This window comes from Mesorhizobium sp. M1182 (genome assembly GCF_040318335.1).
GTDB lineage: Bacteria > Pseudomonadota > Alphaproteobacteria > Rhizobiales > Rhizobiaceae > Mesorhizobium.
This window is the reverse complement of sequence record NZ_JAMYMD010000042.1, coordinates 1-46503: the sequence shown is the minus strand read 5'-3', so window position 1 is coordinate 46503 and position 46503 is coordinate 1. Positions and strand designations below refer to the sequence as shown.

Sequence of the window (46503 nt, the reverse complement as noted above, 5' to 3'; positions counted from 1 at the left end):
GGCAGTAGGGCAGTAGGGCAGTAGGGCAGTAGGGCAGTAGGGCAGTAGGGCAGTAGGGCAGTAGGGCAGTAGGGCAGTAGGGCAGTAGGGCAGAGGTTCGAGCGCCCTTTAAACATATTGCCCTACTGCCCTACTGCCTTATTCCCCTTATCACTATCCCCCAGCGCCAACTGGTCCGTAATCTCGAAGCGTTCGGAAACGCCGACGCGGATCATGTTCAGGCTGCCTTCGCGGGTGAAGCGGAATTCGCCGGGTGCGTCCGCACCGGCCGGCTTGCCGGCCTTGAAGCTGATGATGCGCGTGCCGCCATCGGGCCAGGTCACGGTCACGTCGGTCTTGTCGCCGGTGCGCACCACGCCTGCCTTGCAGCTGGTCATCGGCTGGCCGAGATAGCGCGCACAGGGGATGGCGTCGCCGGCACCGGGTACCGGTGTCCCCGGCGGCTGAAGCCGCGCAACGGTCTGTGCGTCGGCCGGGGGCGCCGCGTTGGCCGCGCCGAAATTCTGGACGGGACCCAATGCCGCGGGCGGCGATCCATCAACCTGTCCAGTCGTGGGGTTTCCACCGGCCAGGGCCAGGCGGTAAGCATCCTCGATCGCCACCCTGCCGATCGCGTCAGGGGAATTCAGCGGCGTTTCGGGAGCGGTCGCGCCGAGGCGCGTTGTCAGGTCGGGCAGCGGCTGAGGCGCAGGGTTCTCCGCACTGGCCGCCACCTGCGGTGTCACTTGCCGGGGATTGATAGGGTCGAGGTAGCGTGCGGGCGCCCATCCGCTCATCTTCGGGTCATCAATGTCTTCAACCTTGCACCATTTGTAGCCGCTGACGTCGCCGCAGCCGAGATTTTTCACGCTCGAACCACTCGGCAGCCGCGCCTCGATCTTGCCCATGGCCGACGCCGTGGCGCGCACGTTCAGGAGGTCATCCGGAGCGAGACCCGTCACAATCGAGACGATGGGCTCCGGCTCCTGGCCGTTGGCCGGCAACTCCGCCAGGATCAGCGGAGCGGCAATCACCGCAAGCAGCGTCGTCGGGAGTGTTACTGTGCGCCTAATCATCTGCCATGGGCGGTAGGTTCAATTGCCGAAGGCGCGGCCAGGCACGAAAGCGCCATCGCACGCCAGCCGGTTTTTATAGGCGACGAGACGGCGCTGTGTAAGCCCGAAAAGGTGCCGCGTGTTGAATCGCGACCAGGCCACTTCCGTGAACTAACAGCCGGCAAAATATTGCACATTTCATGTAAATATGCACTCTCTCAAGTAAGGTTGAGGAGGGCAATATGGTCGACCTTGAAATATTTGCGCAGGTGGAAAACATAGTTCGCCAGCGTATCAAGAAAAAGCGCGCCGAGATTGAGGCTTCACTTGGCCACATCGCCAACGGCAATCCGCTGGCCGCCGAACAGACCCTCTCCAGGCGCCTCGACAGGTTGCAGGTAAAGGCGTCGCTCAGCCGCACCGAAGCGGAGATGATATCGGCAGCGATCGACATGAGGTCTGCCGGGGAAAGAAAGGCCGCCGCCAAGCAGCCAGGGCCGGAGGCAATTCTCGGCCCAACGCTCGATTTCATCGGGGTCGCATTCCTCGAGCGTGGGCGCCGTGCTGCCGATGCGGTTGGCCGCGTTGCCTTTCTCAACGGCAATCCACAAGGATCGGGTTTTCTGGTCGGGCCAAGGCTGTTCCTCACAAACAACCATGTGATTTCGTCGCCGGCGGATTCCCGGCGCTTCCAGGTCCAGTTCGATTATGAGCAGGACGGTGCGAATGCCGTGCGTACGCCGACGACGTTCCTGTTCGATCCTGAATCCTGTTTCGTGACCGATAGCATAGAGGGTCTGGACTATACGCTGATCGGAGTCGGCGAGCGGCGTTCCGGTCCAAAGGAACTGGGGGAGTTCGGTTTTATCTCGCTGTCGGATGCGCGCGACAAGCATATGCTCGGCGAAATCGCCAACATCGTTCAGCATCCCGATGGCCGCTTCAAGGAACTGGTGTTGCGTGAAAACCGGCTGGTGGCCCGCGACGAAACGGTACAAGTGCTGCACTATGTCGCCGACACCGAACAGGGTTCTTCCGGCTCCCCGGTCTTCAACAATGAATGGGAACCTATCGCCCTGCACCATTGGGCCGGCCCGTTCCACGAGGTGACGGGCATAGGTGGCTATGCGCTCGCGCGCGAGATCAACGAAGGCATACGGATCAGCGCCATCGTTGACCATCTGGGTGCTAGAAAGTCCAAGCTGCCGGGCTCCTCGGCATCGGCGGTTTCGCAAGCTCTGGCGATTTGGGCCGGCATGCCGCGCATGATGGACGAGACAGTTCGGCTGAACGCCGATATTCGCGAAGATGTGCCGGACAAGCCGGTGCAGCGGCCGGAACCGGATCGCAATCCGCCGGCGACGAGACACAATGCCGATGGCTCGGTCACCTGGACTTTTCCCGTCGAGATAAATGTCCGGGCGCCGCTGATCGACCGCGACGGAGGCGATGCGAGACGAAACGACGGCAAAGGCCCGGCAAGCGAACCCGGGAAGGTGGCCATCGCCGAGGCCGCGGGTTGGAAAACAGAGGATTTCGACGATCGTGGAGGGTATGAGCCCGGCTTCATACCGGGCTTTGTCCTGGCAATGCCGACGGTTGCCAATTCACCCTACCGGTTGGCCAAAAACCTTCTTGCCAAACCGGGAGAGGACCCACACGAATTGCGCTACCATCATTTTTCGATCTTGATGAACGCCGATCGCAGGCTTGCCTTCGTTACCGCCTGCAATATCGATGGATCCCGCACCAAGGCGGTCAATCGTGAGGACAAGACGGTCATCGAAAACCCGTCGCTTCTCGAATTGGGGGTGGAGTCGATTTCCGGTTCGGAAGCCAGCGATGCTTTCCGGCCGGATCGGCGCATCGATCTTGGCGAGCAGATGACCCAGGAATTCTATTCGAGCCAGAATGTGCCTGGATTTCCCGTCGCAAAATCCAAGGAACGAATCGCTCGAATGTTCCAGAAGGGCCATATTACACTTCGCGGCGACCCCGCATGGGGCGTCGATCAGGAGGCGGTCGCGGCAGAACGCGACACGTTCTTTTATACCAATGCTGCGCCGCAAGTCGGCTTCTTCAATCAAGGAAGCTCGCTTAACCATCCCGGCTCCAAAGGGAAGTTGAGATGGCGCGCGGTAGAAACCTATGTGCTGCGCAACGCCTATACGACGCGAGGCCGTGTCACGGTGTTTGCCGGGCCAGTGTTCGGCGAGGACGATCCTCCCTACCGCTTCGACAGCCATGTTCCGCTGAAGTTCTGGAAGATCGCGCTGTGGTCCGATCAAGCTGGCCTGCGCGCCATCGCGCTGCTGGCGGACCAGAAGCCGGTTTTGGAAGTGATGCCCGAAGCGTTCGGCGAGCGTGCCGAGGCATTCGATGACCCGCTTGAAATTGCCAGGGTATCGGAGTTCCTTTCGACGGTGGCCGAGATTGAAGAGCTGACCGGCCTGAACTTTGGCCAGCAGGTGCGCGACGCCGACATTCGGGCCGGTTCCGAATCCGCCCCAGCACAGACGTTCAACCCAACGCAACTGGCGCCCAAGACGTCACGGCCAAAGGCTTCGGCGACCAAGACTTCGACGTCCAAGACTTTGGCGGCCAAGACTTCGGCGCCCAAGACTTCGGCGGCCAGCGCCCGACTTCCTGCCAAGCGATCGAAGCGATCGGCGTCTGACGACTGAAGCTTGGACCGGTCGCGACTTCTGCCGCTCGAAGGCGGTCATCCGTTCAGCTAGGCATGAGCAAGCTCAGCCTGGGATGAGCAAGCTCAGCCCGGGATGAGCAAGCTCAGCCCGGCATGAAGCCGGTGCGCAGCGCGTGAGCCCATTCGGGCCGTCCCGCGTGCTCGGCCTGATACGCCGCCGCCTCATGGTCATAGTCGACGGCGATGGATTCGAAACGATCGGGATGCAAGTCGACGATGCCGTAGCGGGCGTGCGGCGAACCCTGTTCGGAGACATGCGCCGGCGGGGTTGAATCGTCATAGGCGGGGCAGCCGATGCTGCCCGGGTTGAAGATGACCGGACCGCCGGGAATGCGGACCAGCTCGCTGCGATGGCTGTGGCCGCAAAGCATGATGCGGCAGGCGGGATCGATCGCGCCGAGGCGCCGCTGGATTGCGACCAGCGGCGCGCGCACCAGCCGGCCGTCGACGATCGCGTCAGTCAGGTATTTTTCGTCGTGGTCGGGCCGGGCATGGAAGGCGAGTATGCCGGGCGCGACTTCCAGCGTGAGGGGCAGCGCAAATAGCGCCTCGCGTTGGCCCGCGGTCAGCCGTTCCTGCGCGTAGCGGTCGGACGGCCACATGGTCTCGTCGGCGGTGTCGCGGGCAACGCGGCGGTCGTGATTGCCGCGCACCGTCGGCAGGTCGAGCGTCTCGAGCCGCTCCATGGTCTCGCGCGGCCAGAGCGGGCCGGAAACGCAATCGCCGAGATTGACGATGAGGTCGGCGCCGCCGCGCTGCCGCAGATCATCGAGCACGGCGTCGAGCGCCAGGACATTGCCGTGGATGTCGGCGAGGACGGCAATGCGCATGGCAGGCTCCGTTAATTGGAATGGCTGGAGGGCAGGTGAAACTACTTTGCCCGCCTCGCGAGGCGGGCGAGAGCGGAACCCAGCTTCGGGTCGTTCAGGCGCGGACTTCGATCTCGTGGCCGCCGACCGCCGGCAACGATGCGTCGCCGGCCGCGGCAATAACACTGTCGAGCAGGCCCGGGAAGCGGCGGTCGAGATCGTCACGGCGCAGCGTGATCAGCCGGCTGGTTCCAACCGCCTCGGTGCGGGTGACGCCGGCCTCACGCAGCTTGGCCAGATGGTAGCTCAGATTGGTCTTCGAGCAGAGATCGAGGAACCGGCTGCAATTCAGCGGCACGCCCTCTTTGCTGGCGAGATAGCGCACGATGGCCAGCCGCGTCGGGTCGCCGAGCACGGCAAGCACGTTCGGCAGGCTGATCTGGTCGGCGGTGGGATGGGGCAAGGTCATGCCCAGGAATTAAGCACATTCGGAGCCGATTTCAACGCATCTCCTCTCGTGGCCAATGGACACATAGTTTCGTCCCGTCGCCCCGTCCTGACACCGGGCTGTCAGGATGGTTCGGCTATTTTGCAGTGGCTTTATTGACATCATGCCCTGTTATGTCCAATTGTTCAATAACCTTTGAACTAAGGAAATTGCCATGGATAAGCGCCTCATCTGGCTTGCGCTCGGATCGTTCACGATTTCGACCGAAGGTTTCGTCATCTCCAGCCTTTTGCCCGATATTGCAAAGGATGCCGCCATCTCCATTCCGCTCGCCGGCACGCTGATCACCGCGTTTGCGCTCGCCTATGCGATCGGCACGCCGATCCTGGCAACGCTGACCGGCGAATGGGACCGGCGCCGCGTCATCCTGTGGACGCTGGTGTTCTTCGTGTTGGGCAACGTCGCCGCGGCGCTAAGCTCCTCCTTCGAATTGCTGTTGATCGCGCGCATCGTCATGGCGCTGTCGTCAGGCTTGTTCGCGGCGACCGCACAGGGAACGGCCGTTGCGCTTGTCGACGATCATCATCGCGCCCGCGCCATTGCCGTGGTCGTCGGCGGCACTACGGTTGCGGTCGCGGTCGGAGCACCGCTCGGCGCGCTCGTTGCGACGGTTGCCGGCTGGCGCGGCACCTTCTTTGCCATTGCCGGCCTTGGTGCGCTCGCCGGCGCGATCCTGTGGTACCGGCTGCCGCGCGGCATCGTCGGCACCAGGCTGCCGCTCCGGATGCGGCTGGCAGCGGCACTTCGCCCCGGCGTCATGCCTATCCTGGTGACGACCATCCTGGCCCTGATCGGCGCCTTCACCGTCTTTGCCTTTGTCGCGCCGCTCGCGATCGAAGGCGGCGGACTGAACCCGATCGCGCTTCCCGGAATGCTGCTCGCTTTCGGCGTTGGCGCGGTCATCGGCAATATCGGCGGCGGGCAGGCCGCCGACCGTTTCGGCGCGACGCGCACCGTCTGCTGGTCGCTGGCGCTGAGTGCCGCCATGCTGGTCACGTTTTCGCTGATCCCGATGTTCCTGCCGCGCGAGATCGCCGGGCCGGCGCTCATGGCCATGATGGTGCCGTGGGGCATCGTCGGCTGGGCGTTCCCGCCGGCGCAGGCCAGCCGTATCATCAAGCTGGCGCCCGATGCCGCGCCCATCGTGCTATCGCTGAACGCTTCGGCGCTCTATCTCGGCGTGGCACTGGGTGCCGTGGTCGGCGCCGCTGTGCTGCGCTATGGCGCACCGGCCGACCTCGGCGTGGTCGCGGCGGCGTTCCCGATCATCGGTCTGGGCGTAGTACTGGCGGGCCATCTGGCGGCGCGTCCGGTAGCGATGCCGGCCGAATGAGGCTGTCAGTGGAGCTTGGCTGCCGGCCGCCGATAATTCAACTCGCGGCCGGCGGTACGTCAAAATCGAGCGCGGCGATTTCGTCCAGCGCCGCTCGCAGGCTTGCCGCCTGCTCCTTTCCAAACATCTCCTCGAAGCGCTGCTGAGCGACTTGCCACAGCTTCAGGGCTTCTTCGAGCTTGATCCGGCCCTGCGATGTCAGCCTGACGCGCCTGATGCGGCGGTCGACAGGGTCGGCGAAGGTCTCGATATAGCCGTCCCGGATCAGTGGCTTCAGAGTATGACCGAGGGCCGACAGGTCCATGACGAGGGCAGCGGCAATGGCACCCATCGTCGGTTCGTCGCCGATGTGGATCTGGTATAGCAGGCCCTGCTGCGTGGCCTTCAGGCCCGAGGGCGCGAGCACATCATCATAGAACTGGCCGAGTTTTCGGGTCGCACGGCGCAACACGGCGTTGTTGCAAAGCGCCAGGCCGGGCAGGGTGGTTTGGGACATTGGCGGATTTCCGATGAGGGGACCGGAAGGAACCCCTCGATGCGAACCAGAAATAGTCCTTGCCCCGCCGATTGACAAGATGATGGTATATGCCTATTTTAAAACAGTGGCATATACCATTAATTGATGATCTGCCAGTCGAAGCAAGGGTGTTGCCCTGCGGCTCTGGCGTTGGAACCAGAAGGAACAAGACAATGAGCAATCAGGACAAAGGCACGGCGGTCGTCACCGGCGCCTCCTCCGGCATCGGCGCGGTCTATGCCGACCGGCTCGCCGGCCAAGGTTACGATCTGGTGTTGGTGGCACGGCGCGCCGACCGGCTGAAGGAATTGGCGGAGAGGCTCCGCTACGCGTATGGTATCAAAGTCAGCATCATCAGCGCCGACCTGGCCGAAGACGGCGATCTGCGGCGGGTCGAGCAGGCGATATCAAGCGACGACAGCGTGACGCTGCTGGTCAACAATGCCGGCCTTGGCGGCGCGCAGATGGTGGCAACGGCCGATGCCGATGTCGCCGAGCGCATGATCAAGGTCAATGTCGTGGCGCTGACTCGCCTGACGCGCGCGGTGCTGCCGGGGCTGCTGTCCCGCAACCGCGGCGCCATCGTCAACATCGCATCGGTGCTGGCCTTCGATACCTCGTTCGGCGGCATCTACAGCGGCACCAAAGCCTACGTCGTCAACTTCACCGAAGCCTTGCAGCGGGAAGTCGCCGATAGCAAGGTAGCTGTACAGGTCGTGCTGCCGGGAGCCACCCGGACCGAGTTCTGGGAAGTCGCCGGAAGCGATATTGCCAACGTGCCGCAAGAGATCGTCATGACGGCCGACGATCTGGTCGATGCGGCGCTTGCCGGCCTGGCCAAGGGCGAAACCGTCACCGCGCCCGGGCTCTCCGATCCGGCTGGATTGGAAACCTATCTTGGTGCGAGGCAAGGCTTCTTCGGCAGCCTTCTGGCCGGCAAGCCGGCGGCGCGTTACGCTGCCTGACATAGCTAAAGACTAACTTTACGCTGTCCGCCACATCGGAATGATCGAGGCGGCCAGCAGCAGGCCAAGCACGGCGTTGAGCATGCGCCACTGCCGCTCGGTTCGCAGCAACCGGGCGAGCAGCGTGCCCGCCACGCACCACGCCGCCAGCGATAGGGCCGCTGCAAGACCGAAGACCGTGCCGAGCAGCACGGCGAGCTGCAGCGGCCCGTTGGCGAGCGCGGCAAAGGATGCCGCCGCTCCCAACCCCATGGCCCAGCCCTTTGGGTTCATCCATTGCAGGCCGGCGCCGCCCAAAAAGCTGTTCGGCTTTGCCATGGCCACGTCCAGATTGGGCGGACCGCTGCGGCCGATCTTGAGGGCAAGCCACGTCAGATAGAGGGTACCGGCCATTTTCATTGCCAGTTGAAGCGAAGGGGCGGCGGCCAGCAGACCGGCAAGCCCGGCAGCACCTGCCGCAGCCACCGTGGCCAGGCCGGCCGCACTCCCGGCCATCAGCGGGATAGAGCGGCGAAAGCCGAACTGCGCACCGGACGCCGTCGATAAGGTCGTGGCCATGCCGGGCGTTGAGGTTGAGACCAGCGCGAACAGGACGAGGGGAAGGACGGGTTCAAACATGCTGCTTCCTTTGGAGCCTGCACGGTAGGCTGTTTGGCTCATCAGTAAATGCAATGTTTGCTATGGTTTGTATTAGCAAATATAATGGCCAGATGCTCCGCAATCTCGATACTGCCCTGATCCGAACCTTCGTCACCGTTGCCGATAAGGCCAGCATGACGGCAGCAGCCAATGCGTTGCATCTGACGCAAGGTGCCGTCAGCCAGCAGATCAAGCGTTTGGAAGAGGTTCTCGGCTGCAGCCTGTTCGAGCGCGACCGGCGTGGATTGCGGCTGACCCGCTCCGGCGAGCGATTATTCGGCAAGGGCAAGCGCCTGCTTTCCCTCAATGACGAGATCCTGGCGGAGATGGCGGGCGATGCAGTTGCCGGTCAGGTGCGGCTTGGCGTGCCGTACGACCTTGTCGGCACCTTGCTTGCGCCGGTGCTGAAGGCCTATGCCGAAGCCTATCCGCAGGTCGAGATCTCGCTTGTCTGTGCTTCGTCGCCAGAGTTGGCCGCAGCCTTGGCAGCCGGCACGATCGAGCTCGCGGTGATCGAGGAGCCGATCGGTCGGTCGGCCGGCGAATGCCTTGTTGTCGACCGGCTGGTCTGGGTCGGCGCCAAAGGCGGCGCCGCCCGCGGCAAGCGGCCCTTGCCGGTTTCGATGGTCGCCGAGACCTGTGCGTTCCGCCCGGTGGTGCTGGAGGCGCTTAACGAGCATGGGCTGGAATGGCGCACCGTATTCGAAAACGGCAGCATTGACGCGACGACGGCGACAGTGCGTTCGGACTTGGCCGTCACCACCTGGTTGGCGTCGACCGTGCCTGTCGACCTCGACATTTTGGCCAACGATCCGGAGCTGCCGTCATTGCCGAATTTTTCGATCAATCTGCATTTGCCGAAGCACGACGTCGCGCCGGCTGCACTGGCATTCGCGGGCCACCTCCGCGATGGGTTGGCAGGGCGACGAGAGGCGGCTTAAAAACAGCAAAAAGGACGGCCAGTGTTCAGCCGTCCTTGATCGCCCTGCGGCATCTACTTCCAGTTCTTGCGCCGCTCGATCTCGGCTTCGGACGGCTGCTCCGTGGCAAATGACCCGGTCTTGATCTCGCCGGAGCGTTCATAGCTCGCCATGATGACACCGGTGGTCGATGCCTGCGAACGGGTCAGCTTGAAGGCGGCGGGTATTGTGCCGCTGCCGAACAGTTTTTTGCCCTTGCCCAGCACCAGCGGGAAAATCAGCAGGCTGATCTCGTCGATCAGGTCATTGGCGAGCAAGGTCTGGATCAGCTCGCTCGATCCCTGAATGAGCAGGTCGGGGCCGTCCTCCTGCTTCATCCGGCGCAACGTCGCCACGACATCGCTGCCGAGCGGCTGGCTGTTTTGCCAGGACAGCGAATCCGGCCTGTGCGTCGCCACATATTTGGTGACGGCGTTGAAGCTGTCGGCGATCGGATCATTTTTCTGATAAGGCCAGTGGGCGGCAAAGATGTCGTAAGTCTTGCGGCCGAGAAGCAGCGCGAACGGTTTTGAAAACGTCTCGCCCATCGCGGCGCCCATCACATCGTCCCAGTAATGAAACGTCCAGCCGCCGAATTTGAAGCCGCCGACAGGGTCCTCTTGCGGGCCGCCAGGCGCCTGCATGACGCCGTCGAGGCTGACGAATGTTGCGGCGATGATCTTCCTCATTGGAGCTCCCTTTCCCTGATCCGTGCCGTCATGGCCGGAGTTCGAGCCAAGGACGGGCGAACGGACATTTGTCCGACAGCGGCCGGCAAATTTCTAGGACCGGGGGCAGGTGACTGCCGACCTTATCGTCTCAGCTTGGAGCCGAGAACGCTCAGCCCAAGCCAACGACCGTATCGTAGAGCAGCTTGAAGTTGAGCACCAGGATGAGCGCGGCAACCACCCAGGCCAGCACGGCGACGGCGCGGGAAATGGCAAAATTGCCCATCTTGCGCTTGTCCGAGACGAACTGCACCAGCGGTACGACAGCGAAGGGGAGCTGCATCGACAGGATTACCTGGCTGAAGACCAGCAACTGACCGGTTCCCTTCTCGCCATAGAGCGCGGTGACCACCACCACCGGAATGATGGCGATGCCGCGCGTCAGCAGGCGGCGCGCCCATTGCGGGATGCGCAGCCGCAAGAACCCTTCCATCACGATCTGGCCGGCGAGCGTCGCCGTCACCGTCGAGTTCAGGCCGGAGGCGAGCAGCGCTACGGCAAACAGGATGGAAGCGATGCCGAGGCCAAGCAGCGGCGACAGAAGCTCGAAGGCCTGGCCGATCTCGGCAACGTCATGATGACCGGTGCCGTGGAACGCCACCGCCGACACGATCAGGATGGAAGCATTGACGAACAACGCCAGTATCAGCGCGATGGTCGAGTCGGTCGTCGCCCATTTGATGGCGTCGCGCTTGCCGCGATCGGTGCGCTCATAGGCGCGGGTCTGCACGATCGAGGAATGCAGATAGAGATTGTGCGGCATCACCGTGGCGCCGATGATGCCGATGGCGATGTAGAGCATGGCCGGATTGGTGACGATCTCGGACGACGGCACGAACATCGCATGCAGGATGGAGCCGACCGGCGGGGCGGCGGCAAAGATCTGGATGGCGAAGCAGCCGAAGATGATAATCAAAAGCGCTATGATGAAGGCCTCGAGGAAACGGAAGCCCTTGTTCATCAGCAGCAGCAGCAGGAAGGCATCAAGCGCGGTGATGATGGCGCCGCCTATCAGCGGAATGCCGAACAGCAGTTGCAAGGCGATCGCCGTGCCAATGACCTCGGCCAGGTCGCAGGCGATGATGGCCAGTTCGCAAGCGACCCAAAGCATGAAATTGACTGGTCGCGGATAATAGGCGCGGCACGCCTGCGCAAGGTCGCGGCCGGTGGCGATGCCGAGCCGGGCGGCGAGTGCCTGCAGCAGGATCGCCATCAGGTTCGACAACATGATGATGAAAAGCAGCGTGTAGCCGAATTGGGCCCCGCCGGCGAGGTCGGTCGCCCAATTGCCCGGATCCATATAGCCGACCGAAACCATGTAGCCCGGCCCCATGAAGGCGAACAGCCGGCGAAGCCAGATCCCCGAGTGCGGCACCGCGATCGTTGCGTTGACTTCGCGAAGGCTGGGCTGCTCGTCGTCCTCCGGGCGGGCAAATCGCCACATGGACCGGGGGGCTGAGGTGGCTTCGGCTTCCGACATGAAATGGCTTTCCACTGGAACGATCGATGTTGTCTCCTTATCTATGCCACGGCTGAACATTATGCAATATGCTATATTTCATTGTCTGAGCTTTTTCTTGTGGCCGCTTGGCGTGCGGCCTGAACGGCAGTGAACGCCGGTTGCGCCGGCCACCGAATGGAAATAAACGGCCAGAACCAATAGGGTTCCGTGTTATGACCGCAATGTCGATTCAAACTGCCGGGAGGAGCGCGTATTGGCGCTGAAGAAAAGACCGGTTCCTCGCGAAAAGCCGCTGCCTGACGCAGAAATCCACTCGGAAGGCTTCAGGCAGACGCGTGAAGCGCGCCGCAGCGCGCTGGTCGAGGATTATGTCGAGCTCATCGCCGACCTGATCGAGGATGGCAACGAGGCGCGCCAGGTCGATATCGCGGCACGGCTCGGCGTCGCTCAGCCGACGGTCGCGAAAATGCTGACGCGGCTGTGCGCCGACGGGCTGGTCTCCCGGAAGCCTTATCGCGGCGTGTTCCTGACCGATGCCGGCCGCAAGGTTGCGGAAGAGAGCCGCATTCGCCACCAGACGGTCGAGGCCTTCCTGCGCTCGCTCGGGGTCAGCGCCGAGACGGCGCGCATCGACGCCGAGGGCATCGAGCATCATGTCAGCGCCGAGACGCTCGAAGCCTTTCGCAAGGCAATAATCGCCGCCCGCTGAAAAGCACGGCCAGCGTATCTCTTCGCGCGACTCGCTTCCCACGAGCAGGGTGAACGGCACAGACCTTGCGATGTCTCGGCCAGAGCAGGCAAGCGTCAGCAAGCATTGCTTGTTCGCACGAAAAATACTGTGACTTGGCGTAACCGTTGAGATAATTGTTGTCGTGTCCGATCGAACCGGGACACGGCCCGATCGGCCGGAAAATTGCATCACGGGGGTTGCCATGCTCTGGAAGGGCCGTCGTCAGAGTGACAATGTCGAGGACGAGCGCGGCCAGAGCGGCGGGCTTGGCGGCGGGCCGGGGCAGTTTCGCATCCCGATCGGCGGTCGCGCGGGCGGCGGCGGCATGTCGGGCATTATCATCGTAGGGTTGATTTTCCTGGCAGGGTGGTATTTCGGCTTCGACCCGAGTCAGATCCTCGATAACAGCGGCTTGCAGCCCGGCGGCGGTCAGATCACCGACAATAGCGGTGCGCAAGGCGGCGGCACCGGTGCGCCCGCCTCCGACGAGATGAAGCAGTTCGTGTCGACTGTGCTGGCCGAGACCGAGGACACGTGGACCGGTATTTTTCAGTCCGAGGGCCTGACCTATCAAGATCCAAAACTGGTCCTGTTCAGCGGACGGATCGGCTCTGCTTGCGGCTCTGCCTCGTCAGCGGCCGGACCATTCTACTGTCCCAACGATCGCAAAGTCTATCTCGACACCACCTTCTTCCAGCAGCTCGATCAGCAGTTCGGTGCCTCGGGCGATTTCGCACAGGCCTATGTGATCGCGCATGAGGTCGGCCACCATGTGCAGAACCTCGTCGGCATCCTGCCCAAATTCAACCAGATGCGGCAGAGCATGGGCGAAGCGGACGCCAACCACATGTCGGTGCAGGTCGAGTTGCAGGCCGACTGCTTTGCCGGCATCTGGGCGCATTTCACCGGTCAGAAAGGCATCTTGGAACAGGGCGACATGGCGGAGGCACTGAACGCCGCCAAGCAGATCGGCGACGACACGCTGCAGAAGAAGATGCAGGGCTACGTCGTGCCGGAAAGCTTCAACCACGGCACGTCGCAGCAGCGGCAGACCTGGCTGGCGCGAGGCTTCCAGAACGGCAAGCTTTCGGACTGCGACACGTTCAACAACCCGATCTGAGCCGACGGTTTTCTCGTAATCCGAGAGACTGGATCGCAGTCAGGGGATGTCAGGATGAAAGCACTCTGCCCGTTCCCTCATTGTTCCCAGCGATGTGCTCGCCTATAAGGTGTGTTCCCGTTAGCTTGGGCGGCCCGAGGAGATACCATCATGATAGACCCCAAAACCGCCAGGCGGGGCCTTGCGCTTGTTTTCACCACCCTGCTGCTCGACATCATTGGCTTCGGCATCATTATGCCGGTGCTGCCGGCCTATCTCAGGGAATTGACCGGCGTCGGCATCAGCGAGGCGGCTATCGAGGGCGGCTGGCTGTTCTTCGTCTATGCGGCGATGCAGTTCGTTTTCGCACCAGTGATGGGCGGGTTGAGCGACCGGTTCGGGCGGCGGCCTATCCTGCTTGCCTCGGTGCTGACGTTCGCTATCGACAATCTGATCTGCGCTATCGCCTGGTCCTATCCGATGCTGTTCATCGGCCGCGTGCTGGCCGGCATTTCCGGCGCCAGTTATTCCACGACATCGGCATTCATTGCCGATATCTCGACCGACGAAAATCGTGCGAAGAATTTCGGGCTGCTCGGCATTGCTTTCGGCGTCGGCTTCGTCATCGGGCCGGTTCTGGGCGGGTTGCTCGGCACGTTCGGGCCGCGTGTGCCGTTCTATTTCGCTGCCGGGCTTGCTTTCGCAAACTTTCTGATCGCGCTGTTTCTGTTGCCGGAAACACTTGATAACAAGCACCGTCGCCGCTTCGAGTGGAAACGCGCGAACCCGGTCGGCACGCTCGTCCAGATGCGCAACTACGAAGGTATCGGCTGGATCGGACTTGTCTTCTTTCTGATGACGCTGGGGCACATGATGTATCCTGCGGTCTGGTCGTTCGTCTCCAGTTATCGCTATGGCTGGAGCGAACAACAGATCGGCTTCTCGCTCGGCGCTTTCGGCCTGTGCGGGGCGATCGTCATGGCGACAGTCCTGCCGCGCGTGATCCCTAAGCTCGGCGAGTGGAAGACGGCGGTAATCGGTCTGGCATTTACCGCACTCAGCGCCTTCGGCTACGCCTTCGCGTCACAAGGCTGGATGATCTATGCAGTGATCGTCGTCGGATGTCTCGAGGCGTTGGCCGACCCGCCGCTCAGAAGCCTGGCGGCCGCCAAGGTGCCACCTTCCGCCCAGGGCGAACTCCAAGGCGCAATGACCTCGATCTTCTCGATCACGTCGATCATCACACCGCTGCTTTATACGGCGATCTTTTCCTGGTTCACGGGCCCGAACGCGCCCGTGGTTTTCGGCGGTGCCCCCTATCTGCTCGGCGCGATTTTCCTCACGCTGGCGCTCGTCGTCTTCGTCACCAGGGTGGCCAAGCCGACGCCGAAGGAAGTCAAACGCATGCACACGCAGGAAGCCGTGACGGACGGGGCTTGATCGGCGCCGGGAGCCCGGCCGGCGCCGTCAATCAGATCCGTTTTTACGCAATGCGCTAAACACGCTCGGCCAGTGCCGGCTCGCCGCGCTTTTCGCGGATGAGATTGACGAAGCGGCGAAACAGATAGTGCGAATCCTGCGGGCCGGGCGAGGCTTCGGGATGATGCTGGACCGAGAAGACCGGCCTGCCGGTGAGCGCAATGCCGCAATTCGAACCGTCGAACAGCGAGACATGGGTTTCCTCGACGCCGCTCGGCAATGAGTCGGCGTCGACGGCAAAGCCATGGTTCATCGAGACGATCTCGACCTTGCCGGTGGTGTGGTCCTTGACGGGATGATTGGCGCCGTGGTGGCCCTGATGCATTTTTGCGGTCTTGCCGCCCAGCGCCAGCGCCAGCATCTGGTGGCCGAGGCAGATGCCGAAAAGCGGGATTTCGGTCTTCAACAGATCCTGGATAACCGGAACGGCGTAGTCGCCGGTGGCTTCCGGATCGCCAGGGCCGTTGGATAGAAAAATGCCGTCCGGCCGCATCGCCAGGATCTCCTCGGCGCCGGTTTTTGCCGGCACCACGGTGACCTTGGCGCCGAGGCCGGCCAGCAGGCGCAATATGTTGCGCTTGACGCCGTAGTCGACGGCAACGACGTGCATCGACGGATCAGCCTGTTCGCCAAAGCCCTCGTTCCAGACCCAAGGCGTCTCGCGCCAGACTGATGACTGGCCGGAGGTCACCTCCTTGGCGAGATCAAGCCCGATAAGCCCTGACCATGCGGCGGCGCGGCGCTTGAGGTCATCGATGTCGAAGATACCGTCGGGCGCGTGCGCGATGACGGCATTGGGCATGCCCTTTTCGCGGATCAGCGCGGTCAGCGCCCGCGTGTCGATGCCTGAAAGTGCGACGATGCCGCGCTTCTTCAGCCACTGGTCGAGACCGGTTCCGGCCCGGTAATTCGACGGGTTGGTGACATCGGCCTTGAACACGGCGCCGACGGCGCCGGCGCGGGCCAGCGGGTTGAGGTCTTCGGTGTCTTCGTCATTGGTGCCGATATTGCCGATATGCGGAAAGGTGAAAGTGACGATCTGGCCGGCATAGGATGGGTCGGTGAGTATCTCCTGGTAGCCGGTCAGCGCGGTGTTGAAGCAGACCTCGGCGACGGCGGAGCCGGCGGCGCCCAGACCACGGCCCTCTATGACAGTGCCGTCGGCCAGCACCAGCAGGGCTGTCGGCCTCTCGCTGGCCCAAGGGGGGGTCGACGCGGCTGTCATCGTAGCCATGGCGGCACTCCTAAAGGTTGCGCCCTCAGTCGGCGCAACAAAAGGCGCGAAGCGGCGATCTCACAGCCTCGGCGCGCTAGGTTTTCATTTGTGCCTGTCGTTGCCCAAAACCGCTGCGCATTTTTGGGCGACGTGCACTAGAATTCAATTTCATGCAAGGCCCAGTACATAGGGGAAGGCGCCAAGGCGGTCAATGATGCCGCGCCGTGCGAGCCTAGATTTATTTCGTCGAATAATATCAGCGGTTTGCCGGACGCTATCGAGTTTGCCTTGAGCTATCGGCACGACTATTGTCCGCCGCATTCGAAGGAGAAAGCACCATGCGAGGCAAAATCGCCGAATCCCTGAAGAGCGCGATGAAGTCGCAGGACAAGCGCCGGCTGCCGACATTGCGGCTGATCCAGGCGGCCATCCATGATCGCGACATCGCCAATCGCGGCGCCGGCAAGGAGCCGGCGAGCGATGACGAGATCCTGCAGATCCTGGCCAAGATGGTGAAGCAGCGCGAAGAATCGGCCAAGGCGTTCGATGACGGCAAGCGGCCGGAGCTTGCAGCGCAGGAGCGCGACGAGATGGCCATCATCCGCGACTTCCTGCCGACGCAGCTGGGCCAGGCCGAGACGGAAAGCGCCGTCCGTTCCGCCATCGCCGAGACTGGTGCCAGCGGCGTCAAGGACATGGGCAAGGTGATGGCGGCGCTCAAGGAAAAATACGCCGGCCAGATGGATTTCTCCAAGGCGAGCGGCATCGTCAAGAGCCTGCTGCAGTAAGCCGCCGAAGGCCCTTGCCGTCGCGCCCGCAATCCGGCAGCCAAAAGCTCGCGCCCGTGATCGAACTCGTCAAACCGGCGTTTGAACACCTGCCGTCCTACAAGGCGGCCCTCGAGCGCGGCTGGTCGCCGGACAATGTGCGGCTGCTCGACGCGACGCGCGAGCAGCTTGCGGCTATCGAAAAGGATCCAGCGACTTTCCTTGGCGATCTCGACGATTCCGATGGCAAGGGACCGCCGATCACCTTGCCCGACGGTTCGACGGTGCCGCGGCTGCCCGGATTCCGGCGCTGGATCTGGGACGGGGAAGTCGCAGGCTCAATCGGCCTGCGCTGGCAGCACGGCACCGCGTCGCTGCCGTCGCATGTGCTCGGCCACATCGGCTATGCGGTGGTGCCGTGGAAACGGGGACGCGGCTATGCGACCGAGGCGCTGCGGCTGATGCTGGTGGAGGCGAGGGCGGTTGGCCTGCCCTTCGTCGAAATCACCTGCAAGCCTCACAATGTGCCCTCGCAGAAGGTCGTTCTGGCCAATGGCGGCCGGCTGGTCGGGCGTTTCTTCGAGGACGCCGCCTATGGCGGCGCGGAAAGCCTGCGCTACCGGATCGATCTGTAGCCCTATTCGGCGGCAGCCGGCAGCGGCGGCGCAGCCCGGCTTCGCCATTCCCAGACATGCGAGGCAAGCGCAACCGCGACGGCGACCAGCATGGCGATCGCGCCAACCACCGGCAGGCTGCGATAGCCATAGCCGGCATTGAGCATCGCCGCGCCGAGCGATGCGGCGAGCGCGATGCCGACATTGAAGCCCGACGGGATGAGCGACGAGGCAAGGTTGGAGGCGTCCGCGGTCCAGGTCAGGATGCGGGTCTGGATCGGCGTGCCGATGGCAAAGTTGAGGCCGCCCCAGACGAAGATCGCTATCACCATCGGCAGCGGGTAAGGGCCGACAGCGTAGATCAAGGCGAGCATTGCCGCCTGTAGGAAAAGCATGGCGATAAGCGACGGCATCAGCTTCCAGTCGGCGAGCCGCCCGCCGACAAAGACGCCGATCGTTGCGCCGACCCCGTTGAGCAAGAGCACCCAAGGTATCCATTTCTCGTCGAGGCCGGTGACCTCAAGCAGCGTCGGCGTGATGTAGGTGAACAGGCCGAACTGGCCGATCATCAGCATCAGCATAACAATGAGCGAGGTCCAGACCTGCTGGCGTGCGAGCACACGGACCTCGCTTCCAAGGCTCGCCGACGGGCTCGACGATCCCGTCTTGCGCGGCAGCAGGGCGCCGACTGCCGTGAAGGCCACCACACCGAGCGCGCACATCACCCAGAATGTCGCACGCCATCCCCAGATGTTGCCGATTGCCGTGCCGGCCGGAACGCCGATTACGTTCGATACGGTGAGGCCGGACAGGATCAGCGCCACCGCCATGCCGCGCTGGTCTTCGCGCACGAGGCCGACGGCCACCACCATGGCAACGCCGAAATAGGCGCCATGCGCGACGGCCACCGCTATCCGCAACAGCAGCATCGAGGCGAAGTCGGGCGCCAGCGCACAGGCGGCCTGGCCGATGGTGAAGGCTGCAGTCAGTCCAAGCAGCAGGGCCTTGCGGGAGAAGCTTTTGGTGGCGAGCGCCAGCAGCGGGCCGCCGACTGCAATGCCGCCGGCATAGCCGGAAACGAGATAGCCGGCGGTCGGGATCGCGACGCCAAGGCCCTCCGCCACCTGCGGCAGCACGCCGGCGATGACGAATTCGGTGGTGCCGAAGGCGAAGGCGGCAATGAACAGGGCAATGAGGGGGAGCATGGCGGAAAGGCGATCCTCGGATAAGGTCGCCTCAAACCACGGATGAGGGCAGCGGGCAATCCAGAAATTGTCGACGCCGCTTTAGCTTTTCTTGATCGCCGGTCAGGCGTCCGCGCGGAGGCAAGAGCTAGGCGGCTGCCTTCCTCCCGTAAGGAATTTTCAGCCACGCACGTTCGTGAAGATAGTAGAGCAGCGACTTGGTGACGACCTCGGTCAGGCCGATGGCAGCGGCGAGCTTGATGCTTCCGGTCACGACGAGCGAAATGATCATCGTGTCGATGGTGCCGGTGATGCGCCAGGAAAGCGCTTTGGCGAAGCTGCGAGAATGGGTGTCCATCGACTTTCCTTCCGGTAGATGCGGCGATCTTTAGCCGACAGACAGGAGGTGGCGCAAAGATAATTTCTGCGCATTGGCCCACAGCAATTTTCATAGGCGATGTTCTAAAGCTTCCCGGCCTGTGGATGCAATCTATCCGGCCTTCAGCCGCGAACCGGTGAGCAGGCCACGTTCTTCAAGAACGGGATAGGCCATCGAGGCGAGCAGCGAGTTGATCTGCTTGAGGTCGCGAATGGTGTCGAGATGGATGGAACTGGTCTCGACACTCTTGGCGGTGCCGTCGCGCAGCCGCACGAAATGGCTCTGGCTGGTTTCCTTCTCGCGGTCGCGCAGCCGGTCCTTTTCCAGCACCAACTGGCGAGCGGTCTCCGGATCGCGGGACACCAGCACGTTGAAGGCAAGCCTGGCATTGGCAAGCACCAAGGCATGGAAGGCGCAAAGCTCACGCCAGCCTTCCGGCGTGAACTCCAGCCCACGCTCGAATTTCTTCTTCACGTGGACCAGCATGTTGCGCACGATGATGTCGCCGACCTGCTCCAGCTTGACGCAGGCGCCGATCAGTTCCTGGCAACGCAGCGCCTCGTCCTCGCTCAGCGGGTTCTTGGTGACCCTGGCCAGATAGAGCTTGATCGCAGCGTGCTTCCTGTCGACACGGTCGTCGAGTGCGGCCAGCGCGCCGATCTTGTCGGCATCGGCGCTCTCATAGAGCTCGATGATCCGTTTCAGCATGATCTCGACCGTTTCGCAGACCCGCACCACCTCGCGGGTGGCGTTGGCCAATGCCTGGCTCGGCACGTCGAGCGCACTTTCGTTGAGCGCCGAAAGCTCGACGACGTCGAGCGCGTTGGCGGCCTGGGGCTTGGTGCCCAACGCCACGATCCTTTCCGAGGCGCGATAGACCAGGCTCGCCAGCGGTAGGCCGGCGACCAGGATCAGGATGTTGAAGACAATGTGGGCATTGACGATCTGCTCGGGCACCGTGCTGCCCAAGAAGGCGACCGGCGGCTTGAACGTCAGGAACAGGATCAGCATGATCAGCGAACCCATGCCGCGCATCAGGAGATTGCCGATCGGCACGATACGAACGCCGGGTTCTGCGTTGCGGGTTAGAAGCGGCGCGATGATCGAAGAGCCGAGATTGACACCCAGCACCAGCACGATACCGAGTTCGGGCGGGATGAAGCCGCGGCCGGCCAGCGTCACCATCAGCAGCACCGCGGCGATCGAGGAATGGAACAGCCAGGTGATCACCGCCGCCAGAAGATAGGCGGTGACAGGATCGCCGGAGAAGTAATCGACGATGAGCGGCATCAGCGTGCTCTGGCGCAGCGGCTCCGACGCCTGGCCGATCATCTCCAGCGACAGAAGCAGCAGGCCGATGCCGACCAGGATGCGGCCGAACTGGCGCCAGTCGCGCCGCTCGGTGGCCATGAACATGACGGTGCCGGCGACCAGGCAGATCGGCACCAGCAGCGACAGATCGAAGGTGAGCAGCTTGACCACCAGTGCCGAGCCGATCTCGGCGCCGCGCACCGCAAGCTGGCCCGACATGCCGCTGACAATACCGGAGCCGGCGAACGAGCCGACCAGCAAGGTGACGGCGGTCGAGCTTTGCAGCGCGACAGCCAGGCCGCAGCCGGCCAGAACCGCCATGAACGGATTGCGCATTGTGGCGCGCAGTTTGTGGCGCAGCACATCGCCATAGGCGCGCTCGACGCCGGTCTTCACCAGACGGGTGGCAAACAGCATCAGTGCGACCGCACCGGCCAGGTGCAGCAAGACGACCGAGCCACTCATGCCAGGCCCCGCAACGCGACAGGTGCCAGCGACGCGGGCGCGGTGAAGTCAAAGAGGCAAAAGTGGGCGCGAATCGTGGACATTGCAGAGGTTGATATTACTCCGATTTATTTTAGCCGAATAATAAATTTTGCCCGCTTCGGACGCGTGTTGCCACGCGACGGGGCGTGTCGGAAATGGATGGCTGACAAAATGGTTGCATAGCCTGCGGAGTTGCGGCGGGTCATGCGTCCATTCTCGGACGCCCGCTTTAAAGGTAGCGCTGAATTAGTCGTTATAAAGGTAAGAAATCATTACGAAAACGTAATCTCGGTGTTCAGTTTCGGTTCATCCTTCCGGCTCTATTCCGTAGGCATCGACAACCAAGGAGTACCCGCCATGAAACGCATCGTTCTTTCCGCCATTGCCTTCTCGATGCTGGCTGCAACCACCTGGCAGGGCCAGGCCGCACCTCTGAACACACCAAACGCGCCGCAGTCGAACTACAGCCAGGTCGACTGGCAGAAGCCTGGCAGGCATGTCGACGTGAACAAGCATGTCGACGTGAACAAGCATGTCGACGTGAACAAGCGCGTCCTAGTGAAGAAGAAGATCGTTGTGAAGCGCAGCCATTGGCGCAACGGCCAGAGATATTCCAGCTGGAAGCGTCACCAGCCGATCCGCGACTATCGCCACTATGGCCTGCGCCGTCCGGGTCCCGGGCAGGAATGGATCCGGGTTGGCAATGACTATCTGCTGGTCAGCGTTCTTTCCGGCTTGATCTTCGGCGCCATCGCCACGCAGTGACCGCGGAACGTCTGACCGGCACGGCGCTGGTCAATGAAAGAGAGGCGGCCCGCCAAGGCCGCCTTTTTTCATTGGTCCATCTTGATCCTAATTCAGCGCGGCCGAAAGTTTCACGGTTCCGCTGAAATACTTCGCCGAATCGGAGCCGATGCCGCCATAGCTGGTGGAGAGGCCGAGACGCATGCCGCCCGGCATGCGGGTATCGATGCCGGCTCCGACGCGGCCATGGAAATTGTCGGCGCCGCTTTCGGTCGCTGTGTCGCTTATGTCGAAGACGCCGTCGAGCCGCAGGTTAAAGTCGAGGGTAACGTCGTCATCCGTGACATGGCGATAGGAAACGCCGGGGCCGAAGGCGATCTGGCCGAGGCCGGCGGTGACGGAGGGAATGGGGACGTTCAGGCCGTCGACATAGGCTCCCGATTTTTCCTCGAAATAGGAGAAGCGCGCCCGCGGCGAGAAGGTCCAGGCGTCATATTGCCATTCCCCTTGCAGCGTGGCGCTGACCATCCAACGGCTGGCGTCGAAGCCGTCGGTGTAGGTATCCATGGGGCTGACGCTGTTCGAGGATGTTCCAGCTCCGGCGAGCAAATCGAAATACAGATTGTCAGTCAGCCGAGCGGTCAAATAAGGCCCGGCGATCCAGCCGGTGCCCTCGGCGGTTCCGCCGCCGCTGCCGGTGAAGCCGTCGGTACGATCGATCTGGACGAAGGCGCCAACAAGCAGATTGCGGCTGACCAGATAGTCGGCGCCGAAGGTTGCGAGGGCGAATTTGCCGTCTTGGTCATTGATGTCGAAGCGGCTGTAAGTGCCTTCGAACCAGATGTCGAACAGGCTGTTGGCATCTTCCCCGCCAAGCCGCCGCATGGAGGCAAGGCTTGCGCTGACATTGACCGAGTTGGTGTCGGCCATGCCGGGCAGGTACGCGAGCAGGGTGGCCACTGGGCTGCCGCCGCCGGCGACGCCGTCGAGCCGGTCGATGCGGCGCTGGATGTCGGGCTGGTTCTCCAGAATGAGGCTGGCGCGTGTCTCCATGAATTCCTTGATGAGCGCCGTGGTATTTTCGCGTGAATTGGTGCTGGCGAACGTGCAGACGACGCTTTCGCCGGGCGCCAGGTTGATCACGGCCGTGCGGTTCGCCACATTGCCGACGGAATCGCCATCGTTGCAACTGATCGAGGTCAAGGCGAAGCCGGCGGCGGTCATGTCGGCGGCGGTGACGCTGTAGGAGCCGGTCTGCAGCGAAACGGCCGGTCCGTCGCCGGAGCCGCTGCTGGTGGCGATGGTGAAGTTGAGGCCGGGCGCCGGCGAGGAGAAGCCGAAGGAGCCGTCGCCGCTGTCGGTGGTCTGGCGGATGGTGATGGAGCCTAGGGCGTGGACTTCCTGGGCGAGCGCGCTGGAGGTGCTTGTCGCGTTGTTCGCGTCGCCATTGTAGGTCGCGACGACCTGACGGGTGCCGACCGGGAGGGCGGACGTCATCAGGGCGGCGGTACCGCCGGCGAGCGCGACCGTAGCAGCGGGCGAGCCGTCGACACTGAAGGTGACCGTTCCGGCCGGCGGCGGATTGCCGGGAGCCGAAACCGTTGCCGTGAAAGTGACCTGATCGCCCTGATTGGAAGGGTTGAGGCTGGAAACGACCAAGGTGGTGGTGCCAAGCTTGTCGATGGTCACCGAATAGGCCTTGGAACCGGATTTCCCATTCTGATCGGTTGCAACTGCGGTGAAGTCGAATGTGCCGGTATTGGTCGGGGTACCGGAGAGCAGACCGGTCGCGTCGAAGCTGATGCCCGACGGGAGGGTTCCGGACGTCAGCGCGAAAGTATAAGGCACCGCGCCGCCGCTGGCCGCAAGCTGTTGCGAATAGGCCTGGTTGTATACGGGGTTTGGCAAGGATGCCGGCGTCAGCTCGACGGTCGGCTCGGCAATGATCAGCGTGTAGGATTTCGAACCGATGAAACCGTTTGCGTCGGTTGCCGCCACGACCAGGTTGAACGTGCCGGTATTAGTCGGGATTCCGGAGAGCAGACCGGCCGCGTCGAAGCTGATGCCCGACGGGAGGGTTCCGGACGTCAGCGCGAAAGTGTAGGGCGTCATACCGCCGCTGGCCGTCAGCTGCTGCGAATAGGCCTGGTTGTAGACCGGACTGGGCAATGACGGCGGCGAGACCGTGATCACGGGCGGTGTAAAGGTGACCGTGTTGTCGGTGCTGGTCGAGGCTTCGTTCGCATCGACGGCGGCATTGGTTGCCACGCCGGCCGGTATTGTGGCCACGACGGACCCTGAACCCGTCATGCCGCTGACCGCGACGCTGAAAGTGCTGCCGGAGCCGGTGACGACAGCGATGGTGGCGCCGGCGGTGCCGGAAAGCACAACGTCGCTGCCGCTGAAGCCGGTCACCGGCTCGCTGAAGACCACGTCGAAGAGGATTGGCGACGAACCGGTCGGATCGCTCTGGCCGGCAGCCTGGTTGATGGTCACTGTCAGCGGCGGTGGCGGCAGATTGTAGGTGACGGTATTGTCGGTGCTGGTCGAGGGCTCGTTCGGATCGACGGCGGCGTTGGTCGCCACGCCGGCCGGTATTGTGGCCACGACGGACCCCGAACCCGTCATGCCGCTGACCACAACGCTGTAGGAGCTGCCGGAGCCGGTAACGGACGCGGTGGTGGCGCCGGCGGTGCCGGAAAGATCGACGTCGCTGCCATTGAAGCCGGTCACCGGCTCGCTGAAGACCACGTCGAACCGAATTGGTGAGGAACCGGTCGGATCGCTCTGGCCGGCAGCCTGGTTGATGGTCACTGTCAGCGGCGGTGGCGGCGGCAGATTGTAGGTGACGGTATTGTCGGTGCTGGTCGAGGGCTCGTTCGGATCAACGCTGGCGTTGGTTGCCACGCCGGCCGGTATTGTGGCCACGACGGAACCTGAACCCGTCATGCCGCTGACCAAAACGCTGTAGGAGCTGCCGGAGCCGGTAACGGACGCGGTGGTGGCGCCGGCGGTGCCGGAAAGATCGATGTCGCTGCCATTGAAGCCGGTCACCGGCTCGCTGAAGATCACGTCGAACCGAATTGGTGACGAACCCGCCGGATCGCTCTGGCCCGCTGCCTGGTTGATGGTCACCGTCGGCAGCGCGAACGCCGCGGTCGGCACGAGCACGAGCACTAGAATGGCGGCAAGGGTGCGCCTCAGCGTTGCGAACAAAAGCAGGAAAATCGACGACAACGGAAAGGAAAGTGCGGATAACGGCAAACGCCGCAGTCGCATGGTGACATGCGCATCCAGAGCTACGGTCACCCCGTCCCCCAAAATCCCCCGACCGGCGGGCCTGCTCTCTACGGGCGCTGAATTCCGGACGAGTCGCCTTTGCTTATGATCATCTAGATTGGCGAGTTCATGCAAAGTCAATCTTGAAGCCACGGGTCAGGTAAGCTTGAGACTATTCCCGCTGCGGTGTGGCAGCCACGCAACGTCAGGCGCCTGGACCCCTTGGCCCTGTGAAAACCGGGTATGGTTCCGCATTAGGAGTCGTCGGGCTTCGCCGGCGTGATTATATGGAGGCCAAACGAGCTGTCCCCCATGCGCTTTCCGCCTGCTTTCCTCGACGAGATCCGCGACCGCGTGCCGATTTCTTCGGTGATCGGCCAGCGCGTCGCGTGGGACAGGAAGAAGACTAACGCGCCGCGCGGCGACTATTGGGCGTGCTGTCCCTTCCATGGCGAGAAGAGCCCGTCCTTCCACTGCGAGGACAAGAAGGGCCGCTACCATTGCTTCGGCTGCTCGGTTTCGGGCGACCATTTCAAGTTCCTAACCGAACTTGACGGGATGAGCTTTCCTGAAGCGGTCGAGAAGATCGCCGACATGGCCGGCGTGCCGATGCCGGTTCGCGATGCCCAGGAGGAGCGGCGCGAAAAGGAACGCGCCAGCCTGACTGACGTCATGGAGATGGCGACGGCGTTCTTCCAGGAACGGCTGCAGGGACCGGAAGGGGCAAAGGCCCGCGCCTATCTGCGCGACCGGGGGCTGACACCGGCGACGCAGCAGTCTTTCCGCCTCGGCTATGCCCCCGACAGCCGCAATGCGCTGAAGGAGCATCTTGCCGCCAAGGGTGTCCCCAAGGCCGACATCGAGGCGTGCGGGCTGGTGCGCCATGGCGACGACGTCCCGGTTTCCTACGATTGGTTCCGCGACCGCATCATGTTCCCGATCCCGGATTCCAGGGGCAAGATCATCGCCTTCGGCGGGCGGGCACTGGCGCCGGATGCGCCGGCCAAATACATGAACTCGCCCGATACGGAGCTCTTCCACAAAGGCAACGTGCTCTACAATTTCGCCCGTGCGCGCCAAGCGCTCGGAAAGGGGGCGCTGGCCAAGGGCGGCACGGTCATTGCCGTAGAGGGCTACATGGATGTGATCGCGCTGGCGCAGGCCGGCTTCGAAAACGTGGTGGCGCCGCTCGGCACCGCGTTGACTGAAAACCAGCTCGAACTTCTATGGCGCATGGCTGGCGAGCCGGTGCTGTGCTTCGACGGCGACCAGGCCGGGTTGAAGGCAGCGTGGCGCGCCGCCGACATGGCGCTGCCGGCGGTCCAGGCAGGCCGCTCCGTGCGCTTCGCCCTGCTGCCGGAGGGCAAGGATCCCGACGATCTGGTCAAGGGTGACGGGCCGGATGCGTTCCGCGCCGTGCTTTCCGAGGCACGGCCGCTGGCCGACCTCTTGTGGATGCGCGAGACCGCCGGCGGCATCTTCGACACGCCGGAACGGCGGGCGGAGCTCGAAAAGACGCTCCGCGAACTGACCAGCCGCATCCGCGACGAGAGCCTTCGTTATCACTACCAACAGGAAATGCGCGAGCGCGTACAGAGCTTCTTCGGGACCCAGCGCGGACGCCAGGGACGTCAGGACGGACGGCCAGGTGAGCGCTTCCCGGGCAGGGTCTCAGCACCCGGCGGACAGTTTGCACGTGGCGGCAATGCCGGTGGGCGCACCGCGATCACCGAAAGCCTCGGCCGCTCGGCGCTGGTCAAACGCGGCGGCGAGGGCATGTCGGTGCGCGAGGCGACGATCATTGCGGCCCTCGTCAACCATCCCGTGCTGATCGACGAGAATTTCGCCCATGTCGAGTTCCTCGATCTCGCCAATTCCGATCTGAAGCGGCTGCATGCGGCCATCCTCGACGCTATGGCGCACGATATGGCCAACAACCGCGAGGCTGTAATCGCGACGATCGAGCGGGCCGGCTGCGGTGAGATCTGGCAGCGCGCGGTGGCGCTGATCAAACGTGCGCGGCAATGGCCGGCGCTGGAAACGGCAGCACTCGACGATGCTCGCGATGCGTTCAGCCAAGCTCTCCACTTGCAGCGCAGCGCGCGCACCTTACATAAGGAGCTGAAGCAGGCGGAAGCAGCGCTCGCCAGCGATCCCACGGACGAAAATTACCGGCACCTGGTCGAAATCCAGGCGCAATTTCGTGATGTGCAGGCAACGGAAGCGCTGATCGAAGGGTTTGGCGTATCGTCGGGCAGAGCTGGGCGCGTTTAGATCGAAGCCTCCAGAAGACTGAAATGTAAGGACGTGCTTGCGCGTTGAATCAAGCGTGCGGTGCTCTAAGTCGGGTAATTGATTCGCTTTTTTCATGCGAATCATGCGAGAGGCGCTTGACCTTCCGGCAGAATGGCGGAATCAGGTCGATTCGAAACGTTAACCCGCCCCGGCATCGACGGGAATGCAGCGATGTAAGGTACTGATCACTGGACAGGCAGTCAGCTTGCCACAGATATCAGGGTTAATCTGGACTTAACGAGAGATGCAGTTACTGGCCCGGTAAAGCGCGTTCTGGAAAGAGCGCATCCAATTTGACCGGACCGGCAGCTTACGCGGCTTTGATACTCAGCCGCTTGGAGAAATAAAGACTATGGCGACAAAAGAAAAGGAAGAAGTCGAGACCGAACGCGAGGCCGCGACCGATGGCCCTCTGCTCGACCTTTCCGACGATGCTGTCAAGAAGATGATCAAGGCCGCCAAGAAACGCGGTTATGTCACCATGGACGAGCTGAATTCGGTGCTGCCCTCGGAGGAAGTGACCTCCGAGCAGATCGAGGACACGATGGCCATGCTTTCCGACATGGGCATCAACGTGGTCGAGGACGACGAGCAGGGCGAGGAGCCCGAAGCCGCCGATACCGCCGCTGACGCCGAGGAAGACGCCAACGAGCTGGCCGAGCAGACCGGCACCGCCGTCGCCGCCACCACGACCAAGAAAGAGCCGACCGACCGCACCGACGATCCGGTCCGCATGTATCTGCGCGAGATGGGCTCAGTCGAGCTTCTGTCGCGTGAGGGCGAAATCGCGATCGCCAAGCGCATCGAGGCCGGCCGCGAGACGATGATCGCGGGCCTGTGCGAAAGCCCGCTGACTTTCCAGGCCATCATCATCTGGCGTGACGAGCTCAACGAATCGAAGATCCTGCTGCGCGAGATCATCGACCTCGAGGCGACCTATGCCGGGCCGGAGGCCAAGCAGGCGCCGGTTGTCGAGCGTATCGAGGAAGCCAAGACCGAGGAAAAGTCGCGCCGTTCGCGTGAGGACGAGGACGACATCACCAATGTCGGCGGCGACACGCGTGGCCTGGTGGACGACGACGAGGAAGACGATGACGAGGCGAGCCTGTCGCTGGCGGCCATGGAAGCGGAACTGCGCCCGCAGGTGATGGAGACGCTCGACGTCATTGCCGACACCTACAAGAAACTGCGCAAGCTGCAGGACCAGCAGGTCGAGAACCGGCTGGCTGCCGCGGGCACGCTGTCGCCCAGCCAGGACCGCCGGCTGAAGGAATTGAAAGACCAGCTGATCAAGGCGGTGAAGTCGCTGTCCTTGAACACGGCGCGCATCGAGGCGCTGGTCGAGCAGCTCTACGACATCAACAAGCGCCTGGTGCAGAACGAAGGCAAGCTGCTCAGGCTGGCCGAAAGCTATGGCGTGCGCCGCGAGGAATTCCTCAAGGAATATCAGGGCTCGGAGCTCGATCCGAACTGGACCCGCTCGATCGGCAATCTGACTTCGCGCGGCTGGAAGGAATTCACCAAGAACGAGAAGGACGCCATCCGCGACCTGCGCGCCGAGATCCAGAACCTCGCCACCGAGACGGCGATTTCGATCCAGGAATTCCGCAAGATCGTCAACCAGGTGCAGAAGGGCGAGCGCGAAGCCGCGATCGCCAAGAAGGAAATGGTGGAGGCCAATCTGCGCCTCGTCATCTCCATCGCCAAGAAATACACCAATCGCGGCCTGCAGTTCCTCGACCTGATCCAGGAAGGCAATATCGGCCTGATGAAGGCGGTCGACAAATTCGAATACCGCCGCGGCTACAAGTTCTCGACCTACGCGACGTGGTGGATCCGGCAGGCGATCACCCGTTCGATCGCCGACCAGGCGCGCACCATCCGCATTCCGGTGCACATGATCGAAACGATCAACAAGATCGTGCGCACCTCGCGCCAGATGCTGCATGAGATCGGCCGCGAGCCGACGCCAGAAGAACTGGCGGAAAAGCTCGCCATGCCGCTGGAAAAAGTGCGCAAGGTGCTGAAGATCGCCAAGGAGCCGATCTCGCTCGAAACGCCGGTCGGCGACGAGGAGGATTCGCATCTTGGCGACTTCATCGAGGACAAGATGGCGATCCTGCCGATCGACGCGGCGATCCAGGCCAATCTGCGCGAGACGACGACGCGCGTATTGGCCTCGCTGACGCCGCGCGAAGAGCGCGTGCTCAGAATGCGCTTCGGCATCGGCATGAACACCGACCACACGCTTGAAGAAGTCGGCCAGCAGTTCTCGGTCACCCGCGAGCGCATCCGCCAGATCGAAGCCAAGGCGCTGCGCAAGCTCAAGCACCCGAGCCGGTCGCGCAAGCTGCGCAGCTTCCTGGACAGTTAGGCTAGGCTTCCGTGGGGGAGATAACAGAGAGACGGTCATTGCGCCGCCTCCTCCCACGGGTCATCGTTTTCAGCCTGGCCGGTCTTACCATTCACCTATTGGCTCTACTTGGAGCAATGATCTTCGGTCATTCTTTTGTGCCGTCGCAACGTTATGTGAGCGACCACGATATGATCGCGAAATCGATTGCTATACCTGCTGGCTGCTTAATTCTCGTTCTTTACTGCCGAAAGTTTGCAAGGGACTTCGACGCCCCGCAGGTGTCCATCAAGACCCTCATCCTTTCTGGTTTTGGCGTTATTGTGTTGCCTTTTATTTTCGGCGTTTTTATCCGTGCAACTGTCCTGACTGCATACCCGCTCTGGCTGGCGGCACTGATGGGGAAGCATACGCAACTCGAATTTTCCGTCAGTGATACGGCGGGTTGGTCTTACCGCTGTCCGAATAGAGTCAGTCTGGCGGGCATGCCGATGATGACCGGCACTCTATGCGGTATCTCGGACAACTTTCGTAATACACTTCATCAGGGCACTCGGGTCGTGTTGACCGGGCGCGGCACGGCGGACGGACTTTTTGCGGCGGGAATTGATGTTGTTCAATAACTGTAATTCCACAGGGATTTGTCCGTGATAGTGACAGCCGGATGAAAGCGGTTGACATTTGCATGATAGGGCAATGGCCATCGACGGTTCACCGGGCTCGTGGTGCAGTCGGCTGCATGAGACCGGCCGCGAGCCGAACTGGCGGAAAAGCTCGCCATGCCGCTGGAAAAAGTGCGCAAGGTGCTGAAGATCGCCAAGGAGCCGATCTCGCTCGAAACGCCGGTCGGCGACGAGGAGGATTCGCATCTGGGCGACTTCATCGAGGACAAGATGGCGATCCTGCCGATCGACGCAGCGATCCAGGCCAATTTGCGCGAGACGACGACGCGAGTATTGGCCTCGCTGACGCCGCGCGAAGAGCGCGTGCTCAGAATGCGCTTCGGCATCGGCATGAACACCGACCACACGCTTGAAGAGGTCGGCCAGCAATTCTCGGTCACCCGCGAGCGCATCCGCCAGATCGAAGCCAAGGCGCTGCGCAAGCTCAAGCACCCGAGCCGGTCGCGCAAGCTCAGAAGCTTCCTCGACAGCTGAGGCCGGGTGACGGATAAGCAGTTTCAAGGGCGCCGGTGGCGCCCTTTTCCGTTTGGGCACAGGCGATCACGATTGAACGCGCCGCTCTTGCGTGTCGTGCCCTACGAGAGGATAATTCCGCGACGGACGCATTCTCTGGGCGACAAACCCGGATGCCCGCCCCGGCAGTTGGACGCCGTGCTCCGTGGCACCGGAGGGAGGTGTGCCATGACAACTTACATCGTGCTGATCAACTGGACGGAACAAGGCGCCAAAAACGTGCGCGAATCGCCGAAGCGGCTCGATGCCGCCAAGAAGCTGCTGGGAGACATGGGCGGGTCCTTCAAGGCATTTTATCTCACCATGGGGGATTGCGACATGGTGGCCGTGCTCGAAGCGCCCGACGATGCCGTCCTGGCTCGTTTCTCGTTAATGCTGGCGACGGCTGGCAACGTCAGGACTCGGACGCTCAAGGCTTTCCCGGAGGATGCCTATCGCGAGATCATCACCTCGCTCGGCTGAGCCGCGGCGTCTGAAGCGCGTCGCGCTGAACGGCCTTTGCGACGCGCTTTAAGCTCTTCTTTTTATGCATGTCGTTATCGTAAAACCGCTGCGTACCCTTTGGGCGACCTGGATCAGCGAAACCGGCCATTCCGCCGGTATCGTGTCACGTTGCGGCGCAACGGCATTTCTCGGATAATCCGTGCGTGTCCTCTGGTGCCGTTTCGAAACATGAGCAAGCCTCTGCTGACCGTCTGGTATAATACGCGCTGTCCGGTCTGTGATGCCGGTATCAGCCGGCAGAAGCGGCGGCTGATCGAGGCGGTCAAGGCCGGGCGGATCGAATTTCGCGACATCAATGCCGAACCGGCGGCGCTGGCCGGATACGGCATCGGGCTGGAGGACATCCGGCGCCGGCTGCATGCGACCGACGCCGGTGGCAAATTGCTGGTCGGCGCCGATGTTGCCATTGCTGTATGGCGGACGACGCCCGGCGAAGGCTGGCTCGCAACGCTGTTCGGCAATCCTGGCGCACTGCCGTTGACGCGCTATGGCTATGATCGTTTCGCCGATCTGCTCTACGCCTGGAATCGGCGCAAAGGCCGCTGGTAGCGGTATTGTTCGCTCCGCACCGAAAGGTCCGGAGATTGTTTCCAGGCCTTTCGCGTGCCCTGCTATCGAGCCACGGGCTCGCAAAGCCAGCCAATGATGCAGCGCACCGCCGGCAGCACCAGCAGCAGCGTCGGAAAGGCCACCAGCCAGGACAGGCCCCAAGCCGTCAGCCAGGTGGCCGGCATGTCGGCCTGGAAGCCAAGGCTTTTCAGTGTCGAGATGAACGACACGATGAACGTCATCAGCAACGACAGCACCAGCGGGCCGAGCACGGCGGCATAGCGCGCAGGCAGCTTGCTGCGGGGGGTCATGGTCATTTGGATTTCCCTGAAGCATCCGGTTCGTCGCCTTGCATCCATTCGCCGGTATTGTCGGCGTAACTGCCCGGAACGACCGGGGTGGATGCGTTGCTTCACGTCAGACGCTTACGGAGCGGCCTTCGGCCCTCATGCACCCTCTAGCTGCCCTCGCTGGCGAAATCAATCCTGCTGGTGCCATTTTCAGATACATCGTAAGATATATCTTGACTCGACCGTGGCGGGCACTTAGTTGAGATATATCGTAAGACATAACTCAAGGAGCAGACAATGCACAAAGACAATCATTTCAGCCGTCACCGTTTCGGCGAACGCGCCGAGCGCGTCTTCATGCATATGGCCGGCAAGTTCGGCGGACGTGGCGGCGGCTTTGGCCCGTTCGGGCATGGCATGAGAGGCGGCGGACGCGGCGGGCCGGGCGACATGTTCCGCGCCGGGCGCATGCTGGCCGACGGCGATCTCAAGCTGATCACGCTGTCGCTGCTGGCCGAGGCGCCGCGGCACGGCTACGACATCATCAAGGCGCTGGAGGAGCGCACCAGCGGCTTCTACAGCCCGAGCCCCGGCGTGGTCTACCCGACGCTGACCTTCCTGGAAGAGGCCGGCTACGCCGTTTCTGCGGCGGAAGGCAACAAGAAGGTGTTTTCAATCACCGAGGCTGGGCAGGCGCACCTCAACGAAAATCGCAAGATGATCGACCACGTGCTCGAACATCTCGAGCGCTTCGGCCGCAAGATGGCGAAGGCGCGCGACTGGTTCGGCTGGAACGATGACGGCGACGGTGGCCGGCGCGGCCGCGGCCGCTCGGAAAAGCGCGACGAGTTTCGCGCCGTGCGCCACCGGCTGCGCGCCGCGCTCGGCGAAATCGTCGATGCGCCTGAAGCAAAGCAGGCCGAGGCAATCAGCATATTGGAAGCTGCCGCAGAGGCGTTGGAAGCGTTGTCGCGCGACTGATCTCTGGCTGCCAAGCCAGTTGCGGCCCTTGCCCGCTGGGCCAAGGACCGGTACTGAAAATCATCCTGCACCGCGCTATGTGGTGCAGGATGATTGCCGTTGGAGGATACCCCATGTCTTTTCTGAAGCGTCTTTTCGGCGGAGGCAACGAAGCCGCCGAGCCAAAGACAGCGGCGCCGGCAAAGCAGATCGAGCACAAGGGATTTTTGATCAGCGCCACGCCCTACAAGGCGGAGGGCCAGTACCAGACCTGCGGTGTGGTTTCGAAGGAGATCGACGGCGTGATGAAGGAGCACAAATTCATCCGCGCCGACCGCTTTGCCGGGCTTGATGACGCTGTCGACATCTCGATCAAAAAGGGCATCCAGCTGGTCGACGAGCAAGGCGAGAAGATCTTCGGATAGATCGGCTATTACAGCCTTGGGTCGATTGGCTCGCTTTCCAACGCCAGCACGGCGAAGACACACTCGTGAACCCGGCGTAGCGGCTGCTTGGCGACAAATCGCGTTAGCGCTTCGTGGCCAAGCGCGAACTCTCTGAGCGCCAGGCTGCGCTTGCCGGCCAGGCCGCGTTCTCGGAGGCGGACGAGATTGTCGGGCGCGTCATATTCGGGACCATAGATGATGCGCAAATATTCTGGGCCGCGGACCTTCAGCGCCGGCTGGATGAGCCCCTTCTTGCCACGGCTGACGAAGTCGCGTGGTTTGACCACCATGCCTTCGCCGCCTGAGCCAGTCAGCGCTTCCCACCAGGCGACGGCCTCGGCACACGCGCCGCCGTCGGCCAGATCAACCATACGCCATCGAGTCGGCGTGACCACGCCGCCACGGGCAGTCAGACGGTCCGCGAGCGACATGTGCCAGACATGGTCCTGGTCAAACCAAATACGTCCCTCGCTGGCCAGCACGTGGAAAGGCGCGGCCTTAAGGTCCTCGACGCCCGAAACTGGCCATACGTAGGGCGCCCAGGCGGTGGCGTATTTGGCTGCGCGGACGGCCCGGTCTTCAAGGCGTGCGTTCAGGCCGGCTGCATCGACGCCGCGCGCCATCGCACGGGCCAGCGCCTCGCTGCTGGCCTTGAGACCGGCGGCAGAGGATGTGGCCACAGGCGCATACTGGCTTTCGATCAGACTGCCGGCCTTGGCCGACCAAGGCATTATCTCGGCGTCCAGCAGCAGCCAGTCGCTGTTCAATTCCTTCCACAGATCCGCCGCGTCGACCTCGGTGCGAAGACGGGCGAGCAGGTCCTCCGTCATGGCACTGTCATTGAAAAAGGAGCGTCCGGTGCGGGTCCAGATTGCGCCGGTTTCGTCGCCAGGGACCCCGAAGCGGCTGCGTGCCGCCTGCGCGTTCCGGCAGAGCGCGATCACTGCCCGCGAACCCATGTGCTTCTCCTCGCACACGATCTGCGCAACGCCGCGCTCGCGGAAGTAGGCGAAGGCATCCTCCGGACGTTCCAGCCAGCCGTCCTGGCTGCTGGTCTCGGACGGCGACATGGTCGGCGGCAGATAGATCAGCCATTGCGGCGAGAGCGCGAAGCGGCTCATCACCTCCAGTGCTGCCGACGCGTTCTCCTCGGCCACGACAATCCGGCCCCTCAGTCCGGTCTCGATCCAACGGCGACCGGAGACATCCTGATAATCGAGCACGCCGTCGGCGTCGGCCTGTGCCGATTTACCGGGACCGGACCCGCCCAGCGGACGTATCGGCTCCGACCAGGTCTGGATTGCCGGCACCTCGACCAGTTCGCGTTCCGGCCAGCGCAAGGCCGTCAGCTTGCCGCCGAATACGCATCCGGTGTCGATGCACAGGGTGTTGTTGACCCATTCGGCCGATAGCGTGGGCGTATGTCCATAGATAATGGCCGTCTTGCCACGATAGGCCGCGGCCCAGTCGGCGCGGACGGGCAGCCCGAACTCGTCGGTCTCGCCTGTGGTCTCGCCGTACAGAGCGAACTCGCGCACAGCGCCGGAACCGCGTCCGATCATCTCTTCCTTGAGGCCGGCATGGGCGACGGCGAGGCCTCCGCCATCGAGCCAGACATGGCTGCGCAGGCCGTCGAGAAAGGCCGGCAGCGCCTCGCGCAGGCCTCGGTCCTGTGCACTTAGCTGATCGACAGTCTGCTGGAGGCCGTGAGCGACCGTGACCTTGCGGCCTTCTAGCCAGCGGCTGAGTTTGCGTTCATGGTTGCCCTGGACACAGTATGCGGTTCCAGCCGCGACCATGCTCATGGCAATGCGCAGCACGTCGGGCGAGTTGGGACCGCGATCGACGAGGTCGCCGACAAAGACGATCTTGCGGCCCTCTGGTGGGACCACGGTGACCGTTCGGTCGCCCTGATGCTCAGACCAGACGATGCTGTAGCCCAATCGAGCGAGCAGGATATGAAGCTCATCCGAACAGCCGTGGATGTCGCCAATGATATCGAACGGGCCATGGTCGTCGCGCTTATCGGTCCACAGCGGCTGTCGCGACACCTCGGCCGCGTCGATGCTGGCCTCGCTGGTAAGCTTCCAGACTTGGCGGAAGCCCTCGCGTTGGAGGCCCCCAAGACCCTTGCGGACCTCGGTTGTCATGCGCTGGGCGACCCCGGCGCCGAACTGCCGGTCGGCTCGCACCGCATTGCGTGCGACGCACACCTCGACGCCTGGATCGAGGACCACGGCGACGGGCAAAGCGTGCCACTTGCGCGCCAGCTCAATCCAGGGCTTGCGGTCGGCGGCTCGCACATTGGTGGCATCGATGACGGCCAGCCTGCGGTGTTTGAGCCGCTTGCCGGCTATTTCGCGAACCAGATCGAAGGCATCCGCAGAGACGTCCTGGTCGGTTTCGTCGTCGGAGATCAGCGCCCGGCACTGGTCCGAGGAGATAATCTCAGTCGTCAGGAAATGCTTGGTGGCGAAAGTCGACTTGCCCGATCCGGTCGAGCCGATCAGCACGACGAGGGCGAAGTCAGGAATGGTGAGGTGGGTCTTATCAGGTTCTCTCATCGGGTGAACACCGCCATCTGTGTGGGGGCGCCGAGGGTCGGGTCCTCGGCTCCGATACCGCTGAAGGTGGCTGCATAGCCATAGATCTCGCCGATTTTGGCCGCCCAGGCTTGGAACTGAGCCCGGCTCCATTCGAAACGGTGATCGGGATGGCGAAATGCGCCAGGGACCAGTCTTGGAAACAGAGCGTTGTAGTCCGCATTCGGAGTGGTCACGATGACGGATTTGGGCGCCGTCTCACCGAAAACGATGCGTTCGACCAGGGGCAGCCTGTCCTCGTCGAGATGCTCGATGACCTCGACCAGAACGGCGACGTCGGCTGCGGCCCAACGGCTGTCGCGGTAGGTCAGCGATCCATGCAGCAGCGTGACCCGGCCCTCGGGCGGCCCGCCTAATTCGTTCAGCTTGAGACGCTTTGCGGCCCATTCCAGTTCGCGCGCCGCCGGATCCAGACCGAACAGCTTGTGAATCCATCGCTCGCGCACCAGCCTGTCGAGCAGCTTGCCTTCACCGCATCCCAGGTCCGCAACCGTGGTTCCTCGCGTCGCCCGAATGGCGTGGACAACTGCGTCCATGCGCAGATCGTTGAGCCGGATAGGCGTCTCCAGCGCTTCCTCGGGCGTAACGCGCGGCTCGGCAGGTTGTGCCTCGCCAGCCGTCTCGGGAGCCAGCCGCTCCAGGGCGATGCGGGCCAAAGCCCGGCGATTGCCCAGATAGCGGCGCACGATCAGGTCTTTGGCCGGATGGTTTTCCAGCCAGCCTTCGCCTTTGGACAGCAGCTTGTCGATCTCTGCTTCGCCGACCCAGTAATGCTTGGCATCGTCCATCACCGGGATCAGCACATAGAGGTGGTTCAACAAGGCGCTGAGCCAGCCCGTGCCGGTCAGCTTCAGATGGCCGTATCGGGGCTCGCCCGCAGCACCCCCGATTCCTTCGATTGGCGTCAGATCGACTGTCCAGCCCAAGGGTTCGAACAAACTTCGAACCAGAACCTCACCGCCGCGCGTTGGCAGTGGCGTGACCACGGCTTCCAGCGGCAGTTCGCTGTCGGCTAGTTCCTGGCGCTCCTTCGATATACCGGTCATCGCCGTCCGCAGCATTTTGTTCAGCGCCACCGACAGGAAGGATGATGCAGCGTAAGGCCGGTCGTTCACAAATTGGTCTAGCAAGCCTTCTGACTGGCCCTTGCCTCGCACCAGTCCCACCGGGTCGACGTCGAGCAGGAGTGCAGCCTCGCAACGCTCTTCGGTTGCCTCGGGATAGAACAGCCACGCCTTGCCGAAAGACAGGTCGGTCTCGTGCAGGCGATCCGGATGCTTGTGCAGCAAGAAGCCGAGATCGGTGGCCGGACGGTGCGTTGTGGCAACGGAAAGGAACATCCGCGACCGATAGCGCAGACAAGCGGAATAACCAATGGCGGTTGTGTGGCCCACCACAATAGGTTGTCGCCAACGACAACAAGGGCAGGCGCCGGGCGCCTGCCCTTGTACAATTCAGACGATCCTGACGCTTTACGCCGCGGTGGCGACGCGCTCGGCATTACCGGTCGCGGCCACAATGGCGTCGACCTTGGTCGAGGCCTTGGCCAGCGCTGCTGCCACCGCATCGGCGCCCATACCGACTCCTTCGATGCGGATGACCTCGAGATCGGTCATGCCGAGGAAGCCAAGCACGCTGCGCAGGTAGGGAATGGCGTGATCGAACTGCACGGCCGCACCTTCGGAATAGATGCCGCCCGAAGCCAGCACGATGTAGACCTTCTTGCCGGTGACGAGGCCCTTGGGGCCGTTCTCGCCATAGGCAAAGCTCTTGCCGGAACGGGCAATGTGATCGACCCAGGACTTCAGCGTCGAGGAGATGTTGAAGTTGATGAAGCCGGTGGCGAGAATCACCGAATCGGCGGCGAACAGTTCATCCAGCACGACATCGGAGACGCCAACGACTTCGGCCTGGCGCGAGGTGCGCGCTTCGGCCGGCGTGTAGATGCCGGTCGCATAATCGGCATCGATGTGCGGCAACGGATTGGCGACGAGGTCGCGCACGACAAGCGTGTTCGACGGATCGGCGGCAACAAGCTTTTCGGCGAATTCAGTAGCAATACGGGTCGAGTGTGAGGCAGCGCCGCGCGGGCTCGATGTGACAAGAAGGATGGACATAATGGGGTCTCCAGGGTTGGATCAAAATCTCCCGGCAGATATGTGTGCGCAGACCCATTTGAAAAACTGGTATATTTTGTATATTATCCATCTAAAATGTGGATTGAACGATGCAACCGAACCCGACGCTTGACCAACTGCAGATCCTGGTTGCGGTGGCCGAGACCGGCAGCTTCTCGGCCGCCGGGCGCAAATTGAATCGCGCGCAATCGGTGATCAGCTACGCCATCGCCAACCTCGAAGCGCAGCTCGGGCTGAAGCTGTTCGAGCGCGAGGGCACGCGTGAACCGCAACTGACCGATGTCGGCAAGGCGACGCTGGAAGATGCGCGGCGCATGGTCGGCGTGCTGCAACGCATCCGCTCGCGTGTCGACGGATACCGGCAGGGATTGGAGGCGGAAGTGACGCTGTCGGTCGACGTGACGCTACCGTCGCCGGTGCTGGTTCGGGTGCTAAAGGCATTCGAGGCGCAGTTCCCGGCCGTGACGCTGCGTCTGCATATCGGCTCGCTTGGCCTTATCCTCGATCATGTTGTCGGCGGACAGGCCGATCTCGGCATCGGGGGGCTTCTGGGTGAGACGGACGTGAATCTGCTTCGCATCGGCTTCTTCTCCCTGGTGCCAGCCGCAGCGCCTGATCACCCTCTGGCGCTGCTGCCGAGACCAGTGGCGCTAGAGGATGTCCGCGAACACATCCAACTGGTCGTCTCGGACCAGTCCGAGCGTACGCGCGGGCGTGACTATGGCGTCTTCGCCTACCGCACCTGGCGGCTGACGGATGTGCGCACCAAGCACGTGCTGATGCGCGAGGGGCTGGGCTGGGGCGGGCTGCCGCGATGGCTCATCGCCGATGATCTGGCGACCGGGCGGCTCGTCGAACTCGATCTCGAGCCTTACAGCGAAGTCCGCTCGCCGCTCTATGCCATGCACCGCGCCGATCGCAGCCCGAAACCGGCGGCCGCCTGGCTGATCGACCAGTTCAAGCGCCAGCTAGGCTGTTTCAACGAGTTCGAACCGGGTGAGATACCTGAGGAGGAGCCGGAGACAGGCCGTCGATCAGCGCCATGAGAACGGCGCGATAGTCCTCGATCGATGCTCCAGTTTCGATTGCGAGCGCTGCGCGGTCGAAGGCGGCTGCGAGCAAAGCGGTCAGTGCTTCCACAGGCAGTCTCGTCATGGAGTGCGAGCGCATCGCGGCAACAAGGCCGTCGCGCAGCGAACGGTTGCCATGGCGATTGTCGATCGCATCCATGGCGGCGCGGCCGAGCACGGCCGGGCCGTCAAGCAGCAAGAGCCGCGTACGGCCGGGCGCACGCATGGCAGCCAGATAGGCATCCGAGCCGGCAATCAGCGCATCGCGGGCAAATAGCGAAGGCGGCGACGCGCGTTCGATCTCTTCCGAGACGGCTTGCGCCTCCTGTTCGACCACAGCGGCAAACAACGCCTGCTTGTCGGCAAAGTGATGATAGAGCGCGCCGCGCGTGACGCCGGCAGCGGCGACGATCTCGGGTGTGCCGGTCTCGGCATAGGACTTTTCGGTGAACAGTTTGCGAGCCGCGGCGATGAGCTCAGCGCGTGTCGCCTCGGTGCGATCACGGTTGGAGCGACGAGCGGATCCTTGTTGCATACATGCAGCCTGTATGTTATTGCCATTTACATGCAGACTGTATGTTATTTGCCGGGAGAAGGAAAGATGAGGACGACGAGCTATTATCCGGTGCTGATGACGAGCGACGTTGCCGGCACGGCAGCCTTTTATGTTGCGCATTTCGGCTTCAAGCCGCTGTTTGAGGCCTACTGGTACGTGCATCTGCGCTCAGCCGAAGATCGCCGCGTCAACCTCGGCATCGTCCAGGGCGATCATGAGACGATCCCGGAGGAAGGGCGGGGCCGCACATCTGGCCTGCTGATCAATTTCGAGGTCAGGGATCCGGATGCCATCTGTGAGCGGATCACCGCCGCTGGCCTGCCGATCCTGCGAACGCTGCGCGACGAACCCTTCGGCCAGCGTCATTTCATCACCAGGGATCCCAACGGCGTGCTGATCGACGTGATCAGGCCGATCCCGCCGAGCCCAGAATTTATGGCGCAATATGCGCAGGGTGCTGCGGCGCGCTAACTCGCCCGCGCCAACGGCATCACGGTGACCTGAGTAATGCCGGAGCGGCGCACCACCGTGCACAGTGTCTCGCGGCCGATGCGCTCGGCGTCGAGCATGCGCACCAGATCGTCGACGCCGGTGACCGGGCGGCCGTCGATGGCGGCAATAATGTCGCCTTCCCTGAGGCCGGCTTTGGCCGCCGGGCTGTTCTTTTCGACGGTGCGCAGGCGCACCGCCGTGCTGCTCGATACTTGCGACAAAAGGGCTGCGCGGCGCGGCAGGTTGGTGGTGTCGGCGGAAACGCCGATGAAGGCACGGCGCACACGGCCGAAGCGGATGATTTCCGAGATGACGAAATTGGCGGTGTTGGAGGCAACCGCGAAGGCGATGCCTTGCGCACCGTGGATCATCGCGGTGTTAACGCCGATCACCTCGCCAGCCGAGGACACCAGCGGTCCGCCAGAATTGCCGGGGTTGAGCGCGGCGTCGGTCTGGATGACGTCGTCGATCAGCCGGCCGGTGGAGGCACGCATCGAGCGGCCGAGTGCCGAGACGACGCCAGCGGTGACGGTCCATTCGAAGCCGAGCGGATTGCCGATAGCAATAGCAATCTGGCCGCGCCTCAATCGCTTGGAATCGCCAAGCGGCGCGACGTCCGCAAAGTTGCCGTCGGCGCGCACCAGCGCAATGTCGGTGTCGGGATCGCGGCCGAGCACGCGGCCTTCCCTGGAGGCGCCGTCCGGCATTGACACGCGTACGCTGCGCGCATCGCCGACGACGTGGAAGTTGGTGACGACCAGCCCGTCCTGCGCGATGACGAAGCCGGAGCCATGGCCGCCGGGGCCACCGATGCGCTCGATGCGGCAGACAGCGGGCCCGATGCGGTCGACGGCATCGGCGACCGTCGCCGAATAGGCATCGAGAAGGGCATCGTCATATTGCAATTGCTGGGCGGGCAGGGCCATCCGAAGGCTCCGTTTGGAACAAGATGAACAATGCCTATATGTGCGGAGCGGCCGGACCGGCCGCGACCTGACCAGATGGCCAGTCAAATGCCCAACTAGCCGTCAGGCGAGTATCCGCCAACGCCCTGCCGGGCGATATCTGGGTCACGAAGAACCCAGGAGACAAATCATGAGCGATTTCAATCTGAGCACGTTTTCCGACGCCATTGCCGACATCGCGGCAGCCGCGGCACCAGCGACGGCCAGCTTCGCGACGCACCACCGGACGTCAACTGCTTTCCACTGGCGGGACGGCTATTTCGTCACTGCCGAGGAGGCGGTCGAGGCCGGCGAGGAGATCGAGCTGACGTTTTCTTCGGGCGAAGCCGTCAAGGCGGAACTGGTCGGCCGCGACCCGTCCACCGGCACGGCCGTTTTGAAACCGGCCGGCGCGCCGGCCGCCCCGTCACTGGTAAAGGCGGATGCGGTGCGGCCGGGCAACCTGGTGGTCGTGGCGGGCAATAGCGACGGCACCTCGCTCGCTACCTTCGGCACGGTCGGCGAGGTCGGCCCGGCCTGGCGTTCAATGCGCGGTGGCACGATCGACCGGCGCATCAACCTTGCCGTCAATGCCGGCGGCCGTTTCGAGGGTGGCCCTGTGCTCGACGCCAAGGGCGGACTGATCGGCATGCTGCTGTTCGGGCCACGCCGGCGGGCGCTGGTCATGCCTTACGAAACGATCGAGCGGGCAGTCACGACGCTGCGCGAGAAGGGTCATGTGGCGCGCGGCTATCTTGGCGCCGGCCTGCATCCGGTCCGCAATGGTGATACACAGGGCGCCATGGTGATGAGTCTCGACGATAACGGGCCGGCGAAATCAGCCGGTCTCAGTCTCGGCGACATCATCGTGTCGTGGAACGCAGAGACGGTGCATGGCCCGCGCGAGCTGATCCGCAAGCTCGGGCCGGACAGCGCCGGTGCCTTGGTGACACTCGGCGTGGTGCGCGGCGGCGAGAATCGTGAGGTTTCCCTGACCATCGGTGAAAAGCCACTGAGCTGAGGGATAGATGGTAAGCGGTGAGGTCGCTGGCAGACGGCTGACGGTGCTGATCGCGCTCGGTGACGCCGAGCGCACGCGAAGTCTGTCCGCCATTCTCGCCGCGACCGATGATCTGCGGCCGGTTCTGGCCGGCGAAGTCGACGGGCGTGAGGCGGCGGATGTCGCCATCGTCGATGATCATGGGCTACAAGGCGGGCTCGTCGACGCGGCTATGCCTCGCGTGCTGCTATCGTCGCGAGCGGCCCGTGAACGGCCGGCCGATACAGTATTTGCCGTGCTGCCGGTGCAAGCGGACGAGTTGCTGATCGCCGCCGCCGCGCGGCTCGCGGCTGCGGGCTACCGGATTTCGCGTGACAGTCATGCTCTATCCGATCTGCATCACGATTTGACCTTCCATGGCAGCGACCGGTTCGAAGAGGAACCGACTGACGAGCATATCGTCCGGCCGACGCTTTCGCCGCGGGAAGGCGAGGTGCTGGCGCTGCTGGCCGAGGGCGCCCCCAACAAGGTCATCGCGCGGCGGCTGAACATCTCCGTGCATACGGCGAAGTTCCATGTCGCAGCGATCCTGACGAAGCTCGGTGCCGCCAACCGCACCGATGCGATTGCCATCGCCATGCGGCAGGGCCTGGTGCTGGTCTAGTTCAGATTGTCTCAAGGCCGACGCAGCGTAACCCGCATGCGGTGTGTTGGGCCTTGCGCGGCGGTTCTCAGCCGCGCAAGGATCGTGTCTTTCATGTTGCAGGAAGGCGCAAGGATGTCGCTCAAGGGAAAGACGCTTTTCATCTCCGGCGGGTCGCGCGGCATCGGGCTGGCGATTGCGCTGCGCGCCGCGCGCGATGGCGCCAATGTGACGATCGCGGCCAAGACCGCCGAGCCGCATCCGAAGCTGCCCGGGACGATCTACACGGCGGCGCACGAGATCGAGCAGGCCGGCGGCAAGGCGCTGCCGGCGCTGTGCGACATTCGGGATGAAGAACAGGTCGCCGAGGCGGTCGCCAAGACCGTGGAGCGGTTCGGCGGCGTCGATATCTGCGTCAACAACGCCAGTGCCATCCAGCTTACCGGCACGTTGGAGACCGATATGAAGCGCTACGATCTGATGCACCAGATCAACACGCGCGGCACTTTTCTCGTCTCCAAAATGTGCATTCCGCACTTGAGGTTGGCGGAAAATCCTCACATCTTGAATCTGGCGCCGCCGCTCGACATGAAGGCCAAGTGGTTCAAGAACCATGTCGCCTACACGATGGCAAAGTTCGGCATGTCGATGTGCACGCTGGGCATGAGCGCCGAGTTCGCCAGGGACGGCATTGCGGTCAATTCGCTATGGCCGATCTCGACCATCGACACGGCGGCGGTGCGTAACCTCCTGGGCGGGGCGACGGTGGCGGCGATGAGCCGTTCGCCCGACATCATGGCCGATGCGGCATACGCCATCCTGGTCAGGCCGTCGCGTGAGGCGACCGGCAATTTCTACATTGACGAAGAAGTGCTGCGCGCTGAGGGCGTCAGCGATTTCTCGGCCTATGCGCCGGGTGCGACAGGCCCGCTCGCCGGCGACTTTTTTGTGCCGGACGAGGTGTTCGGCCGGACGGATACCAAAATCAAAGGTATCTACTGACGGAAAGTATCTAGCTGACAGGCATATCTCTTAAAGACCGGCACAGACGTGTGCTCAGTCTTCGGCTTTCTTGGCTTTGCCAAGACCCATCAGCCGGTCGATATAGGCAAGCATCAGTGCCGACAGAACGAAGGCCAGATGAATGATGGTCAGCCACATCAGCTGGTCGGTCGTGTAAGAGACCGAGTTCAGGAACACCTGCAAGAGGTGGATCGAGGAGATCGCTACGATTGTCGAGGCGACCTTGACCTTCAGCGAGCCGACATCGATCGTGCCCAGCCAATGCACCTTGCCGTCATTTTCATCGAAGCGGCTGACGAAGTTTTCGTAACCCGAGATGATCACCATCACCACCAGTGAGGCGACCAGCGCGGCATCGATGAGGCCGAGTATTTTCAGGATGGTGTCGGTGTCATCGAGCGTGAAGGCAACGGAGACGAACTCGAACAGCTTGTTGCCGAAGGACACGGCATAGATGGCAAGTGCCGCACCCAGTCCGAGATAGAAGGCGACCAGCAGCCAGCGCGAGGCGAGAATGATCGATTCGATGGCGAGTTCGAGGCGCTTCATGCGGCGATTCGGGCTCCGTTATCGGAGTGCCGTATTTCGGGCAGGCTGCGGCGGTTTGCAAGGTTTCAAAAAAACGAAACCCCGCCGGGGAGGGGAACCGGCGGGGCTCGTGTGTCCCGCTGGAGTCGGGACAGGGCAGGGAACGCCCTTTCCAGAATCTGGGATGGGTAACCGCGCGTTTCAAGATTGATGACCGCGCGATTCAATGGTTGATCAAATCGCGCGGTTCACATTGCGGTTTATTGGGCGCTGGCCACAGGCGCTACCAGGGGTGTAATCCGGCGGATGGCGACGCGGCGGTTCTCGCGGTTGGGTCCCGACGTGTTAACCTTGAGATACTCCTCGCCATAGCCCTGCGTCGTCAGGTTCTCCGGCGGGATGCCAAAGGCGTTGGTCAAGGCTTCGGCGACCGCCTCGGCGCGGCGGTCGGACAGAGCAAGGTTCGCTTCCGGTGTGCCGACAGCGTCGGTATGGCCCTCGATCAGGAAGCTCTCGGCCGGGTTTTTCTTCAGCAGCTTGTCCATGGCGTTGGCAACACCCTCCAGCTTCTGGACCTCGGTGTCGGAAATCGAGGCCGAACCGAATTCGAAGTTGAGCGTGTCGAGGTCGATGCGGCGGGCGATGTCGCGCACGCGGGCCGAGCGCTTGACCTCGTCGATCGAATAGAGGCGCTGGACCCTCTCGACCGGCGGCCGTTCGAGGAAGGTGTAGTAGTCGTCCGGATCCTCGACCTCTTCGGAATCCAGAATGTATTCCTCTTGCGGGATGGTAAGGCGCATCGGCGGCAGGTCGTCGCCCGGGTCGCGCCAGTCTGCATCGTCGTCATAGTTCCGCTCGTCGACATAGCTCAGCACATATTCGCGGCCGTCGGGCGCGATGCGTGAACGCTGGATGACGTCGCCGTAGCGGTTGCGGATGGTGACGATCCGGACACCATTGTCACGCTCGACTATTTCCCGGGTGCGATCGCCCGACAGGTCCTCATAATAGACATTCCTGGCGCCGCGGTGCATGCGCGGTGCATCGCTGCTTTCGACGAACGTCTGGTTGTTGAACTGGAGGATAACGCGGTCGCCGAATTCCCTGACGACGTTGGCGCCCTGGGGGCGCGGACGACGACGAACATCCTCGACGTCCGGCGCACGCTCGACGCGCTTGCCTTTTTCCTCGGTCACCGGAACGATCTTTTCAGGCTTGATCTCCCGCTGGGCTGCCCGGTCGTCGGTGGGTGGCGGCCCCTGATCGACCGGAGCCGGCTTCGGGGCTTCCACCTGGTTCTCGCCCTGCTGGGCGGGCTGGTTGCCCTGCTGCTTACCGGCATTTTGGCCGCGCTCCTTGCCACCCTTGCGCTTGCGCAAGACATCCTTCTGGCTGTCCAGAACAGGTGCCTCGTTCGGATTGGCCTGGGCTTCACCCTGGACCGGATTTTCACCCTGGACCGGCGCGGCCTGGCCAGTCGAAGGCTGTTCGCCGGTCGAGGGCTGTTGCTCTCCTGTCACCGGCTGTTCGCCGACAGGCCTCTTGCCACGTTTCTTGATCTTGTCCTGGGGCTGTTCGCCCTGGACGGGAGCGGCCTGCTGCTCGATCGGAGCCGGTTGGGCCTGTGGGGTCGCTTCCTTATTGGTCGGCGCCGGCTGGCCTTCCGCCTCCGTGGCGGGTCCGGTCAATTCAGCAGGCTTCTTGCGCTTGCCCGGCTTTTGTCCGGGCTCGACAGTCGGAGCCTGTTCTGCCGGGGCAGCCTCGATCTGCTGGTTCTGTTTTTGCTTCTTCTTGCGCGGGTTGACGTTGGGCTGGTTGTCGTTTGCCGGCGCTGCCTGCTCGGCCGGTTGTTCCGATGGGGCCGCTTCGATCTGCTGCCGATTGCGCCGCTTCTTGCGGGGTTGCTCGGACTCGGCTGGAGCGATCTGCTCGGCCGGAGCGGATTCTGTTTGCTGCTGCTGATT

42 protein-coding genes and 1 pseudogene are annotated in these 46503 nt (G+C 62.9%); 23 read left to right on the top strand and 20 right to left on the bottom strand.

Annotated elements, in window-relative coordinates:
- Nucleotides 1-122: 122 nt before the first annotated feature.
- Nucleotides 123-1013, bottom strand: coding sequence for an SH3 domain-containing protein (locus NKH33_RS29650; RefSeq protein ID WP_352922863.1), 891 nt, complete (start codon nt 1011-1013; stop codon nt 123-125).
- A 263-nt stretch (nt 1014-1276) separates the two neighbouring features.
- Between NKH33_RS29650 and NKH33_RS29645 the strand changes: the two genes are divergently transcribed.
- On the top strand, nt 1277-3718 hold the full coding sequence (locus NKH33_RS29645) for a DNA/RNA non-specific endonuclease (RefSeq protein WP_352922860.1): 2442 nt from the start codon (nt 1277-1279) through the stop codon (nt 3716-3718).
- Between the two features lie 106 nt (nt 3719-3824).
- Here NKH33_RS29645 and NKH33_RS29640 read toward each other — a convergent pair whose 3' ends face one another.
- Together NKH33_RS29640 and NKH33_RS29635 are read right to left on the bottom strand one after the other, a co-directional pair.
- Nucleotides 3825-4571: a metallophosphoesterase family protein gene (locus NKH33_RS29640; protein ID WP_352922857.1), complete on the bottom strand. Its 747-nt coding sequence runs from the start codon at nt 4569-4571 to the stop codon at nt 3825-3827.
- 94 nt (nt 4572-4665) lie between these two features.
- Nucleotides 4666-5019, bottom strand: coding sequence for an ArsR/SmtB family transcription factor (locus NKH33_RS29635; protein WP_352457526.1), 354 nt, complete (start codon nt 5017-5019; stop codon nt 4666-4668).
- Nucleotides 5020-5212: 193 nt separating this feature from the next.
- Between NKH33_RS29635 and NKH33_RS29630 the strand changes: the two genes are divergently transcribed.
- Complete coding sequence (locus NKH33_RS29630; protein WP_352922854.1) at nt 5213-6391, top strand: MFS transporter; 1179 nt, start codon at nt 5213-5215, stop codon at nt 6389-6391.
- Between the two features lie 37 nt (nt 6392-6428).
- Here NKH33_RS29630 and NKH33_RS29625 read toward each other — a convergent pair whose 3' ends face one another.
- Nucleotides 6429-6887 (bottom strand): MarR family winged helix-turn-helix transcriptional regulator, encoded by a 459-nt coding sequence (locus NKH33_RS29625; protein WP_352683599.1) that lies wholly within the window; start codon nt 6885-6887, stop codon nt 6429-6431.
- 194 nt (nt 6888-7081) lie between these two features.
- On the opposite strand from NKH33_RS29625, the gene NKH33_RS29620 reads away from it, so the two are divergent.
- Nucleotides 7082-7873, top strand: a complete 792-nt coding sequence (locus tag NKH33_RS29620) for an SDR family NAD(P)-dependent oxidoreductase (protein WP_352683601.1) — start codon at nt 7082-7084, stop codon at nt 7871-7873.
- Between the two features lie 18 nt (nt 7874-7891).
- On the opposite strand, the gene NKH33_RS29615 is transcribed toward NKH33_RS29620, so the two are convergent.
- Nucleotides 7892-8491 carry a LysE family translocator gene (locus NKH33_RS29615; RefSeq protein WP_352683602.1) on the bottom strand — a complete coding sequence of 200 codons (600 nt, stop codon included), beginning with the start codon at nt 8489-8491 and terminating at the stop codon, nt 7892-7894.
- 92 nt (nt 8492-8583) lie between these two features.
- On the opposite strand from NKH33_RS29615, the gene NKH33_RS29610 reads away from it, so the two are divergent.
- Nucleotides 8584-9453: a LysR family transcriptional regulator gene (locus NKH33_RS29610; protein ID WP_352683604.1), complete on the top strand. Its 870-nt coding sequence runs from the start codon at nt 8584-8586 to the stop codon at nt 9451-9453.
- A gap of 53 nt (nt 9454-9506) precedes the next feature.
- Here NKH33_RS29610 and NKH33_RS29605 read toward each other — a convergent pair whose 3' ends face one another.
- Together NKH33_RS29605 and NKH33_RS29600 are read right to left on the bottom strand one after the other, a co-directional pair.
- Nucleotides 9507-10160, bottom strand: coding sequence for a dihydrofolate reductase family protein (locus tag NKH33_RS29605; RefSeq protein WP_352683606.1), 654 nt, complete (start codon nt 10158-10160; stop codon nt 9507-9509).
- 151 nt (nt 10161-10311) lie between these two features.
- Nucleotides 10312-11679, bottom strand: a complete 1368-nt coding sequence (locus NKH33_RS29600) for an Nramp family divalent metal transporter (protein ID WP_352473938.1) — start codon at nt 11677-11679, stop codon at nt 10312-10314.
- 235 nt (nt 11680-11914) lie between these two features.
- Here NKH33_RS29600 and mntR point away from each other — a divergent pair, with 235 nt between their 5' ends.
- The 3 genes from mntR (at nt 11915) to NKH33_RS29585 (ending at nt 14930) form a co-directional block, all read left to right on the top strand.
- A complete protein-coding gene (gene mntR, locus NKH33_RS29595; protein WP_023678308.1) occupies nt 11915-12370 on the top strand; it encodes a manganese-binding transcriptional regulator MntR in 456 nt (151 codons plus the stop codon).
- A 223-nt stretch (nt 12371-12593) separates the two neighbouring features.
- Nucleotides 12594-13511: a KPN_02809 family neutral zinc metallopeptidase gene (gene ypfJ, locus NKH33_RS29590; RefSeq protein ID WP_352473939.1), complete on the top strand. Its 918-nt coding sequence runs from the start codon at nt 12594-12596 to the stop codon at nt 13509-13511.
- Nucleotides 13512-13661: 150 nt separating this feature from the next.
- Nucleotides 13662-14930 carry a TCR/Tet family MFS transporter gene (locus tag NKH33_RS29585; RefSeq protein WP_352683610.1) on the top strand — a complete coding sequence of 423 codons (1269 nt, stop codon included), beginning with the start codon at nt 13662-13664 and terminating at the stop codon, nt 14928-14930.
- Nucleotides 14931-14985: 55 nt separating this feature from the next.
- On the opposite strand, the gene carA is transcribed toward NKH33_RS29585, so the two are convergent.
- Entirely contained in the window at nt 14986-16203 is a 1218-nt protein-coding gene (gene carA / locus NKH33_RS29580) for a glutamine-hydrolyzing carbamoyl-phosphate synthase small subunit (RefSeq protein WP_352541094.1), read from the bottom strand.
- A 320-nt stretch (nt 16204-16523) separates the two neighbouring features.
- Here carA and NKH33_RS29575 point away from each other — a divergent pair, with 320 nt between their 5' ends.
- Both NKH33_RS29575 and NKH33_RS29570 read left to right on the top strand, forming a co-directional pair.
- On the top strand, nt 16524-16973 hold the full coding sequence (locus NKH33_RS29575) for a GatB/YqeY domain-containing protein (protein WP_292658734.1): 450 nt from the start codon (nt 16524-16526) through the stop codon (nt 16971-16973).
- Nucleotides 16974-17029: 56 nt separating this feature from the next.
- Nucleotides 17030-17587: a GNAT family N-acetyltransferase gene (locus NKH33_RS29570; RefSeq protein ID WP_352473942.1), complete on the top strand. Its 558-nt coding sequence runs from the start codon at nt 17030-17032 to the stop codon at nt 17585-17587.
- A 2-nt stretch (nt 17588-17589) separates the two neighbouring features.
- Here the strand turns inward: NKH33_RS29570 and NKH33_RS29565 are convergent, their stop codons facing one another.
- From NKH33_RS29565 to NKH33_RS29555, 3 genes are all read right to left on the bottom strand, one after another.
- Nucleotides 17590-18771, bottom strand: a complete 1182-nt coding sequence (locus tag NKH33_RS29565) for an MFS transporter (protein WP_352922848.1) — start codon at nt 18769-18771, stop codon at nt 17590-17592.
- A gap of 127 nt (nt 18772-18898) precedes the next feature.
- Nucleotides 18899-19108 (bottom strand): DUF2061 domain-containing protein, encoded by a 210-nt coding sequence (locus tag NKH33_RS29560; protein ID WP_292658743.1) that lies wholly within the window; start codon nt 19106-19108, stop codon nt 18899-18901.
- A gap of 132 nt (nt 19109-19240) precedes the next feature.
- Complete coding sequence (locus NKH33_RS29555; protein ID WP_352816167.1) at nt 19241-20905, bottom strand: Na/Pi cotransporter family protein; 1665 nt, start codon at nt 20903-20905, stop codon at nt 19241-19243.
- Between the two features lie 378 nt (nt 20906-21283).
- Between NKH33_RS29555 and NKH33_RS29550 the strand changes: the two genes are divergently transcribed.
- Nucleotides 21284-21691: an RcnB family protein gene (locus NKH33_RS29550; RefSeq protein WP_352922845.1), complete on the top strand. Its 408-nt coding sequence runs from the start codon at nt 21284-21286 to the stop codon at nt 21689-21691.
- 87 nt (nt 21692-21778) lie between these two features.
- Here the strand turns inward: NKH33_RS29550 and NKH33_RS29545 are convergent, their stop codons facing one another.
- Nucleotides 21779-24979, bottom strand: a complete 3201-nt coding sequence (locus NKH33_RS29545) for a putative Ig domain-containing protein (RefSeq protein ID WP_352922843.1) — start codon at nt 24977-24979, stop codon at nt 21779-21781.
- A gap of 282 nt (nt 24980-25261) precedes the next feature.
- On the opposite strand from NKH33_RS29545, the gene dnaG reads away from it, so the two are divergent.
- The 6 genes and pseudogenes from dnaG to NKH33_RS29515 all read left to right on the top strand — a co-directional run bounded on the left by dnaG (nt 25262) and on the right by NKH33_RS29515 (nt 31846).
- Nucleotides 25262-27223, top strand: coding sequence for a DNA primase (dnaG, locus tag NKH33_RS29540; protein WP_352771682.1), 1962 nt, complete (start codon nt 25262-25264; stop codon nt 27221-27223).
- Between the two features lie 373 nt (nt 27224-27596).
- The gene (gene rpoD / locus NKH33_RS29535; protein ID WP_023678297.1) at nt 27597-29618 is read left to right on the top strand and encodes an RNA polymerase sigma factor RpoD; all 2022 of its coding nucleotides are present in this window, start codon (nt 27597-27599) and stop codon (nt 29616-29618) included.
- A gap of 38 nt (nt 29619-29656) precedes the next feature.
- Nucleotides 29657-30220, top strand: a complete 564-nt coding sequence (locus tag NKH33_RS29530; protein ID WP_352473952.1) for a hypothetical protein — start codon at nt 29657-29659, stop codon at nt 30218-30220.
- Between the two features lie 135 nt (nt 30221-30355).
- Nucleotides 30356-30754, top strand: a pseudogene (locus NKH33_RS29525) (sigma-70 family RNA polymerase sigma factor); the annotation flags it as partial.
- Between the two features lie 207 nt (nt 30755-30961).
- Entirely contained in the window at nt 30962-31255 is a 294-nt protein-coding gene (locus NKH33_RS29520) for a GYD domain-containing protein (protein ID WP_352450720.1), read from the top strand.
- 210 nt (nt 31256-31465) lie between these two features.
- Nucleotides 31466-31846: a thiol-disulfide oxidoreductase DCC family protein gene (locus NKH33_RS29515; protein WP_352922840.1), complete on the top strand. Its 381-nt coding sequence runs from the start codon at nt 31466-31468 to the stop codon at nt 31844-31846.
- Between the two features lie 62 nt (nt 31847-31908).
- On the opposite strand, the gene NKH33_RS29510 is transcribed toward NKH33_RS29515, so the two are convergent.
- Complete coding sequence (locus NKH33_RS29510) at nt 31909-32163, bottom strand: DUF2798 domain-containing protein (RefSeq protein WP_352922837.1); 255 nt, start codon at nt 32161-32163, stop codon at nt 31909-31911.
- A gap of 270 nt (nt 32164-32433) precedes the next feature.
- On the opposite strand from NKH33_RS29510, the gene NKH33_RS29505 reads away from it, so the two are divergent.
- A complete protein-coding gene (locus NKH33_RS29505; protein ID WP_352922835.1) occupies nt 32434-33117 on the top strand; it encodes a PadR family transcriptional regulator in 684 nt (227 codons plus the stop codon).
- Nucleotides 33118-33230: 113 nt separating this feature from the next.
- On the top strand, nt 33231-33521 hold the full coding sequence (locus tag NKH33_RS29500) for an HlyU family transcriptional regulator (RefSeq protein WP_023678291.1): 291 nt from the start codon (nt 33231-33233) through the stop codon (nt 33519-33521).
- An 8-nt stretch (nt 33522-33529) separates the two neighbouring features.
- Here NKH33_RS29500 and NKH33_RS29495 read toward each other — a convergent pair whose 3' ends face one another.
- From NKH33_RS29495 to NKH33_RS29485, 3 genes are all read right to left on the bottom strand, one after another.
- Complete coding sequence (locus NKH33_RS29495; protein ID WP_352922832.1) at nt 33530-36106, bottom strand: polynucleotide kinase-phosphatase; 2577 nt, start codon at nt 36104-36106, stop codon at nt 33530-33532.
- The gene (locus tag NKH33_RS29490; RefSeq protein ID WP_352836219.1) at nt 36103-37485 is read right to left on the bottom strand and encodes a 3' terminal RNA ribose 2'-O-methyltransferase Hen1; all 1383 of its coding nucleotides are present in this window, start codon (nt 37483-37485) and stop codon (nt 36103-36105) included. The genes NKH33_RS29495 and NKH33_RS29490 overlap by 4 nt, the downstream gene beginning before the upstream one ends.
- Nucleotides 37486-37617: 132 nt before the next feature.
- Nucleotides 37618-38262 carry an FMN-dependent NADH-azoreductase gene (locus NKH33_RS29485; RefSeq protein WP_352491493.1) on the bottom strand — a complete coding sequence of 215 codons (645 nt, stop codon included), beginning with the start codon at nt 38260-38262 and terminating at the stop codon, nt 37618-37620.
- Between the two features lie 110 nt (nt 38263-38372).
- Here NKH33_RS29485 and NKH33_RS29480 point away from each other — a divergent pair, with 110 nt between their 5' ends.
- Complete coding sequence (locus NKH33_RS29480; protein WP_352450726.1) at nt 38373-39329, top strand: LysR family transcriptional regulator; 957 nt, start codon at nt 38373-38375, stop codon at nt 39327-39329.
- Here the strand turns inward: NKH33_RS29480 and NKH33_RS29475 are convergent.
- Nucleotides 39262-39888 (bottom strand): TetR/AcrR family transcriptional regulator, encoded by a 627-nt coding sequence (locus tag NKH33_RS29475; RefSeq protein ID WP_352683626.1) that lies wholly within the window; start codon nt 39886-39888, stop codon nt 39262-39264. The genes NKH33_RS29480 and NKH33_RS29475 overlap by 68 nt on opposite strands.
- Nucleotides 39889-39954: 66 nt before the next feature.
- On the opposite strand from NKH33_RS29475, the gene NKH33_RS29470 reads away from it, so the two are divergent.
- A complete protein-coding gene (locus NKH33_RS29470) occupies nt 39955-40380 on the top strand; it encodes a VOC family protein (protein ID WP_352836222.1) in 426 nt (141 codons plus the stop codon).
- Here NKH33_RS29470 and NKH33_RS29465 read toward each other — a convergent pair.
- Nucleotides 40377-41327: a S1C family serine protease gene (locus NKH33_RS29465; protein WP_352491490.1), complete on the bottom strand. Its 951-nt coding sequence runs from the start codon at nt 41325-41327 to the stop codon at nt 40377-40379. The genes NKH33_RS29470 and NKH33_RS29465 overlap by 4 nt on opposite strands.
- Before the next feature lie 169 nt (nt 41328-41496).
- Here NKH33_RS29465 and NKH33_RS29460 point away from each other — a divergent pair, with 169 nt between their 5' ends.
- The 3 genes from NKH33_RS29460 (at nt 41497) to NKH33_RS29450 (ending at nt 43990) form a co-directional block, all read left to right on the top strand.
- The gene (locus NKH33_RS29460; RefSeq protein WP_352491489.1) at nt 41497-42366 is read left to right on the top strand and encodes a S1C family serine protease; all 870 of its coding nucleotides are present in this window, start codon (nt 41497-41499) and stop codon (nt 42364-42366) included.
- Between the two features lie 7 nt (nt 42367-42373).
- A complete protein-coding gene (locus tag NKH33_RS29455; RefSeq protein WP_352473965.1) occupies nt 42374-43009 on the top strand; it encodes a helix-turn-helix transcriptional regulator in 636 nt (211 codons plus the stop codon).
- Between the two features lie 114 nt (nt 43010-43123).
- Entirely contained in the window at nt 43124-43990 is an 867-nt protein-coding gene (locus NKH33_RS29450) for an SDR family oxidoreductase (RefSeq protein WP_352473967.1), read from the top strand.
- 54 nt (nt 43991-44044) lie between these two features.
- On the opposite strand, the gene NKH33_RS29445 is transcribed toward NKH33_RS29450, so the two are convergent.
- Both NKH33_RS29445 and NKH33_RS29440 read right to left on the bottom strand, forming a co-directional pair.
- Nucleotides 44045-44560, bottom strand: a complete 516-nt coding sequence (locus NKH33_RS29445) for a TIGR00645 family protein (RefSeq protein ID WP_352450730.1) — start codon at nt 44558-44560, stop codon at nt 44045-44047.
- Between the two features lie 239 nt (nt 44561-44799).
- Nucleotides 44800-46503 (bottom strand): OmpA family protein (locus NKH33_RS29440; protein WP_352836225.1); only part of this gene is annotated, 1704 nt, incomplete at its 5' end.

Coding starts and splice junctions, on each gene's coding strand:
- NKH33_RS29645 (WP_352922860.1), top strand. CDS start 1,277: ATGGTCGACCTTGAAATATTTGCGCAGGTGGAAAACATAGTTCGCCAG.
- NKH33_RS29640 (WP_352922857.1), bottom strand. CDS start 4,571: ATGCGCATTGCCGTCCTCGCCGACATCCACGGCAATGTCCTGGCGCTC.
- NKH33_RS29635 (WP_352457526.1), bottom strand. CDS start 5,019: ATGACCTTGCCCCATCCCACCGCCGACCAGATCAGCCTGCCGAACGTG.
- NKH33_RS29630 (WP_352922854.1), top strand. CDS start 5,213: ATGGATAAGCGCCTCATCTGGCTTGCGCTCGGATCGTTCACGATTTCG.
- NKH33_RS29625 (WP_352683599.1), bottom strand. CDS start 6,887: ATGTCCCAAACCACCCTGCCCGGCCTGGCGCTTTGCAACAACGCCGTG.
- NKH33_RS29620 (WP_352683601.1), top strand. CDS start 7,082: ATGAGCAATCAGGACAAAGGCACGGCGGTCGTCACCGGCGCCTCCTCC.
- NKH33_RS29615 (WP_352683602.1), bottom strand. CDS start 8,491: ATGTTTGAACCCGTCCTTCCCCTCGTCCTGTTCGCGCTGGTCTCAACC.
- NKH33_RS29610 (WP_352683604.1), top strand. CDS start 8,584: ATGCTCCGCAATCTCGATACTGCCCTGATCCGAACCTTCGTCACCGTT.
- NKH33_RS29605 (WP_352683606.1), bottom strand. CDS start 10,160: ATGAGGAAGATCATCGCCGCAACATTCGTCAGCCTCGACGGCGTCATG.
- NKH33_RS29600 (WP_352473938.1), bottom strand. CDS start 11,679: ATGTCGGAAGCCGAAGCCACCTCAGCCCCCCGGTCCATGTGGCGATTT.
- ypfJ (WP_352473939.1), top strand. CDS start 12,594: ATGCTCTGGAAGGGCCGTCGTCAGAGTGACAATGTCGAGGACGAGCGC.
- NKH33_RS29585 (WP_352683610.1), top strand. CDS start 13,662: ATGATAGACCCCAAAACCGCCAGGCGGGGCCTTGCGCTTGTTTTCACC.
- carA (WP_352541094.1), bottom strand. CDS start 16,203: ATGGCTACGATGACAGCCGCGTCGACCCCCCCTTGGGCCAGCGAGAGG.
- NKH33_RS29575 (WP_292658734.1), top strand. CDS start 16,524: ATGCGAGGCAAAATCGCCGAATCCCTGAAGAGCGCGATGAAGTCGCAG.
- NKH33_RS29565 (WP_352922848.1), bottom strand. CDS start 18,771: ATGCTCCCCCTCATTGCCCTGTTCATTGCCGCCTTCGCCTTCGGCACC.
- NKH33_RS29560 (WP_292658743.1), bottom strand. CDS start 19,108: ATGGACACCCATTCTCGCAGCTTCGCCAAAGCGCTTTCCTGGCGCATC.
- NKH33_RS29555 (WP_352816167.1), bottom strand. CDS start 20,905: ATGAGTGGCTCGGTCGTCTTGCTGCACCTGGCCGGTGCGGTCGCACTG.
- NKH33_RS29550 (WP_352922845.1), top strand. CDS start 21,284: ATGAAACGCATCGTTCTTTCCGCCATTGCCTTCTCGATGCTGGCTGCA.
- dnaG (WP_352771682.1), top strand. CDS start 25,262: ATGCGCTTTCCGCCTGCTTTCCTCGACGAGATCCGCGACCGCGTGCCG.
- rpoD (WP_023678297.1), top strand. CDS start 27,597: ATGGCGACAAAAGAAAAGGAAGAAGTCGAGACCGAACGCGAGGCCGCG.
- NKH33_RS29520 (WP_352450720.1), top strand. CDS start 30,962: ATGACAACTTACATCGTGCTGATCAACTGGACGGAACAAGGCGCCAAA.
- NKH33_RS29515 (WP_352922840.1), top strand. CDS start 31,466: ATGAGCAAGCCTCTGCTGACCGTCTGGTATAATACGCGCTGTCCGGTC.
- NKH33_RS29510 (WP_352922837.1), bottom strand. CDS start 32,163: ATGACCATGACCCCCCGCAGCAAGCTGCCTGCGCGCTATGCCGCCGTG.
- NKH33_RS29505 (WP_352922835.1), top strand. CDS start 32,434: ATGCACAAAGACAATCATTTCAGCCGTCACCGTTTCGGCGAACGCGCC.
- NKH33_RS29500 (WP_023678291.1), top strand. CDS start 33,231: ATGTCTTTTCTGAAGCGTCTTTTCGGCGGAGGCAACGAAGCCGCCGAG.
- NKH33_RS29495 (WP_352922832.1), bottom strand. CDS start 36,106: ATGAGAGAACCTGATAAGACCCACCTCACCATTCCTGACTTCGCCCTC.
- NKH33_RS29490 (WP_352836219.1), bottom strand. CDS start 37,485: ATGTTCCTTTCCGTTGCCACAACGCACCGTCCGGCCACCGATCTCGGC.
- NKH33_RS29485 (WP_352491493.1), bottom strand. CDS start 38,262: ATGTCCATCCTTCTTGTCACATCGAGCCCGCGCGGCGCTGCCTCACAC.
- NKH33_RS29480 (WP_352450726.1), top strand. CDS start 38,373: ATGCAACCGAACCCGACGCTTGACCAACTGCAGATCCTGGTTGCGGTG.
- NKH33_RS29475 (WP_352683626.1), bottom strand. CDS start 39,888: ATGCAACAAGGATCCGCTCGTCGCTCCAACCGTGATCGCACCGAGGCG.
- NKH33_RS29470 (WP_352836222.1), top strand. CDS start 39,955: ATGAGGACGACGAGCTATTATCCGGTGCTGATGACGAGCGACGTTGCC.
- NKH33_RS29465 (WP_352491490.1), bottom strand. CDS start 41,327: ATGGCCCTGCCCGCCCAGCAATTGCAATATGACGATGCCCTTCTCGAT.
- NKH33_RS29460 (WP_352491489.1), top strand. CDS start 41,497: ATGAGCGATTTCAATCTGAGCACGTTTTCCGACGCCATTGCCGACATC.
- NKH33_RS29455 (WP_352473965.1), top strand. CDS start 42,374: ATGGTAAGCGGTGAGGTCGCTGGCAGACGGCTGACGGTGCTGATCGCG.
- NKH33_RS29450 (WP_352473967.1), top strand. CDS start 43,124: ATGTCGCTCAAGGGAAAGACGCTTTTCATCTCCGGCGGGTCGCGCGGC.
- NKH33_RS29445 (WP_352450730.1), bottom strand. CDS start 44,560: ATGAAGCGCCTCGAACTCGCCATCGAATCGATCATTCTCGCCTCGCGC.